This is a genomic window from Acutalibacter muris, assembly GCF_002201475.1.
In the GTDB taxonomy this organism is placed as follows: domain Bacteria; phylum Bacillota; class Clostridia; order Oscillospirales; family Acutalibacteraceae; genus Acutalibacter; species Acutalibacter muris.
The window spans coordinates 169175-224406 of the sequence record NZ_CP021422.1 but is presented as its reverse complement, the minus strand read 5'-3'; the positions used below and the strand labels follow the sequence as shown (position 1 = coordinate 224406).

The following is a 55232-nucleotide window of genomic DNA, read 5'->3' as shown; positions in this document are numbered from 1 at the left end:
GTGCTCCACCCCATGTGTACACAGGTCTGATCCGGGCAGTTGGCAGAAACCATGCGGAGGCGTCCCGCCTCCACACGAAGGGTGTTGTTTTTATCTCCGCTTTTTATTGGCAGATCATACGGTTCCGTCACCTGGGACAAATCCACCGAGTGAAGGCAGGAGCCGTCCTGATACACTTTCGCCATCGTTCCCTGAGGCCTTGGAGCCAGCAGCCCTCCGATAGACAGCACCAGTGCCGTTCCCAAAGCTGCGACCCATGTTTTAGTCTTTATCACGATACTGCACCTCCACCTTCATATCCGCATACTTTCCCAGTGGCTCAAAGGAATCCGCTAGGCCGTCAGTAATAACAACCTTGTCCTCCATGATGAAAATCGCCTCGAAGTCCCCCTGCGTTTCCCAAAACGTCAAGGCACGTTCCGGGCCCATGACAAACAGCGCTGTGGACAGTCCGTCGCAGGCTATACCGCTGTCGCCGATCACTGTTACTGAGAGCAGCCCGTTTGAGGCTGGCCAGCCTGTTTTTGGGTCAATAATGTGGTGGTATCGGTTGCCGTTTTCTTCAAAGAAACGCTGATATCCTCCGGAGGTGATAACGGCTTTATCGGATATCTCCACTGCCCCGGCATAGCCATCTCCGGAGGGGCTGCGAACTCCCACCCGCCAGGAGGAACCATCTGGCTTGGAGCCCAAAGCCTGCACGTTGCCGCCCAGATTTAACAAGGCACTTTCTACTCCCCTTTGCCGGAACATCTCCATAACTTTGTCCCCAGCCCATCCCTTTGCCACGCTGCCCAGGTCGATTTGCATTCCGGGTGACAGTGACGCTGTTCCACTGTCCAGCTTGACCTTGTGGTAATCGACCAACGCAAGCGCATCTATCAAATCAATTTCCTCTGGTACCTTATACTCTCCTGTAGTAAAGCCCCAGGCCCGCACTACCGGATAAACGGTAATATCCAATGCGCCATCTGTCCTTTCGCACAGAGCAAGCGCCTTCTCAAGCAGCGATTCTGTTTCTGAGGTAACGGCAGCTTTACCATTGCGGTTTAGTTCGGCAATCTCACTGCTGCTGTCGGTTACTGATAAGCGCTGCTCTATGTCCAGTATCAGTTCTTCTCCCTCGGCCAGCAGACTTTCGCTACCGTATACTGCCAGCTCCATCACCGTATCCATTGCAAAGAAAGTGGCGGAATGCGGCTCCGTCTGCTGTCCGCAACCAGACAATAGAGCCGTCAAAACACACGAAAGTAACCTCCGTTTCACTTCATTCACCTGCACTTTCCAGCGCAGCCTCCACCGCGTCGATAATGCCGCCGGAGGAGTAAGTCGCCCCGGTTACGGTATCCACCTGGGTATGGTTCGCTGCCAGGATATCGTCTATCACATACAGGGCGTCGCTGAAATATGGCTCGTCATCCCGGCTGGAAATAATAGAAATATCTGTGATATGTCCTCCCTCCACGGTCACACTCACCTCGATCGGGGCGTTCATTCCCATGGCGCTGCCGGTATATGTGCCCTCCCGATAGCCGCTGTGGCTTTCCGTGACAGATTCAACTGGCGGGGCAGATTCTACAGAATTCGAGTTGCTCCTCCCCAGAAAAAGCACCACGCTCGCACTCAGAGCCGTACAGCATATTACCGCCACTGCCTGACGCCTCGCCAGAAGACAAGAGGTGTTTTTCCTTTTCGCCAACGCTTTGCTTATCCGGCAGGACAGATAACTTAAAAACACGGTGACGTAGACGAAGACAGTCAGCTGGTACGTGCTCTCTCCATGTACCGCTTCAGGTACTGTCAACAGCAGGATATGACAGCAGAGCAGCCCGTAAAAGCCATAGGCCAAGCGCTGGAGGGCCTTCCATCTTTTGGGCTGCATTTTCCGGCGCACCGCCATAAACGATGTGATAAACAGCGGCAGCATGATAAGCATCATCAGCACAGAGCAGATTGCCGCCAGCAGCTGGCCAGTGGGCAGGCTGGCCGGGTCGGTGAACAGCCGGACAAAATACACCCGGCCATATGCGGCGTTATGCCCAAGGGTCAGTATGGAGGCCAGGATAGACAGCTGCCCCCGGAGGGGCATAAGCTTTTTGATGGGTGCGGAGCCATTGGGAAACGCCCCGGTGAACATGACAATAACAAACAACGCTCCCGCTAATCCGCCCCGGGCAAACATAGGCCAAATATATGCCTTAAACCCGGAAGGCAACGCCACGCCATACCATGTTACTGTGACCACCGCCAACGCAATAGCTGCCGCCCCCACATAAAATGGTATTGGGTATGCCCGAAGAACTTTGCTCAACAAGATTACAAATAATATAGAAATCCCCAACGAAAGTAAAAATACCATTGTGTTCTCCTAAAACAACTGCCGCAAAACCGCAAGGGCGGCTCGGCGGCAGAGAATGATGGAAAGTTATACTTAATGTCCGCCTCTTTCGCCGCGGCCTGCTTCATTGCTGGTAAGCTGGGTGAGTTCGCTAATCAGCGAACCCGCCTCGTCGGAGGCAGCAGAAGTGTTTGCCAGCAGTTCCTCGGCTTCCCGGAGATGCTCCTGGAGCGTGGCGTTATCCGGTTCAACAGCCAGCTTTTCCTTGGCTGAGGCAATCAATGTTTCCAGGGCTGCCTCCTGCCCGGAAGATATGGGAAGCGCGACCGTGATATCCGCATAGGTGTCGGAGGAAATTACCGCGCCATATGTGCCGCCCGCCTCCAGTCCGTCAATAGCGGAGACCTCCAAAACATAATCAGCCGTGCCGTCGGCCAGCTCGGTTTCCAGCAGCGTTGTGACCTCCCGGCTGCGCCCGCTGCCCAGGGTGTAGGTAACAGTCAGCTTGCCCTTTTCAAATGCGGAGAAATCACTGGTAGAGAGGGTTACGCTATCATAGGAATCTGAAACGGTAGCGGTTATTGTCCCTTCATAGAGTGGCTTGATATATATTCCGTCAAATTCATAAACATAAGCGCTGTCCGGCATAATATAGGTGATCTTTGTGACCGTTTCACCCACCAGCTTGGAAAGCTCCGGAAGATTGTCAAAGCCGCTGATATGTGTGTTATGGGTGTTGTCGGCAAGCACGTTGAAGGATACCTCATAGGGCTGCACCCAAATACTTTGCAGGTGTTCCATTCCCACCTTCAGGCCGCTGTCGGTTTCCAGGATAATGCCCTGGATCTCACTGCCAATATCGAACCCCTCATCCTCCCGGGTGTTGCGAAGATGGACGGCGGTCCCGTCGGTCACATTGATTTGATAGTCGCCCCAGTTGGTACCTGTTTGCAGTTCGGCGGTGGCATCGGTAACGGTGTCGGCAATATTGAACTGGGTAGCCGAGTAGACCGCCTTGTTACCTTCCATTTTGACAGTTTTGTACTGGGTTGGAGCTTCACCCTCAATGGGTGCGAAACTGTCGTTAACAGCCTGATAGGCCTCCAGCTCACTTGCCGGAACAGCGACATTCACGTTTTTAACGCCGGTAATATGGTAACCCTCCGCGTTGGCAGTTTCATCAACAAAATCTGTGGACATATTTGCCATGATTTCATACTTGGAGGTGGTGGCAGAGGTGACTGCATCGAAGTTATCAGTGCTGGACACATCGCCCGAGTAAAATTCGGCATAGGTCAGGGTGGCTGTTCCAAAGACCATTGCGTCGCCTGCCAATTCCTGGCCCGCCGTTTCCTGTTCAGAGGGGAGAGCACTGCTGGATTCCGCCGTACTGGAAACTGCATCGGAGTTGGGTTCTGAGCTGTTTTGGCTGGGTGAGCCGCAGGCGGCAAGGGACAGCGCCAAAATAAACGCGGCAGCGGATGTGGATAGCTTTCTCAAACTCATATTTGTACCTCTTTCATAGATTTTTGGTGCGGAGCTGCCAGGGATTACCGCGGATGCCCGGAGCTCATATGCTGTTAGCCATAACTAACGCATTTGGAAAGTAAAAGGTTAGTTATCACTAACCTTTGTCAGTATACATCATCCAAAACAAAAAGTCAAGCACTTTTTCCAGATTTTCCCCTTGTAAAAAAGACAGAGAAATAAAGTCCCCGGAACTCCGATGAATCCCGGGGACTTTAGCTAATGTCGGTATTTTAACTGCTCATGGGCACATTATTAAACGTTTTAGTACGCTCTAAGGAACTGCCCCACCATCTCCATAACCTCTTTCGTCCAGCAGCCGGTGCCGTGGCCCGCGCCGCAAACTTTCACAAACTCGGCCCGGCCACCATGCTCCCGCACTTTCTCACAGAAGCGCAGTCCCTGCCGCATAGGGAGGATAGGGTCCTCCTCACCCTGAAGGAACAGAAACGCCGGCAGTTTTTCTGCCCTCTCGATATAGTTGATGGGGCTGGCGTCGGACAGCATCCCTTCGGGATTCTGTCGAAAATCCTCCTTGAAAATCTCCCTGGCCTCAAAGGGGAACTCGCCCTCGCCGGGCCGGAGCTTCTTGTGTTCTGCCAGACGGTCAGGCACAAGGTTCAGCAAATCGTTTGGCCCGTAGAAAATGACGCAGGACTCCACCTCGGTGCTTTGATCCAAATGTTCGCCTATGTTAAAGCGTTCCTCGTTCCCGGTAAGAGCAGCCATAGCCACCGTGTGGCCGCCAGAGGAATCGCCCAGCAGCATTACGTGAGCGGGGTCTACATGATACGTTTCCGCATTGGCCCTCAGGAAGCGGATGGCCTCTTTGGTGTCCTGCACGGCAGCGGGAAAACGCACATCCTCCTTGTAAGTCCCCCGATACTCAAGGCTGGCCACTACAAAGCCCAATTTGGCAAGTTCTACCATTTTCGGCACATGGGCATACCCTTGTGCGCCGCTCCAGCCGGAACCGGGTACGTCCACCAGCACCGCGCCGGACTGCGCGTCGTAAAAGCGGGGGATCAGGTTTGCCAGGCTGGTCTTGCCGCAACCGGTAGCGCCCATAATGGCGACGGTTTCACCCGGGGCTATTTTCAAATTGATATTTTTCAGGACCAAACGCCCACTGCCGGGGTAGCAAAAGCTTACGTCGCGAAACTCCACAGCCCCCCGCAGCTCTACACTACCGGCAAAACTGCCGTTTTCCAGTTCGGGCCGGGAATCCAGAAGCTCTTTGACCCGTTTCCAGGAGGCCAGTCCTTTTGAGATACTCTGAAACAGCATGACCAGCATAAGGAGGCCGTGAAGCAGCTGGGTGGTGTAAGTGATGGCCGCCATAATGACCCCAGAGGTCGCGCCGCCGCTGCTTACCTGCCGGAAGCCGGAAAGGCAGATGGCGGCTACCGTCAGGTACATCAAGGCGTTTATAGCCGGGTTCATAAAGGTGAAAACCACCAGTACCCCCAGCTGTATCTTGATCAGTTCATCGTTGGCCTTGCCGAAGCGGGCCTTTTCATATAATTCCCGCACGCAGGCCTTGATGATGCGGAGGCCGGAAACGTCCTCCTGCATAATGGAGTTGAGCCTATCAAGCTGGGCCTGGAGGCGTAGGAAAAGCGGGTTCGCTTTCCATAGGCAGAATGCTAAAACGCCCACAATAAATGGGAACGCGCACAGCATAATAAAACCAAACGCGCGGTTGAGCAGGAACATAAACGTGATGCTGCCCAGTGTCAAAAACACACAGCGGACCATGCCCCGGACAAATGGACAAACACATTGTTCATGGAGCCGCATAGGCCGCCGAACAATACCAGCCCAATCATTTGCAAGCCCAAGGTCCAAACCAAGGATAAATCCCCTAGGCCATCTCCGTTCATCCCCAGCACGCCATCGTCCACGATACGGCTCATAATGCCGGGCTGCACCAGATCCATCAGTACTTCTCCCATCATGAAGAGTCCGGCAAGGACCGCCAGCGGCAGGTATCTTTTGACATATTTCCACATGGAGCCTACCTGCCGCTTTCCCGAAGGGCCCTGCCTTTCCCGCAGGGGTTTGGGCAGTTTAGGCAGTCGTGGTTGCAGTGGGGCCGGTCCTCCGCGCTGCCCTCGTGGCGGAGCTCATGGCCCTCCTGTTCACTGTGGGGGCCGTGTTTCCCATGGCGGCCCTGGTGATGGCACTGCCGTTGCGCGTAGCGGGACTCCCAATCCCTGTTGACCTTTTCCAAAAGCCCCAACAGCTGGGATTTCTCCTCCTCGGACAAGGCCGCGAACATCTCCCTGTGCCGTCCCTCCCGCTGACTTTTTGCCTCTTTCGCCTGTCTCTCACCCTCCCCGGTCATGGTAACGTCCACCGTGCGGCGGTCGCTTTCGCTCTCCGTGCGGGTAAGCAGTCCTGCGTTTTCCAGCTTGGCGACCACCTCGCTGGCGGACCCGGGCTGGATGCCCAGCCGCTCTGTCAGCTCTCGCTGGGTAATGGGGCCAGTTTCTAAAAGCAAAATCAAAACGCGTTTCTGGCTGCCCCGCCCCTCGGACAAATCCCGCATGGTGTGGCTGATGTCCCGCAGGTTGATGACCAGCCTGCCGTTTGTGTCCTCACTCTCATAGTGTGCCCGGCGCTGGGCCACATGCTTTTCGTAGTTTTCCTTGTGTCTCATACAGAGAGCTCCTTTCAAATTTGCATTAGGTACCTTGATATTATAACTCTACGACTGTTGGTTGTCAAGGTACCTTTTGATTTTTTACCCGCAGCCCGAAGCAGGAAAACCTTTGTGCAAAATGCCTATTTGACTTCCCAAGCACAAATCTGCTACAATTTAAAGGCAAACAAAATACAGCCCTTCAACGACACACGCAGCGCGGCTCCCGCGCGTAAGCCTGATTACGGTACGGAAAAGCGGCGTGTGTCTGTTCTTTTGGGGAGGCCAAGGGCGGCACACATCCGGCGTGTGCTGCCCTTGGCATTTTCAGGAGGTTTTTTATGCAAGACAGCGTCTATCTTGGCACGGAAAAGGTTGGCAGGCTGCTGGGGAAATTTGCCCTCCCATGTATCTTTTCACTGATTATTTCCTGCCTATACAACATTGTGGACCAGATTTTTGTAGGCAACGGCGTGGGCTATCTGGGCAACGCCATTCTTGGCTCTTTTCTTGGCGGGGTGGTAATTATTGCCATAGGCTATACCTGGGGCGACGGCCTGCTCCAGCTGATTGGGGCCACCGGGCAAAACCTTTCCCTGGCCCATGACTGCGGCTTTATCATCTACGCCATGATGCCCCTGGCCCTGGTGCAAAACACCCTGGCCTCTATTATCCGCGCGGAGGGCAGCCCCCAGTACGCTATGGGAGCCATGCTGGTGGGCGCGGTGCTGAATATTATTGGAGACCCGGTGGCGATTTTTGTACTGGATATGGGGATAAAGGGAGCGGCCTGGGCCACGATTTTAGGGCAGTTTGTCAGCTTCTTAATCTGCGCGGCCTATCTTGCCAGGAGTAAGACCTTCCGCATATGCGGCGGCAGCTTCAAGCCGAGGGGTAAGCTTCTCCGGCAGGTGATGGCTCTGGGCGCGTCCAGCTTCCTGACGCAGCTATCCATTGTGGTGATTACAGTCATTAATCTCTGGGCAGGACTGGGGCGACCCTCACCATTATGAGTTGAGCATAGACAGTTCGATAGGGGCAGAGAGGGCTGCGGTGGTTATTTGTAAATATCTTGGGTAAGTGCACTTTCGTGCATTCGGGCGAAGGGGAGGGGACGCGTTTATCGCGCCTCCTCCTTGCGTTTGCTCAAAAAATTTGGTTGACAAAAAGCGTGCGGGATAGTAAACTGGATACAGTTAGCGTAAACTAATTAAAGCGCTATTATATCCCCGCGCAGTTAGCGTGAATTAGCTAAGAGGTGAATCTGATTTATGATGATCAACAAGCGCCTAATCGGTACGGTCCCCGAGAGCCGGAAATATGTGGCCGGGAACATAGCCCTGCAATGGCTTTCCCTGTTGGCAAACATAGCCCTGATGACTGCTATAACAGCCCTTTTGGCCGCACTGGCCCTTGGTGAGACTGGTCAAATCGGCCTGACGGCAGCGGTAGCGGCAGGAGCCGTCGTCGTTCGGTTCTCCTGCACAGTGGGGGCCAGCCGCATGGGCTATCTCTCGTCCAAGGCCGTCAAGCGCACCTTGCGGGAGCTTATCTACCGCAAGCTCCTCCGGCTGGGGGCTGGCTATCGCCAGAGCGCCAGCACCGCCGAGGTGGTTCAGGTGGCGGTGGAGGGAGTAGACCAGCTGGAGACCTACTTCGGGGCGTACCTGCCCCAGTTCTTCTACGCCCTGCTGGCCCCGCTGACCCTATTCGCCTACCTGTGCACAGTAAACGTACCCTCGGCGGTGGTGCTGCTGGTGTGCGTGCCGCTGATTCCCATAGCCATCGCCGCCGTGCAGACCTGGGCCAAGAAGCTGCTCGCCAAATACTGGGGGCAATATACCGCTTTGGGCGACACCTTTCTGGAAAACCTGCAAGGCTTAACAACCTTAAAAATCTACCAGTCCGATGGTTTCAAGCAGGAGGAGATGAACCGGGAGGCCGAGAGCTTCCGGCGAATCACCATGAAGGTGTTGACCATGCAGCTGAACTCCATCACCATCATGGACCTGATCGCCTACGGCGGCGCGGCCCTGGGGGTGGTGCTGTCCGTGACCCAGTACCGGGCCGGGCGGGCGGACTTGGCCGGATGCCTGCTCATTATCCTGTTGTCCGCGGACTTTTTCATTCCCATGCGGCAGCTGGGCAGCTTTTTCCACATCGCCATGAACGGCATGGCTGCCAGCGAGAAGATTTTCCGTCTGCTGGATCTGCCCGAGCCGGAGCAGGGCGCGGCTCCTTTTCCAGAGGACTGCTCCATTACCTGCACTGGCCTAGGCTTTGCTTACGAGCCTGACCGGCCCCTTCTTCATGACATCGAGTTAGCTGTGCCTAAAGGCGGCTTTACCGCTGTCGTAGGAGAATCCGGCTGCGGCAAGAGCACCGTCGCCGGGCTTCTCATGGGACGGAACCGGGGATATACCGGCTCCCTCCAGATTGGCGGCGCGGAGCTGACGGACATTGCCGAAGCAAGTCTGATGAAAAACATCACATATATCAGCCACCAGAGCTATCTGTTCAAGGGAACGGTGCGGGAGAACCTGCAGATGGGCAGGCCCGATGCCACGGACGATGAACTCTGGGCGGCGCTGGAAAAGGTGAAGCTGGACGGTTTCCTCCGGCAGGAGAAGGGCCTTGACACCCCCCTCACCGAGCAGGGTGCAAACCTCTCCGGGGGCCAGCGGCAGCGGCTGGCCCTGGCCCGGGCGCTGCTCCACGACAGTCCAGTGTACGTCTTCGACGAGGCCACCTCCAACATCGACGTGGAGAGCGAGAACGACATTATGGCAGAGATTCACCAACTGGCCAGGGAAAAGACGGTCATTCTCATCTCCCACCGGCTGGCCAATGTGATCGGCGCGGACAACATTTATGTGGTGGAAAAGGGCCGCGTTGTGGAGCGCGGTACACACTATGAGCTGCTGGATAAGCGGGGCGCTTACGCCGCCCTCTGGAACGCCCAGCAGTCTTTGGAGAACTACGGAAGGGAGGCCATCTGAATGAAAAGGAGCGGATTCAAGGTAATGCTGCGGCTGATAGGGCTGGTACAGCCTTTAGCCGGGTTCATGGCGCTGGCGATTGGGATGGGCCTTGCCGGTCACCTGTGCGCGGCGTTCATCACCATCTTCGGCGGGTATGCGGTGCTGGATTTATTGCAGTTTGACACGCCCTTCAGCCTGACTGCCATTTTCATTTCCGTGGGCGTGTTCGCCTTGTTGCGGGGCCTTTTGCGCTATGCCGAGCAGGCCAGCAACCACTTTATCGCCTTCAAGCTGCTGGCGCTCATAAGGGACCGGGTGTTCCGCGCCCTGCGGCGTCTGTGCCCCGCCAAGCTGGAGGGTCGCGACCGGGGTGACCTTATCTCGGTCATCACGTCAGATATTGAACTGCTGGAGGTGTTCTACGCCCACACCATCTCCCCGGCGGCCATTGCCGGGCTGTTTACGGTGGTGATGTGCCTGTTCATCGGCAGCTGCCACTGGGCGCTGGGGCTGCTGGCTCTGTTCGCTTATGCCGTTGTGGGGCTGGCCGTGCCACTTCTGACCTCCCGGTTCAGCGGGGAGGAGGGCATGGTATTCCGGCAGGAGTCCGGGGAGCTGAGCGCCTTTGTGCTGGACAGCCTGCGGGGGCTGGACGAGACCCTCCAGTACGGCCAGGGGGAGGCCCGCCTTGCCCAAATGAATGCCCGCACCGATGCTCTCTCAGAGAGCGAGTCCAGAAGGAAGCGCAAGGCGGGACGGAGCATGGCGGCCACAAACACGGTGATCCTTCTGCTGGATTTAGCAATGCTTTTCGCCTCGGCGGCACTGTACAGCCAGGGGCAGGTGGGATTTGCCGGAGTGCTTATCCCCACGGTGGCCCTGATGAGCAGCTTTGGCCCCTGCGTGGCCCTGGCGAACCTGGGCAGCACCTTGCAGAGTACCTTTGCTGCTGGCAACCGGGTCTTGGACCTTCTGGACGAAGCGCCTTTGGTGGAGGAGGTCAGCGGTCAGACCCAGGTGGAGTTCACCGGCGCGGCGGCGGAAAATCTCAGCTTTTCCTATGGCGGCGAAGAGGTACTCAGCGGGCTGAGCCTGGACATTCCCAAGGGGCAGGTTGTCGGTATAGTGGGCAGAAGCGGCAGTGGCAAGTCTACCTTCTTAAAGCTGCTCATGCGCTTCTGGCGGGCAAGGCCGGGTCAGGTGCAGGTCTCGGGCCGGGAGGTGGGGCAAATCAACACTCGAAACCTCCGGGACATGGAGAGCTTTGTCACCCAGGAGACCCATCTGTTTCACGACAGCCTTCGCAATAACCTGCGCATTGCAAAGCTGGACGCTACAGACGAGGAGATCATTGCCGCCTGCAAAAAGGCCGCTGTCCATAACTTCATCATGACCCTGCCCAAGGGCTATGACACTCCCGTGGGCGAGCTGGGCGGTACCCTCTCCGGCGGGGAGCGCCAGCGACTGGGACTGGCGAGAGCTTTTCTCCATAACGCGCCGCTGATGCTCCTGGACGAACCCACCAGTAACCTGGACAGCCTGAACGAGGCGGTGATTTTGAAGTCCCTGGGCCAGGAGCGGGATGGTAAGACCGTGGTGCTGGTGTCCCACCGGCAGAGCACCATGCGCATAGCAGACCAGGTGTACTCGGTGGAAAACGGGAGGCTGAGCTAATGGACACAAACACAAAGCGGGAGCGGGAGAAGATACGGGCGGTGATGTGCTTTTCAGGACCCAGGAGGCTCTTTGTCTGCCCAGTGCAGGCGGTGCGGCACGTGATAGAAACCAGAAACGAAAGACGCAGATTGGAGGAACAGATATGAGAATCAGGAAAATCGGGTACATAGTTTTAGGAGGTGTTGGCGTTGGGCTGGGTGCGGTGGGGGCGGTTCTGCCCTTAATGCCCGCGTTTCCGTTTTTACTGCTGGCGGCGTTCTGCTTTGCCCGCAGTTCAGAGCGCTTGGACAGATGGTTCAAGGGGACGAAGCTCTATAAGGAGAACCTGGAGAGCTTTGTCCAGGGCAAGGGTATGACGAAAAAGACAAAGGTGCGCATTATGGTGACGGTGACTTTGCTCATGTCCATCGGCTTTGTGATGATGCACGCCGTGCCGGTGGGCCGCATCGTGCTGGGGTGCGTGTGGGTGTTCCATATCCTGTATTTTTGCTTTGGGGTCAGGACGATTCCGGCAGACGGCTGACGGGAGTATTTCAAGCTGACAACGGCGCATAATGTACACAGCACCCAAACGTAACGCAGGAGGCGAACGCTGAAAATGGTACGAAACGTTCTGGCAGAATTACTGCTCCCCTTTCTGGGCACTTCCCTGGGGGCAGGCTGTGTGTTCTTCATAAAAAGCGGGCTGAACCGGGCTGTCCAACGCTCCCTAACCGGCTTTGCCGCCGGGGTCATGGTGGCGGCTTCCGTGTGGAGCCTGTTGGTGCCCGCCATGGAGCAGTCGGCGGATATGGGCAGGCTGGCGTTCCTTCCGGCGGTGACAGGGTTCTGGCTGGGCATACTGTTCCTGCTGGTGCTGGACAGGGCGATACCCCATCTGCACCAGGGCACAAACCAGCCGGAGGGCCCTCATGCCCGGCTGAAACGGACGACCATGCTGGTGCTGGCGGTCACCCTGCACAATATCCCGGAGGGAATGGCGGTGGGCGTGGTGCTGGCGGGGTGGATTTCCGGGAACAGCGGCATTACCGCCGCCGGTACGCTGGCCCTGTCCCTGGGCATCGCCCTGCAGAACTTCCCGGAGGGAGCCATCATCTCCATGCCGCTCCGAGCGGAGGGAACGGGCAAAGGGCGTGCTTTTCTGTACGGCGTTCTCTCCGGGGTGGTGGAGCCTCTGGCGGCTATGCTGACTATTTTGGCGGCTGGGTTCATTCTGCCCGCGCTGCCATATCTGCTCAGTTTCGCGGCGGGAGCTATGATTTATGTTGTCGTGGAGGAGCTCATTCCCGAGGCGTCTGTTGGGGAGCATTCCAACCTGGGGACGCTGTTCTTTGCGGCTGGGTTTGCCGTTATGCTGGCACTGGAGGTGGCGCTGGGGTAGGCGGGGAGAGCATGACGGCTATACTATAAAATTTTTATGTGGCTTCCCCGCGGAACCTTGTCAGGACGGTCGGAGTGACTACCGGGGCTTTCTATGGTTACTACTCCAGCAAGGAGGCCCTGTCCGCCGTCAGCGCGGTGCTGGCTCCAGCCCGCGGTGAAATTCCCCCTTTCATTTCCACATACTCCTCCAGGCAAAGCCCCTGCTCATACATCTCCGTGGCGGCCTCCACCCCTACATAGCGGTAGTGCCAGACCTCCTCCACCGTGCCGGTAGTATCTGTCTTTTCCCCCGGATAGCGGAAGATAAATCCATACTTATAGCTGTTCTCCTGGAGCCAGATGAATACATCATAGGTTGCCCCCTCCACGTCCACCGCCAAGCCAAGCTGATGCTCGCTGGTACCCGGGACAGCCACCCACTTGCCCGCTTCAGCTTTAGCCTCCTCCTCTGAATAGCCCCGGGATTTGTACTTGTTTACCTCGGCGTCATACAGCTCCTGCTGCACCTCCTGGGTACGGTAGCCGGAGATCACCCGGGGCAGCTCGTCCCAGTTGCCCTCCCTGGCGGCTTCAAGCATCTCCGTCAGCGGCCCATAAATGCGCTCGTCTACCTTCTCCCCGCCGGGGAGCTCCTTGAGGCTCACGTTGTACCCCTCCGGGAGGGGGTTCCAGCGGTTCACAAGGCGGAGGTTCCAGTCCGTGCCGTCCTCGTAAACTGTTGATGGCTCCTGGGGCTGGCTGTCTTGAATTGTCAGGTCTGGCGTGTCCTGCTTGGTCTCGCTCAGCGCCAGTCCGGGGAAGGTGGAGCTTTCCGGGGGTGGCAGCTTATTCACATAGTCCCTGCACCCCATTGCCGCCAGGAACACCAGCATAGCCGCGCAGGCCGCGCTCGCCACCCATGTGGCGAGGGTGTTCCTTCTGTGTCGCTGCCGATATCTGCGCCTGCGTGCCATTGCTTTCTCTGTCATATGTCATGCCTCCTAGAAAAATAATAAGCGTTCTCATCTGGCATAGTAGTAAACGCAGACGGCTTTGCCGCCGCGTTAACTACATCATACCAGATGGGAACGCTCTGTTCTTTAATATGAGATTGTATCTTTCCTAAGAAAATCCTAAGATTGCGCGGGCAGGGTGACGGTAAATGTGACGGTTTCATCTATGCTCTCCGCTGTTATCCTGCCCCCATGCAGGGTGACGATCTCCTTGGCGATAGCCAGCCCCAGCCCGGCCCCGCCGGTGCCCGAGGTGCGGGCTTCGTCCAGACGGTAGAATTTTTCAAAGAGGGAATTAAGCTTTTCCTGTGGGATAGTCCTGCCCCGGTTGCTAAAGCGGAGGGTGACGGCCCCCTCCTTTTCTTCCGCAGTGATGACAATTTCCGTGTCAGGGTAGCTGTAGGCAGCGGCGTTTTTCAGCACATTTCCAAACACCCGAGCCAGCTTGTCCGGGTCGCCAGGGACGGTGAGGGCTTCATCGGCCTGCAATCTGACCGTATTACCGTTCTTCTCCAGCACCGGCAGCAGCTCGTCTGTGAGCTGCACCAGCAGGTAGTAGAGGTCCACCGGCTCCTTCTGGAGGGCTATCTCCTGCAAATTGTACCGGGTGATGTCGAAGAATTCGTTTATCATCTTTTCAAGCCTATAGGCTTTGTCCAGGGTGATGCGGGTGTACTTGGCCCGTTGCTCTACCGGCATATCCGGGGCCTCGTTCAAAAGGCTCAGGTAGCCGATAACAGAGGTCAGGGGGGTTTTCAGGTCGTGGGCCAGGTAGGCGATGAGGTCGTTTTTGCGGGTGGTCTCCTCCTTTAAACGGCGCTCATTTTCCAGCAAGGCTGACTTGATGTCTGAAAGCTGCGCGGATATCTCGGCCTGCTCCTTGGGGAACACCGTTACGGCGTCGGCGCTGCCTTTCATGTAAGCCCGCAGGCGCTGGCTGATGTCGGTGATGGTGCGCTTTTCCTGGCGTTTGGCGGCGGCCTGGGCGGCCACAAAAGCCGCCGTCAGCCACAAGAGCGTGCCGCCGATGAACACCGCCAGCACAAAGGGCTTCAGCCGCCCCCAGTTGATGGTGTGCCAGATCTCCCCTGTGCCCTCTACGGGGTTGAAGTGGCCCTCGGTCTGGGTGAAAAAGCCCTCGAACCAATCGATAAAAAAGCCATCGAACACGTTGTCCACCAGAAAATACAGCGCCGAGCAGGCTGCAAACCCGGCGGTCAGCAGCATGAGAAGCTGTAATATCTTGGTAATTTTATTTTTCAATTTTATACCCCACTCCCCAGATGGTCTTGATGTACCCGGCGCTCTCCCCGAGCTTTTCCCGCAGGTGCCGGATGTGTACCGTGATGGTGTTGTTGGACTTGGTATAATACTCGTCCTGCCAAATCTGGTGGAACATCTCCTCCGCGCTGACCACTTGGCCCTTGTTTTCCAACAAAATGCGCAGGAGGGAGAACTCGGTGGGGGTCAAGGTAAGGGGTTTTTCATTCAGAAGGCACTCGTGAGTCTTGATGTTCATGGTAAGCCCCGCGTGTTCAAGCACGCTCTGCTGCACGTCAGGCTCGACCGCCATGCCGGGGTTATAGCGCTTGTACCGGCGCAGCTGGGCCTTCACCCGGGCCACCAGCTCCAGGGGGCGGAAGGGCTTGGTGATGTAGTCGTCCGCGCCCAGGGTCAGGCCGGTGATCTTGTCGGTTTCTTCTATTTTTGCCGTCAGCATGATGACAGGGTAGTTATGCTTTTCCCGTATTTTCTGGCAGATGGCAAAGCCGCTGGTGCCGGGGAGCATGATGTCCAATATCGCAAGGTCCAGCTCTGTGGAGGCGATGCAGGCCAGGGCCTCCTGGGCTGTGTAGAACTTGCAGACCTCATAGTTTTCATTTTTGAGGTAGAGTTCTACTAGGTCGGCTATTTCCTTTTCATCATCCACTACAAGGATTTTTTCTGGCATAAGCAACCTCCTTCCCTGTTTATAAAATTGTAGCAAAATATGCGGCACAGTTTCTTGAGCCTTATATGAGAAAACATTAAGATTTTCTTAAGCAGGTACATTTCCTTCACGTGATTTCCTGCCGGCTTATCCTTCTGCAAGCATTATACCGGGATACTCTTGAAATATCAAGGCAAATGACGTTAAAATTCCGATATCAAATATTCGGGTTATCTTTTCTCTGAAGTAGTTTCTTTTTATATGGTTAGTTCTCTGCACCCGCCACTATGACAGGAGGCGCCTGCCGCCGAGAGAGCGCAAGGGTCCCTGGCAATGGCAGGTCAGCACTCGCCCACCCGATTTGCCCGGTCTGCCAGATAGATATACACAGCCACGGCCCTGTGGTGCAAATCCATCTTCGGGAGGGGTATTACCCCCGAACAAAAATACCGGAAATCTGATCATGCAGAAAGAAAGCGGAGACCTTATCGGGAGAAGGTTGTAGGGCTCGCATGAAGGAGGCGGTTTTATGGCGGATATCACGTTTGGTCTGAGGTAAGCCGCCAGAAGGAACAGCTCAATTTTTTTCCGATGCCTGTCCAGTCGGGCTGCGGCCTTTTTCCCATGGTGCCCCTTTAAGTTGTCCAAAATCAGAAAAACCTTTCGGAGGGAGGTCCGAACCAGCCGGTCCATAAATTGGGTCAGGCTCTGCTGATTTATGGAAGCCTCACACAGCATAAAGCGAAGGTCTCCCTGTCTGCGAACCCCCGCTCCAGACGGGCGGAGGAGGTGCAGTTCCTCCAACGGTGGGAGCTGGAGGTGGAGAGGATGCATGGTAAGGCCATGCTTATTGTGTACGAGCCGTTTACATTCAGGTAACGCTCGCCGTTTATGTTCAGTTCACGTGTGACTGTACCTGTGTTCACATCTACGTAAGCCGTTTTGAACCATACTTGTCTTGGCATATTACACATCTCCTTTTTCATATGCAGTCGGCCGTATCCGTTACGGCGGTGTTGGCATTTTGTATTGAACATAGAACATTAAGTGAAGATTGAAAACAAAAGCCCTCGGAGCATACGCTCCAAGGGCTTTTGTTTTTGTGCTTGGTCTATTTTGTTTGGAGACCATTATAGCACCAAATATGGCAATCGTCTGCGCCATAGTATGCTACAGCTCCGTAATGTGCGTTTGAGTCTAAACAGTTGGTAATTGTGTCCTGGACTATTGATCCAACTTTTCGTTACATCTTTGCCGTTGTCCAGGTTGACGTCCCAATTACTGATACAAGGTCCGCTACTACTAAAATGTAGCGCTTCATTTAACCAACCTGCGTATGGCTTTTGGAGTATGCCAATCATTGACCATTCGTGTACCATTGCGACCACTTCGTTTGCGCCTGATCCGTCAGGTCGTACATGGTCGAATTGGTTAAAGTTTTCGCAACGATATCTTGTTTCGATGGCGCGTGTTTCAGCGAACACCTGGGCGCCTTGGTCCCATATGAAGGGTTCAACGCCGTTGTTGATTCTGTGCTGGTTGATAACTATGATGGCTTTCTTTTCTTCATCAGTAGGCAAGCCATCTACATCGTCGATGCATACGCCGTATTTGTTGTAACGATCAGGCTGTGAACGGGCATGAGCGACCTTGATGTTAATACAGAATGGGGAGCGATTATGAACAGAAAGAAACGAAAGACGCTTGTAGTGTGTGGAGACTGCTACGACAGAATCCATAAATAATTGTAGAGGATGTATAGTGGGGAGCCGTATACATCGAGAGGTGTACGTGCGGTTCCGGGGCGAGGGTTCGGAAACCTGCTGTCGTGAGGCAGTAAGGTGCCGGATTCTTAGCCTACACCAATGCCTATATCCACGATTTCGATAGCATCATTGCCACTGTGCGTTCGCGGGGCATTGCCATAAGCATCACATTACAGAGCTTGACACAGCTGGAGGCTCTGTATGGCCCCGCGCGGGCTGAGAGCATCGTAAACAACTGCGACACCTGTATCTATCTCGGCGGACAGGACATACATACGGCGGACTTTATCTCCGCCAAGGCCGACATCCCTCGGAGCGCTATCCTGCAGATGCCTGTGGAGCGGGGTTACCTCTTTGTCAAGGGGCAGGCGCCAACGCCGATACGCAAATATGACCTGGCGGACCATCCGCTTTATAAACAACTGGCTGAGAGCAAACAGCCGGGAAGTTTTGAGTACACGAAGGGGTGACGGTTAGATGAAGATGACAATGTAGATCACTATCACGAAGCGGGATGGTCGGCTTGTAAAAGCTGGTTATCCCGCTTTTTTGTTTTCAGCAATCAAGTAATTGGCTTGAGTGCAGGCAAAAGGGACACGGAGTTACCCGTGTCCCTTTTGTTTTGCAGACTATACCTTGTTTTGCCCTGCGCTTGGCAGTAAACATATCAAGACCAGATTTTCCCAATGTTGTTTAGTAGTAAATGTGTAGTAAATTGCGCTTGCCTATGGGCGAATTTCTCGGTGTTATCGGGGGTTTAGAGGGATTACATAACTTTTTGTTTAACAGATGCCACTTTGATGAAAGGGTTTCGCAAGATGATGACCTACTCATCCTCCGCGATTTTTTTGATTTCATCCAAGTCCAGACCGCAGATGTCAGTAATGTCCTCCAAAGACCCCTGTTGTTTTAACAGCCGCTTGACCACGCCAACCATTGCACTATGCTCGCCTTCGGCTAGACCTTCTTCCAAAGCCTCCTTGCGCGCATAAAACCGCACATCCTCAATCTTCGTCGCCAACGTTATAAGCCTTTCCACCTTTCCCTTGTAGGACTTGATGTCCTCCACCGCCTGGTCTATCCTTGTCAGATACTCAGAATCTGAAATATCAATGTCCAGCTTGCGGCACCTCGCATTGATATACTGCAAGAACTCCAGCGCCGGTTCGCTTAGATTCTTGACGGTAAACGCCGCGTTCAAAATGTAGGCGTGTGAACCGTCTTTGTACATTAAATCTTCAGCACCCTCGATAACACTCTTGCGCTTATAAAGCGCCAAGCCTCGGCCATAGTAGTCTTCTGTGCAGACGAAAATCACGTAGCTCTCTCTGAGCTGACGGCAGCTCTCCGCGGGCTCAAGAGTCTTACGGTCGATACTGCTCTGGTAAAAGCGGATGCGTTTCTCCAAGTCATATGCCTTGCCTGTCTGCATCTCGATGTCGTACTATGTCCCGGCATCGTCAGCAAGAGCAACGTCCAGCCGATGCCGTGCAGGTGTATCCCATCCTTGATGTCCTGCTGTTTTTCGATGTAGGTGATGTTCGCGATTTTCTTTTCCAGGACTGCTTCGAGAAACGGCGTGACATTTTCGGGCTGGCGCATGACCTCCCCGAAGACGAGGTCGTTGGACAAATTGATGTCTTCTATACTTATGCTCATGGGAACCACCTTCTCTCTGCTAATATTATACCCGAATCCGTCGCAAAAAGCAACTCTTTTGTTCTACCCATTGTTGCCCTCCACTGTAGAAGGATCTTCCTTTTCCAGCGCCGACTCCATCAGCCGGGTCAGGAAATCCATCTGTTTGACCCGATGGAGTTTGAGATATTCTTTCATGCGCTGATAGGTTTCTTCGGGCATCTGAACTGTCATCGTTGCCCATGTTGATTTGCACCACATCCCTGGCCTGATCCGGCAGTATGGGCCTGCCGCAGTAATAGCAGCGTCCCTGTTGCCGTTTCCATATCTCTTGGTAGCGCCCGGTTGCTCCGGCAATGGACTTTCGCTCCTGCCTGTGCTGGAAATATTCTCTGTCAATATAAGGATTTTTGTTCAGCAGGACCTTCTCATAGCTTTCAACGAGCAGGGTATCAGAAATCTTCTGCACACATACACTCCTGTTGTCTGGAGGGCAGTATATACTCCGGCCGCGTTGATCCTTGTACCAATACTTGGCCCTGATCCTGGGCGGGTTCTTCTATGGATGCCGGGCCAGCGCCGCCACCCATAGGCAGTTATCTACTAATCCGTCGATCTCCTTAAAGGCTGTCTTTGCATCGGAATAGCGGTGGTAGGAGGCCCATCCGGACAATTGTCGGTTGATGGAATCGATCAGGTTTTTCTGTGAGCGATTGTGGGTGAGGATCAGCTCTTTAAGACCTGCCCTTATTCTGTTAACCGCCGCAGTAGAAGGTGTAACGTGTATGGCTCCGTTCTCTTTTACATAATGGCGGGAAATGAAGTCGAAGCCTTCATATACAGATACAACCTTTGTCTTTTCCTCTGAAATCGTCAATCCCCGCTCTGCCAGAAAGTGTTTGGTATATTCTATGATTTGTTCCGCGTCATCTCGAGTCCGGGCAGTAAAGAAGATGTCATCGGCAAAACGCACCAGGTTGCCGTTGGCATAGTCAATGTCCTGTGTTCCAGGGTATATCATCTGGAATATGTACGCCCGCAAGCCATCCAACACATGGTTTGCCATCATTGGGTAGAGGTTGGCTCCCATGGATATCCCGACTTCCTCGCTGGGAAACAGTTCCCCCGCAAAGACATGTCCCGCTTTCAAAAACTGAGCCAGCACCTTCTTATCCATAGGGATATGCCGCATGAGCCAGTTTCCCTGGATATTAGCATAGCATGACATTACATCCTCGATGCCCACGAATTCTGGTGCATTTGACCCTTGTAGAGCCTCCAAGATGTATGCGTTGTCGTCCAGGCAGAGCGGCCCTCCCGAAAGGCAAAGGACTTCTTTTCTCCCAATGCCTCCAGTACAGGCGCTAGAGAAAAGCCATACACACCTGCATGACCCGGTCAAAGTAGGTGGGGAGACCATAGGTGCGCTCTCTGCCGGTAGATTTCGATTTGACAATGATATCCCGCATGGGTTTAGCTTGAACCCCCTTGGAGGTCAGCATGAGCGCCGCCCGTATTTTCTCCCCTGATTCTTTCCACTTGACGCCGTCAACCCCAAGCCCGGAATTACTGCCGCATATCTTTTGAACCGCCAGCTGTTTGATCTCCATCCGCCGTACAAGCTGTTTTTGCAGAGCGGTTATCGCCTCATCGTCATGTCTGTATGCGGCGAGGGCAATCTGTTTCTGTATATCCGCAAGGATCTCCTTTGCGGCCTGCCAGTCGGTTTCATCCCAGAGTTTCCCAAGGAAATCATCGGGAAAATCTATTGTCCCCTTCCCATCTTGAAAGACAGAAAAGGAATCTGTATAATGGAAAGAAAAGGAGAAAAATAAGATGGGAAACAAAGAAGGCATAGCCCCACGGAGATACGATGAAAAATTCAAAGAAGGGGCCCTCCGGTTGGTAACTGAGCAAGGGCGGCCCAGCAAGGAGGTGGTAGCAGAACTTGGGATCTGCATCGACACACTGCGCAACTGGCTGAAGGCAGCAGGAGAGCCTCCCCCCCGGCCAAGCGGACCGGTAGAACCGGGAGGCAAAACGTGCCCTGGGGCTGGACGGACTCAACCATATGATAAAGCCGACGATTCCCTGCTCCCGGTGGCGTGTCCACCAGTTGATGAAACGGCTGAATCATTCCGTGCGGAAGAAAGCCTGAAAGAGCACCATAAACTCCAAACATAGCTATCTGATTGCTCCCAATTTGCTTGAGCGTCTGCACGAGGAAAATCGTTGGATATGCATTCTCCGACCGCATCGACACACAACTCACCCTAGACGCCCTGGACACCGCAATTCGCCGGGAACAGCCGCGACCGGGATTGATTTTCCACAGCGACGGGGGCGTGCAATATGCCTCGCATGACTATAGAAACCGCCTGGAAGCTCTTGGAATCCGGCAGAGTATGTCAAATAAAGGAGACCCGTATGATAACGCTGTTGCGGAGAATTTCTTTAGTTGCTTAAAAGCCGAGCTCCTTCACCTTCGGCGTTTTGCTTCCCGGGTTCAGACTCAGGACGACATTTTTGAGTACATTGAGGCTTTTTATAATCATTTGCGTCCCCACTCTGCTTTGGGGTGGCTGGTTCCCGAGCGTTTTGCTTGCCGCTTTGAGCCGGCTGGTTGAGCACTTTTGGTTCATTCGGTTTTCTTGACCTCTTTTGTGTCTGTTTTTTCGGGAAGGGCACATGCGGATTCTCATTCTTGTCACACCTCAGCAGATGTCCATCCTGTAATAGATATGCAACATCGATGATGTCAGTAAATGCAGATTGGTGATCGATCAATATGGTGATCCTATCACTTTTTTCACGTTGCAGAAGCCCTTTTAACTGCTTGCAGCTTTGCACATCTAATGCAGAAGCTGGTTCATCCAAAATCAATAATTGCGGACGCTTTAATAGGGCTCTCAAAATAGCTATTTTCTGTTTTTCCCCTCCCGATATATTATGGACCACACTAGTTGACTTATGATTTGATAAAAATTCAGAAGAACCCAAGAATTCGGACATTCCCATACTGTCTATTTCATGCATGAGGTAATCACTTCCAAATTTTTCGGCTGAAATGTTTTGCAGTAATTCTCGGAAAACCAAGGGAGGCTCCTGCTCAACCGTAGAAATAAGATTTTTCCGAATATATGGCATATCAAGATTTTCCGTGGACATTTTGTTATAGTAAATCTTACCAGAAGCTGGATGTAGCCCTAGCATAATATCTATGAGTGTTGTCTTGCCTGATCCATTGCACCCTATAATTTGATAAATTTCCCCTTTCTTAAATTTAACCGAAACTTGATTAATAAGATTCTCACCTTGTTCGCTATGGGAAAATGAAACTTTTTCAAATGAAACCTCATGTATGGCATCCATTTTTAAACTGCCGATTCTCTCTTCAGCAGTGGATTCCAATCCAACTATCCTAGAGAATGCAGCCAATGCAACTGCATAATCTTTTCCACATCCCATTATATCAGTAAAGGACGACAGGAGGATGGATAACAATGAATTCACGGCAATAAAATTGCCAAGGCTCATCACATCCTTCTGAACGGAAAAACCGCACACCAAAAAGATAATTACGTTAAAGGCGATTTGAATAAGTTGTGTTAATGATGAATACCGCGAGCCTATTTTTGTATTCTTGATTATCGATTTATAGAAAATTTCAAATTCACCTTTTAACAAAGAAAAAAGGATGGTGTACCAGACATTTGCTTTTATGGTGTGAATATTCCTCAATTGATGATTCATTTCGCCAAAAAATTTATCTCGCTGTTCTATTACTTTTTTACTGCTGCTTTCAATTCTTTGACTAAAATTTTTATATATCAAAAAGTATATAGGTAATGTTATCATTACGAGCCAAAAGATGGGTCTGCTGGAATTAAAAAGGAATATCAAGACAGTGATACACAAAAGCGCCTGGACAATCATTCCGATGAATCCATCCAAAAAGAAAGAGGTGATTGTATTAGAATCGTTTTGAATTCTACTGGTTAAATAAACAGGGTTGTGTTCAATTAGCTTTGAATAGGGCAAATGTTCAGTATGATTAAGAAGATGTAAACTAATTGAGTAGGTCAATCGAGTTTTTAAATGCGTAGAATTAACCGATGTCACATAAGTAAGCACCACGCCTATAAGCCAGGAAATAGTCAATATTATTACGCAAGTTACTATATTGGCCGAATCCGTCTTTTTTGTGAGCGCTTCGATATAATTTCCCATAAGTATTGGAGAAATAATTGATAAAAGAGCTGTTGCGAGCAGCAAAAATACTGAGAATAAAAATCTAATGCGGCAGCATTCCGTTTTTTCCATACATAATATATTATCTCCAGCATAGATAAGGTCGATCCTTTCCATTGTGTCTTAAGTCCCCGAGTAAAATATACTAATGTCATTTGCACATAAAAGCTACATTTATAAACGATTTCCTCATTTAAAATGACTACACAAGAGTATAGCCTGTGTAGTCATTTGGACTTTAAAAAGTAACAAGCGACACAAATATTATACCTTGTTATGCGCTTCTCTTTCTTTTATTTGATGCATATAATTTAGTTTTAAACTATCGATATATGTAAATGCCGAATGGAAGCAGACCGGAACTCCGGAATTATTCATTCGCTGATCAGGGCATCCACCTTGACAAATTGGCAGATACACGCATTTTTTGCATTTATTGGATATGTGTACATTCATCCAATGAAGATATCTACCGGATAGAGTGATTTTTTCAGGTTCAAATATGCTGCCAATACTTTTGCTCTTATCACCAACGTGATTCCAGCAAGTATATATGAGTCCATGAGCATCTACTACATAATAATTTTTACAGATTGCTCCGCATCCTACTGCCTGAAAGCGGGGATATTCATTATTTAGGACACAAGTTATTCCATTGGTTAACATCTTCTCTGTAACGCGCTGGTGCAATAATGAAAAATCATCAATCTTCAGACATTCATCTAAATCGACTTTGCAAGCGATTGTGTTTTTTTCAACGCGAGCTATATAGAAGTGTACATCTTTTCCCCACTTTTGTTCATAAATAAAGAAATCAGTCAACTTATCAATTTCATTCAAATTGTTTCTGTCAACATTTATTCGGATATTGATATGTATAAGATCTTTAACATTTTGGATGTTGTTCACAATAGTCCAGAAACTGTCTTGCCCACTTTTAAGTTTGCGTCGAGCATTGTGAGTCTTCTCCAATCCGTCAATTGTGACCTGTGCGTCTGCAACTCTATACTTTCTTAGTAGTTGCGCATTCTCTCTTGTTAATAAGTATCCATTTGTTGTTATCTCGGCATTATACATCACTTCTCTCTTATCACAAAAAGGAATCAAAGCATTTGATATTTGCGAGATTCTTTCCATTTCGAGCAGAGGTTCACCGCCGTACCATGATATTCTGACTGATACAATATTTTCAGCAATTATTGATCTTGTATAAACTTAATCAGCTTATCAGCGGTTTCGGAAGTCATTGAACCATTTTGCTCGGATTCAAAACAGTAAGGGCAGCGCATATTACAGCTCAGCGTAGGACCGATAGTAACATAAAGCGATTTGTTATTAAAACGAGTAAGATTGCGCCTAAGTTCTATAAGTTCCAGCTCATCAATGTCATCATCTATAAGAAAGCCAAGAGAATGAAGTTGCTCTACAATTTTTCGGCTTTCTTCCTGATTAGGTTCAGCATCGCAATCATGTTCTTTGATCAATGCTTTAACGGTTTCATTAACCACACAAAATGCCCCGGTCAGCGTGTTAAACATCAACTCCCGTCCATCTGCAAGTGTATCTACAACTACGTTGTACGATGAAGGCTTTAAATTTTTCATAATAAGTTTACCCTTTCTCTTATATTATTTAGTGCTCCAAAACCCACTCTAAAATGCTGTCTCTGCCCTGTCGGAAATCCTTGGCGTCCAGTGAGACATACACATCCGGCAAAACTGTATTTTGCCATTCGTAGGGGATCGAGTTTTCGTTTCTCGTGTATTGCTCCGGGTGCAGTCCCGGCCACCACATATCTGCTATAAAGACAGAGATCTGGGAATTGGGCAAATATATGACCTGCCGCGGGTCTTTGGAATTGCCGAATGTGCCGAAGAACTGGCCGGTGGGCTCACCCACCGCTATCCCGTCCAGTCCCTCCTTAAAAACCGTACGCAGGTCTATCGCCGCTGACATCATGAAACCACCTGTTAATATGTAGGTCTTCTCAATGGGGAGTTCCCTCCACTCCAAGGCTTTCTGATGCGCAAAAGATTGGACGTTTGAATGACCTCCTGAGTTTTTGCGCAGATCGATAACCAGCTTGCAGCCGGGGTGTTCTTTAAGCAATTCAGTGGCGGTGCTGAAAAAATCTTCATATGCTTTCATGTCGCCTGTTTCCATATATGAAAACAGTATGTAAACGTAACCGCCACGCTCATCCTCAATGTATTCCGCACGGTTAGCGTCCGGATTTAGGAAAGAATTTGGCAATACGAAATCTTTTGGATAGCAGTCATAAGTTATGCCGTCCACCGGCACGGCTGGGAGCTCTACCAACTCCACCTGATCATCTTCATTCAGAATATGGAAAGTATATCCCTCCTGGTGGTCACAGCCTACCCAATCCATAAAGGCCGGCAGATAGAAGCTATAGGACAATACTTCTTTGTTAAACCAGAAATTTGTAGGGTAATACAGTTCGGAAGCTTTCTGCCGGATGTAACCTATATCCACGCCGTTGACAGCTACTATCTCACGCAGGAAATAGGGCTCCAGGAGTTCACTGTAATCTTTGTCGTATAGATACAGATACACTTTCTCACCCAAGACGATCACATCAAATGGGAAAACTCGCTCATAGACAGAAGCCGGCCCATTTGCAACAGTATGTGTATCGCAAAAACCCGCGATGATCTTTTTGATCTCAAAAGACATATCATTATCGCTGAGCTTTGAAATTTTCTTTTTAAGCTGCTCAAGCTGAAAGTCAAATTCTTCCTCTGATACATAACGGAAGGGCACCGGGTGCAGGGCCTCGTACTGCTCGCGCAGGTACTCCAGGTCCTCTACCCACTTTTCCTCGCGCTTGCTTAATTTATTTGCAGACGGCACAGCAGAAGGAGTGGAGTCAGCCGGTGCTAATTCAGGCGTTGAGGTTGGTTCAGCAAAAGGACCTGATGATGGGCCTTGACTGCTGATAGGTTGGCTTTGTGCGCCGGATATAGAAGAACAACCGCAGAGCAATAAGAAGAACACCGAAAGAAAGACTGAAGATACTCTTTTTGTCATGGATTTTTCTCCCTATTTGCATTTCTATTTTCTAGAGCATTTCAGCCAAAGAAACCGTAGCGACATGGTATACCCTGTTTCTTTGGCTGAAATTGTCTGACCTGATTTAGATTCAGTTATGACATTATGATTTGATAAAGCTTTCTATGGCCATAAGCTTTTCAAAACAACGGTATTACCCATTAATAAAGCATTGCCCGTAGGGCTTATATAACGACCCATTGAAAGCCGTGCAGGACCCTCCTCCGCCACTACCCCCTCCTTCTTCAGGGCAAACAACAACATGTTGATTCGGCGATACCGTACCGGGCAGACCATTCCCTGGGTTAATAATTTCCAAGGGGTTAATCGGCTGCTTTGATTCCATAATCGTATAGAACCTCCTTTCAAAAGTTTTGATTTCTATTATAGCATCGCGTTGGCCAACGCTGGCTGAACGGGCGCTACGGTTCGCCCCAATTCAACTGATTTTAGTTTAGCTTAACTTATGCTTTTTGTCAAGGCTCGAAGCACGAACGGTTAAAAAACGGCACTTTTTGGTATATAAATATTTGGATATCAAATTCGCTTGTCTGAGTGGAAAGATTAAAACTCCTAGAAAGCACTGGGTTTTTCGCATAAAAGGAACCCTCGGTTCTGCCTGCTGCCAAAACCGAGGGTTTTACTTCAAAATGAACTTTAGTAGACCCGTATGATAACGCTGTTGCGGAAAATTTCTTCAGTTACTTGAAAGCCGAGTTCATTCACCTTCGGCGTTTTGCTTCCCGAGCTCAGGCTCAGGAGGGAATTTTTGAGTGCATTGAGGCTTTTTTATAACCATTTGCGTCCCCTCTCTGCTTTGAGGTGGCTGGCTCCCGAGCGTTTTGCTTGCCGCTTTGAGCTGGCTGGTTGAGCACTTTGGTTCATTCGGTTTTCTTAGACTCTTTTGTGTCTGTTTTTTCGGGAAGGGCACAAACACGGTGCGCAAGTATATTGCAGATAATGAACTAGGTATCAAACTGAGCCGGGGGAACCGGGTGGATCGCGCCCGGTGGAATGAGTTTCTCGGCATCCAGGTAGCTGTGAAAGAGCCGACAGCAGTGCCTGAACCCCAGCCGGTTTCCTCCGGGAGGCAGGTATGCTCCGCCAGTATGCACTTTTGCGGAATGATTGATGTTGATTTGACCACCGCCGGCCTTAAGCGTGTATTTGACGGAAACACGCAGGGCGAAATTGAGATCACTTTTACGTTGAAAGGCGAGTAAGCGGTTTATTCTTCCTCAAAATATTCCAGCATTCTCCAGCGCAGTTTCTCCACCCGCTCCGGCAGATATTCATCTGCACAGCGGGTGTCCTGCTGTGCGCCGTTACTGTAGCTGACCTGCACCCACCAAACGATTTCAGCTGGGGCAATTCCAGACTGTTCCTCCTGGACATAAGAAGTTTCAATTGTCAGGCTTCGGTCATGCAGAAAAAGAAAAAGGCCGCGCCGGGAAGTTTCATCACTTATCCAACAATGTTGAAATACTTACCTATTACCTATCCCGGCTCTCTCTTTTTTCTTTCTGTCTCATAGTAACCTGGGGGGTTAACATTCCCTGTCACCATGAGACCCTCCCGGTGTCATCGAAGACCGAGACTGCCCCCTTGTGAGTGAGTCCGGCTTTTTGATACTTACCATCCCGGCTCGGCGTTTGTCAGTGCAGCTGACTCAATTTTCGGCAGCGTCCCGAACTCGTCGCAGTAGAAGATCGCGCGATTCTTCAGCTTACCGCCGTTCTCGTCTACCACGGCGAGGATCTCCCGGTATAGCTGCTGGATCACCAGCGATACCATGAAGAATTTGTTGGGGTCTTCCTCTGGCATTACCAGGAAAAGCGCGGACCTTTGGTTGCAGAAGGTTTCTGCATCTACTGCCGTGCCGAAACACAGCACCTGTTCAAGTTCAGAATCAAGAAAACTGTTGAGCCGCGCCAGCGCTGTGGACATAACCGAGGCCATGGCCTGCTCACTGGAGGACAACTCTGCTCCCGCAAACCATCGGGCGTGCCTTTTTTTCCGCCCTTGCACCCTACGACAATGCCCTGCTCCTCTGGCAGATTCTTCCCTTCACGCCATAGCTTTGGCGTGAAGTTGACGTGAGTATAAGTTCGTGCAATTTCCCGACTGGTGGCCCACCGGGCAGTACCGTGCTGACCGTGGCCCACCGTCCGGGCCTTGATATTCAACGAGTGATAATTTGACAGGGCCGCGATCCCGGCAAGGACCGCGAACATGAGTCCTGCCGCCAGGATCAACGTGCCTGTACTTTTGGTAATTCCTACCACAACCTTTCACTGCGTATTGATTTTTGCTTGAAAAACCCTTATACTGGTTTCCTGGAAATCCAATATAAGGGACTGTTTTTAGTGAAACTTGAATCGAAAAAAGACTATCTCGTCTGCGAACAGAAAAGCATCTACGCCCTGCTCATGGCCAGCGCCGGGATGATGGGCGTGTACACCTATGTTCTGCGGGGCGGGGTGTTCTGCAACGCGCAGACCGCCAATGTGGTGGTTATGGCCATCAACTTCGGCAAAGGCGATTGGCTGGGCGGGCTGTACTTTCTAATACCCATCTCAGCGTACCTGCTGGGCGCGTTCGTGTCGGAGATTCTGCCCTCGCCGGTGAAACGGCTGGGGTTCCTGCGCTGGGATACCTATCTAATCATTTTTGAAACGGCAGTGCTGTTGCTTCTGGGATTCATTCCGCTGTCCGTGCCCCACCAGGTAGTGCAGGTGATTGTCAACTTTATCGCGTCCATGCAGTACAACACCTTCCGGCAGGCCGAGGGCATACCCATGGCCACCACCTTCTGCACCAATCACATCCGGCAGATTGGGGTGGGTCTGGCGAAAGCTGTGCGCAAATGGGATAGCCTGGCCCTGCGCCGGGGGCTGATCCATGCCGGGATGGTCTTCGCGTTCTTCGCCGGTGCGGCGCTGCTCACCTTTCTCTGCCCGATTTTGGCGGAAAAGACTGTTTGGGTTACCCTTGTACCCATGGGCATTGTGCTGGTGAAGCTCATCAGCGCCGACATTGGTGTGGAACATGATATGCTGGACCGCAAGCCTTCTGGGCATTAGGGAATTACATGGCCATCACCGGCTCCAGGTTTTCCTCCGGGAAAGGGCGCAGAAGTTCCTCGTTCCAGTCCTTCTGCTGAGGGAAATGCGCCGATACTTCCACTTCCCACTCAGCCAGTAATTCCCTTGCGATATGCATGGCGGCGTTATGTCCATCCTCATCATTGTCCAGGCAGAGTACAATTTCTTCTAACTGAGGCACTTCTTCCAGGAACCGCTGGATGGGCGCACTGCCCACACCGCATAGAGCAATGTAGGAATTCTCCTGCCAACCGTCCGGGTGCAAGCTGATATATGACAGCATATCAATGGGCGCCTCGAACACATATAGCCGGTGAGCGTCCCCCGCATATGGATGTGCTTGACTCGGCCATGTTCGTCCTTACCAACGAACACAGCGTTGTGCTTGCCGGCGCTCTCATAGAGCAGGTGGGCATGGGCGAAGGCTGACACCACCTCCGGGTCGATGCCCCTGGTCTGGCAGAGGTAAGCGAACACCCGCCGCATATTTCCATTAGCGGCGGGTGGGGTCAGGTCGATTTTCCTTTCCTCCTGCTTGGGTGGAGCCATCTTTCTAGTGGGCCGTATGCGCTCCGGCATATCGTCCAGCTCCGTGACGGTACATCCTAAATGCTCAGCCACAGCGCTTTCCTCGGACATCCCATAGAAATATTGCAGGAACTTCACGGCGTCGCCGCCCTCCTGAGGTAGACGTCCAGGTCAACTCCCTCGCTCTCGCCATAGTCAACAGTGCAGAAAATATCCGCATCCTTGGGTATCTCCCGGCCATTCTCTCATTCACTGTCCATGACGAAATATTCATCGGGGAGATAGCCCATGCTCTCAAGACGGTATTTCAGCTCCTCGAATACTTCCTGGGCGGTGGGTTGACCGGCATATTTCACTCTGCCGGGGTTCTCAGGTTCAGGGACCCCATGTTCAAGTTCGATAATGTCCATACACATTCCTCCATTGAAATGATATAGTGAAAGGCCGCCCCCTTCGGCGCGGCCCCTCCTGGCCTAATTCCTCTTCCTGTGGGGCGGCGGTTTGCCTCTATCACAGAGCGTTTCCAGCATGAGGCGCGCCCCGAAGCGGACACCCTCGGCGTAGGTGAGCCGCAGATGGAGCCGGTGGACATCCTCGAAAGCGCCGTCGTACTCATCCAGCAGTTCTAACGATGGAGATTTTAGAGAAAATTAGTGAGAATTCAAGGAACCACCCAGAGGAAATCTTCACAAGGCTCTACCGTTATTTACTGCGTCCAGACTCATACTATACTGCATATAAGAATTTATACGCAAACAAAGGCGCAGGCACAAAAGGCGTGGATAATAATGATACCGCCGACAGGTTCAGCCAGAAGAAAATAGACATGATTGTTCAATACACCTCTTGCGAAATTAGGCAAAGCGGTCAAAATTGCAGATACCAGCAATCAAAGAAAAGCGAAGCGCGAAACGATGCCTGCGGTTGCGATAGCGTTCAGAGAGAATACGAAACCTTTTGACAAAGCAGATAGCGTGTTCAATAAAGATACGTTTCTTAGAAATCTTGCGATTATCTTTGCGTTCTTGTTTGGACAACGGAGGGTTCTTGGAACGCTTTTTTGGCAGAAGAGAATTGGCACACTTGCTTCCTCGGTAGATATTGCTTTCCGCTATTCCATAGCTGGCTGTTATATGGGCATAGGTATAGGTACGGTGCTCCCTCAGATATTCCAGGGTGGCCAACAGCAGATCCTCTATGCTCAGCTTTGGCGTTCTCCCACGACGCCGGGGCTTTTCCGCATATCCTTTTCGCAGAATTTCTACCAGCTTGTCAAATGTTGCACGCTTTACCCCGGTAATTCTCCGAAATCTTGTGTTTGAATATTCCGCTAGCTTTTCGTATTTCATGTTTCTATTTTATCGCACTTCTTTTATTTTCGCAAGAGGTCTAATGTCATTATTACCCCCGAACAAGAATATAGGAAATCTGATTATGTTGAAAGAAAGCGGAGACCTTATCAGGAGAATGTTGTAATGTTCGCATGAAGGAAGTAGTTTTATGGCGGATATCGTATATGGTCCGAGGTAAGTCGCCAGAATGGACCGAAAGTTTCAGCGCGTGATTGAGATATTCGTCCGGATTGCTCTCGGGAGCATAGGGCGGCAGAAAGAACAGCTCGATTTTATCCCGATGCTTGTCCAGCCAGGCTGCGGCTTTCTTCCCGTGGTGCACCTTTAAGTTGTCCAAAATCAGGAAAACCTTTTGGTTGGAGGTCCGAATCAACCGGTCCATAAATTGGATCAGGCGCTGCTGGTTCATGGAATCCTCGTACATCATAAAGCGAACGTCCCCCTGCCTGCTCAGGGCGGAAAGCATATTCAGCCTCTCTCTTTTCGTTTCCACCGACAGAACAGGAGGCTGTCCTTTGGGTGCAAACCCGCGCTCACAGTTCGAGCAGTTGTCGATTCCAGTCTCGTCTCCCCAGTAAATCACGGCATTTTCTGCCTTGGCCCGCTGGTCGATGGCCGGATATTCTTCCTCCCGCCACCTTTAGATACGGGAAGGATTCTGTTTCCGGGCACGCTTGACCGGACGCTGGCACGTCAAGCCCCAGCGCCGCATATAATCCGACACACTGCCGTCCGAGATCTTTTTCCGATACCTTTTCCAGACGTATGCACACACTTTCTTCAGCGTCCACAGACTCCCAGGAATGCCGAATTCCTCTGGGCGGCGGGTAACAATCGTTTCCCGTATTTCCGCCTGCTCCTCCGGTGTCAGAAGCAGATGCGTCCCCTTCTGGAATCCGTGTTTCTTCGGTTCCAGCGCTTTGTCTCCCTCTCGCTTATATGCCGTCCATATTTCGCTGGCGCGACTCTGCCGTACTCCGGTTAATTCCTCTATTTCTTTCCCGGTTTTCCCCATCTTTTTGAGGCGTACGACCTGCCGGCGTATCTGCTTGAGTTCTCCACTTTTCAGTTTTCGTAAATCTATGTATTCCATACTCTCTATTTTACCACTTTCTACTGCTTTTTTCTAGGTCGTTTTTCAGGAATAATAACTTAAGAAAAAGACAACACCGGATAGCTTCACACCCATCGATATGCCGACTGTTCCTGGCACACGGTCAATCTGTTCTTCCGCAAGCCGCATTTCATCAAACTTGCATTTACGGCAGTCACTCTCCAGGATCCTCCTGTTCATGACGTCATACAGACCTCCAAGCCCTATGGAGGCCTGGGGCTTTGTCCCTTTCCTGCTGGATGTCCCGAATTCTTCCAGGGTTTCCTTTGTAGTAGGGATATTGATCCCTGAGCCGTCCGCAGCAAGGACTAAATATCCGCGGAAGGTAGAAAATCCGGGTTCCGCTTAAAAGCTCCTGCTATGATGACGGTAGATCTCATTAAAAGCCCGCGGGTTCAGCTTCATGCGCTGCTTCAGATAACCGGGTTTTGATATTTTCCTCCCCGGATGTACGGCTTTCATATAATTTCGTAATTCCAAGCTCAAAGTAATCCTCCTCCGATTGATCATGGTGAACAGAAGATCCTTTAGCGGCATTTTTCTGTTCCTTATAAAAGAGGACGGGTTCCCGTTCCTGCAGAAATCATGAAATTCATCCTGATGGATTAAACTGATATCACAACAGGTACGGTACTGTCAAGGTGCTGAAGAACTTAAAAATCTAACCCTCTTGAATAGATACGCAAAAACAACAATACCATCAACGCTGTTAACGGGATTATATATAATAATGTGGTATTCCGATATACGATTAAATAGCGAGGTAAAAACCTCGCCATTTTCACTTGAGAATTAGATTTTGGGAATCATACTTGCGGAATCGGGAGAGTTGGTTTGCATATTCCAAATAGCAACTTTCATTTTCTTAATACGTTTGCCCTCTCCAAAATCAAGTAGATCGTCTCTCTTATAAACCTTCAAGAGTTTATTTAACGCTCCTAAATCCGCAGAAGTCATTAAAAACGCTTCCTCCGGATCAATCAGTTTGCAATACGCCCACAATTGACCTAAATCCCGGAGCGTTAAGCTCGTCTTTTTTGCCTCAATAAAAAACAGTTTGACTTTGCCTGCCTTCTTTACAATTCCAAGCACATCAATTTGAATGTCAACGCCAATGGCTTCCTCTTGTATGATATTGTATTTTCTCAAAACTCTGTCTAACCGTTCGCTATGTGCATCAACTACAATTATCTCGTCTGAGGATTTGTACTTATCCCTCAAGTATAATTCAAGCCACTCTTGCATTGGCGGATATAAGTCAAATTCCCTCATATTATTACTCCTTGTAGCCTAAATCTTTAGCTATTTGTTTCCAAGAATCATAGTGCTTTCCTCTAATTTCCGAAGGAATAAAAGTATCGTTTTCGGCGGGATGCTGTGGTTTGACTTTGCCTTTTCCATTACCCTCCCAATAAAACTTATGGGTTACTTCTTTAGGATTTTTCCCCTCCGCTTCAAGCCCGTCGGCTAATTCAGCTGCAAACTGAGTGAGAGCCTCTCTTTTATGCAGAACAGCAAAGCCTATGGGCAAAAACTCGTTTGCCCATATTTTGATTTGATGTTCCTTTTTCCAAAAATCGGGTTTTCCCTCCTCATATTTAACAAGATTGCCGTCACGCATATTAGGATGAGCCCAATCTATTGTTTGTACGGGAATATTAACATCTTTAAGTAAACAGCAAATATCACTAACCAAATACCAATTATGGGGCACTTCTAAGTAAACGCGATGCATATATGGCTTAAAGAAGTAATTGCTTCTCCGAATATACCCGGTTACATCAGCAAAGCCTTGAAGAAAAGAGATTTTCTCATCATGAGTAAAAGAGAAAACTTCTTCGTCAATTCTAATATTCTCGTGAGATACTGCATTACCGATATATCGTAGGATTTCTCGCATTATATATTCATCGTTTCTCTTAGTGAAAGAGATAATAGAATAATTATCCTGCTGAGTAAAGTTTAATCCTGTGCCAACCAGAGGTTCTAATACAGTGCGAATATCGGTTATACTTGCACGTACATATATTCTTACATCACAGTTTTTTTCTGTTGTCAGCTTTTTGTGCGGAATTTCAATAGAGATAGTGGTTTCTGACGCACCACGTCGCACTTCACCATTGCCGCAAATCATACCTAAAAGGTAAGACATCTCTCGATTCACAAAACCACAATCCTTTTTAATTTAATCCTATTTTACAATTATTGTTGAATAATTCCCGGATAATACTATTGTCATTAAGGCGATATGAATATTCGGTTTTATAAATTCTATTCCCTCCAAACAAGTGTGCTATATCGGCAGGCGGAGCAATAGGGACGTAAAGCCTTAGTTCAAGAGCCCATTTGTTGGCGTCGTCTTTCAAAACAATTATGCCCTCGCTATTTATTGTGATAGCTGGAGTGTGTTTTCTGTTATACTCGTCAATAAATTTGTTCATTGCTCCCGGCTTTCCCTCTGCTTCTATAAAAAAGCGGCCACCCTTGTGTTTAATATCATTTAAAAAATCTAAAATACGTTCTATCTTAATACCCTCCATCAGATTCTCCTTACATAACCGGCATTTACCTCACCTAAAAAAGGGAGAAGAACAGCAGCCTCTGTGTCAAGAGCCCTTGGTCCTAATAATGCCATAAAATCTACTCCTTAATAAATATTAAAAGGTATTCGTGAACCTTATTGATGCGAAATTTATATGGATACCCAAGAGGACGCATATTATTGTAATCCGACTGTCTATCCCAAATAATCAAATCATCATAAATAAATCCAACTTTTTGTAATGCTATGGCTAAATCACTATGTAAAGGATAGAAGCTGCTTTTTTTACGAATATCCATTACATTTACAATGCAATAGCCGCCCTTTTTCAGGACTCTATTAACTAAAGAAAATAGGTTTGACAAGGTTTCAATAAACTCGTCATAGTTCGCAATGTTTCCAATGTCATCGGTTTTATCTGAATAATTTACTGAATCCCTCTGATCCGCGCTGCGCTTCATATTGAGAATATCCCAATATGGCGGGGAGGTAATACAAAGATCGAAATGATCTGCGGGGAGTGTTTCCAACACTTTAAAGCTGTCTCCGTTAATTATCTGAATTTTATTATCTTCACCAACTCGTTGTTTTGCTATATTACAAAAATCTTCAGATAAATCAATTCCCACGGCGCTGCCTCCAAGCTCCTGAGCGGCAACAGTTGTAGAACCAATACCGTTGAAGGGATCCAACACGTACGAATTTGCTTTTGAAAAAGTACGGATTAATTTTTTGCATAAAGATACAGGGTAGGAGGCAGGGTGCTTAAAGTCTTTTTCTTCTTTTGTTTTAGATAAATCTCGCCAAATGCTAAAAGAATTTTGAAGCCATTCTTTGCCGGAGAGATCATTACATTTCTTAGAGTTGTCCATCTGAAATCCACCTTTTAGACTGAATTCTTTTTACTTCGCAATCAATATAATCTGACTCTTTTTCGTTAATGCCATATGCCTTGTATACAATTTGATTTAATTCCTCCAAACAACCAAACCATTCTGGGCTCATATAACCATTACTTTCCAATCGGCCAACCAAACTAAGTATTGAATCAAAATATTCGTTCTGCTGATTGGTCGATGGTAGAGGTATCTTCTTTAAATACTTTGAATCCGTATGCATTGTAAGCTTTGAATAGTTATAACAGTATTTATACAAGAAAAGATTACACAATCGGGAATGAAGTATGCCTAATATGTAACGGCACATTTTTTCGTCGCTGTCTGTAAAAACAGTAACTGTCTGTGCTGCCTCCATATCGCCGCCAAATGCAGCTATTATACCTGCTTCTGCGCTATAGATATTTTGAATAAAGACTTTATTGCCTGTTGTGGGAACGGTATGGTTTTTATACCCAAACTTCCGTATCTCTTTTCCTACAATAGCATTTTCAGAGATTGACTTTCCTCTGCCAACATAACCCTTGCATAATTCGGATAATGTTTGATATGAAGAGGTTAATTTCTTATAGATCAAATAATCTTCTGTGCAGTTAAAAATTAAGATTTCCTCCTTATAAAATGCTTGAGGAATGTTTGACATAGTCACAAAACGATTACTCGATAGTTTCTTTAATTTAATTTTATGCTTTTTATCCGCAACACAGTTTTTAACAGTAAGAATAATCTGTTCACCACGAACCTTTTTAAAATAGGTACCGATATCAATAATAGAAAGGATAGTTTTTTCTTCAAGCAGTGTTTTCCTAAGCAAACTATATCCAGCTACGTGCAAGAAATTCTTTGGGATTATATATGATACAATTCCGTTTGCTTTAACTATTTCAAATGCTCGCATTAAAGCCGCTATGAACAAGTTGTTGCCAGCATTAGAAACTCTGCGTCTGAATAATTCATCACAGTTTAATTCGACTTCTCCTGCCAAAGGCACATAAGGAGGATTACCTATAATAACATCAGGTTGATCAGTTAATCCAAAAACCTCCAATAAAGCAGACGCAGATGGACCGATAGAGTCACAGCAAGCAAAAGAAACGTTATTAATATTATTCTGGCAAAAATTGACAGCATTTTCATCTTGATCTGCACCGAAAAGATTGATAAATCCGCGTTTCTTCGCAGCATAAAGAAATACGCCTGTGCCGCAGCACGGATCCATTATTATGGTATCTTTAGGCAATTTTAACTCTATCAACATTTTTTCGGCAAGTGATAAGTCTGTATAATAAACTCCCTTATCTTTTTTATAGTTGTTTTCAAGAGAGCTTTCGTATACGTTGGAAGCATCTATGTAAGCATTTTGAGCAAGACTCATAATAAGCTCTCCTTTCTAATTTTTTCAATAACATCCCCCAAGACGCCTCAAAGTTTCATCATAACTTCCATTGATACGGGTTGATTTTTACTAAGCTTTGATAAAGTCGTCGAGCCAAGGCCTGCACCCCTTTTTAACTGCATCTTTTTCATATTCTTATCAATAAGAAGTTTTCAAAGTTTATTATACGAAACAGCCATGATGAATACCTCGCTTTTGCCTATAGCGATTATATTATAGCACCGCACTCGATAGTTTGCAACAATTATACAATATACAAGAAAAAGATCTCGCCTATCGGCTGTTTCGAGTTGAAAAACGTGCGCATATATGATAATATTTTAACTTGGGGTGTATTGTATGCTGAATATTATGAACTTCAAACTAAATAAAGCTGTATTTGTATCAGAAGGAAAAAGTAGATTTATTTGCAATATTTTATACGAGGAAGAAATTTTTGAATGTTATGTGCCTATTACCTGCAAACTCAGCAGTTTATTATCTCTTGAGGGCAAAGAGATTTTAATAAGAGAGACGACTAAAGCTGCTAAACGTACGAAGTTCACCCTTTTTGCAGTACAAAACAAAAATGATTATTTGATTGTTGATACCGGATTTGCAAATCGCATTGTTAACGCAATCTTAGCCAAAACTAAAAACAACAATTTATTCTATCCTGAACAAATTGTTGAAAATTATAAATGCGATTTTTACTCGGCCACATCTAAAACATTGGTTGAGGTAAAAAGTGTAATTACAACAGAGCAAGAGGTATTGCTGCCTAATATGAAAACTCAAAGGGCAATCATACAATTACATAATATTTGCTCATTATTATCCAAAGGATATCGCGCTGAATATTTCATAGTTGCCTTTGCACCACAACTTGAGAAAGTAAAAGTAGCTTCAAAAGAAAAGATGGGCTTTCTATTGAAGGAGTTTCTAAATTTAGGCGGGAAAATAAGCTGTATAAGGATTACGCTTGATGAATCATATAATATTAATTGCGACAAACTTGATTATATATTTGTATAAGCTTTCGCGCTGAGAGGCGGATTTCCCTGATATACTGTAGCCGGCGGTCAGAACATATAAGTTCATGTTGAGTTTGCGGTGTTTCCTGGTGAACCCCCCCCATAAACACTCTTTGCGGCCAGTATACATCAACCGTCCGAAAATGACAATAGCCCTTTTCAATCCGGGCGCTTTGTGGTATAATTGCAAAAAAAGGAAAGGAAAACCCCATGAAAATCCTCCTCGCTCCCGCCAAGAAAATGAACATGGACACGGACACCCTCCCGCCAGAAGGCCTACCCCAATTCCTGCCCCAAACTGAGCGGCTGTTGACAGCGCTCCAATCCATGTCCGAGAAGGAATTGCAGACCCTCTGGAAGTGCAGCGGCAAAATAGCCCAACTGAATATCGAGCGCCTGAAAACCATGGACTTGCGCCAAAGCCTGACCCCTGCGCTCCTGTCTTACGAGGGCATACAGTACCGCTATATGGCCCCGGGTGTGATGGAGGGTTGCCAGCTGGAATACCTGCGGAAGCATTTGCGTATCTTGTCCGGGTTTTACGGACTGCTCCGTCCTTTTGACGGAGTAACGCCCTACCGCTTAGAAATGCAGGCAAAGCTGGCGGTGGCCGGCGCAAAAGACCTCTATGCCTTTTGGGGCGACAGTTTGGCAAAGCAGCTGGAAGGTGACTGGGTGTTGAACCTAGCGTCCAAGGAGTACAGTAAAGCGGTCACGCCCTACCTCTCGGAGAACTCCATGCTGACCTGCGTATTCGGCGAGTGGCTCAACGGAAAGGTCGTCGAAAAAGGAACCATGTGCAAAATGGCCCGGGGCCAGATGGTGCGCTGGCTTGCCGAAAACAATATAGAAACGCCGGAGGAAATCTGCGAATTTGCGGATTTGGAATATGGTTTTGACACAGAATTATCTACAGAAAACACATATGTATTCATCAAAGGAGGACGTTAAAATGTTAGAAATCGGAACAAAGGCCCCCAAGTTCACCCTACCGGACAAGGACGGAAACCTGGTATCGCTGGCTGATTTTGCGGGCAAAAAGGTAGTGCTCTACTTCTACCCACGGGACAACACCCCCGGCTGCACCCGGCAGGCCTGCGCATTTGCGGGAGCGTATGAGGAGTTTAAAAGTATCAACGCGGTGGTAATCGGCATAAGTAAGGATTCGGTGGCGTCCCACCAAAAATTTGCCGAAAAGCATGGTCTGCCGTTTATTCTTCTCTCCGACCCGGAGCGTTCTGCTATTGAGGCCTACGGCGTGTGGCAGGAGAAGAAAAACTACGGCAAGGTGAGTATGGGCGTGGTGCGCTCCACGTTTGTCATTGACGAGAACGGCGTGATTGAAAAGGTCATGCCGAAGGTGAAACCAGATACCAACGCAGAAGAAATTTTGACGTATTTGCGCGGGGCGGAGTGACCCATATCAAAAATACCGGCATAGCCCAAAAATGCGGGCCATACCGGCTTATGAGAACTTTTATAAGTAAAATATAAGTTCACCAATAAAATTATATAAAATCATGTCCATATTACTTTCTGACCGGCACCCAAAGCTCGCAGAACACCCCCGGCTCACCGCGCTCATAGTAGAGTTCGAAGTCGGGCGCGTCCGTCTGGGCATACCCTGTCTGAGGGCAGAACTCCTTAAAGAATCTGTCCCAGGCCGCGTCTATGCACTCGCCGTCCGGGCCCTTGCACTTGAACACCGCATAGTCCGCCGGCTCTGTCTCCCAGAGGTCATATTCCCCCTCTGCAAGCTCACCTACGCGCCCGTTGTCCCTTATGCCGATACCGTAGTAAAACTCCGTCTCGCTCTTTCGCACCGGCCCGCAGAGACCGTATAGGTCCCGCTCGCCCTCTGGGCAGAGCTTCTGCATTGGCTCTATAAGCCCCTTCTCCCCGCACTCTGTCCAAAAGCCCGGGATACTCCGTCCCTCTCTGTCCAGCAGGGTCTCGTTGTCAAAAGCGCGCTTCACCACAATAAACCTCATGCGCTCCCTGTGCTCCAGCCTGTACTCCAGCATACCGCCGCCTCCTATGGTAATTTTTATCATAAGAGGGTCGAAAAGCCGCAGAGGTTCTCCACCGGCCTTTACCTGTCTGGGCGTGGAGCCGTGGAATTTCGCAAAGGCCTTTGTGAAGCTCTCCGGGGACTCATAGCCGTACTTTAAGGCCGCGTCCAGCACTGAGATGTTCCCGGCCCTCAGCTCCTGCCCCGCAAGGCTCAGCCTTCTCTGACGTATATACTCGTTGGCGGTCATGCCCACGGTGAAGCTGAAGACCCGGTGGAAACTGTAGCCGGACATATGCACGGACTTTGCCGCTTCCACATAGCCGATATCCTCCAGGAGGTGCTCCTCCATGAAGTTGATGGCCCGCTGCAATAGCTCTATACCCAATGCGCCGCCCCCCTTATGTGAGCATATCATACCATAGCCTCGGGGGAAAATCCTGGCGCGGCTTGCACAGGTTTATTCCGAAGCCAGAGTGAAGTGCTCCACCAGCTGCTTAAGGCTGTTGGCCTCCGCCGAGAGCTCCTGGCTGGCGGCGGCGCTCTCCTCGGCCGTGGCGGAGTTGGTCTGCACCACCGAGGAGATCTGCTCCACGCCCTCGGTCACCTGAGTGATGGAGTCGGTCTGCTTCTCCACAGCCTCCACCACCACGTCCATCTGCTCGGTCACGTGCCCGGCATAGACGCTGGTCTGCTCCAGAGAGCCCGTGACCTTGCCCACGGCCTGGCTGCCCTCCTCTACGGCGGCTATAGACGTCTCGATAAGGCTCTTTGTTGCCTTGGCCGCCTGGTCGGACTTGTTGGCAAGGTTCCGCACCTCGTCGGCCACCACGGCAAAGCCCTTGCCTGCGGTGCCGGCCCTGGCGGCCTCCACGGCGGCGTTCAGCGCCAGGATATTGGTCTGGAAGGCTATATTCTCAATAGTCTCGATTATCTTGCTTATCTCCTGGGAGGAGTCGGAGATCTTGCCCATGGCGGTGTTAAGCTCCTCAACATAGCTCACGCTCACGCCCAGCTGGGCCCCCGCCTGGTTCACAAACTCCCCGGCCTCCTCTGCGGCGGCGGAGGTGCGCTTGGCGCTCTCGGATATCTCCGTGATGGTGGCCGCCAGTTCTTGTACGGAGCTGGCCTGCTCCATTGTTCCTTGGCTAAGGGCCTGGGCCCCGTTGGACACCTGACCGCTGGCGCTGGACACCTGTCCCGCAGAGGCGTCTATCTGCCTGATGGTGCTGCTCAGTTCCAGCTTCAGGTTGCGCATGGAGCTTAAAATACTCTGGAAGTCCCCCACATACGCCTCCCTGTGGGAGGAGACTATATCAAAGTTCTGGTTGGCCATCTGGTTTAAGAGGTAGTCAATGTCATGTATAATAATATTCAGCCCCTGTACCATCTCCCCTGTAGAGCGGGTCAACTCGGCGGTCTCGTCCCTGCCCGCCGCCTCCGGGGCGGGGGACTCCAGGTCGCCCTCTACCAGAAGCTTCATGCGCCTGGCGCAGGCCCGCATGGGCTTGCTTATATTGCTGGAGAGCTTTAGGGCCACCACGATGGAGGCCAGTATGGATATCACTATCACCAGCACATTTATAAGCATACCGAAATATGTATCGCTCAGATAGTTGCTCTCCGGCGAGGCCACCGCCACGCTCCAGCCGTCTGTGCCGCCCACCGGGGCATAGGCCAAAAACCTTGGCCCGTCAGCGGCCTCTATGCGTCCAAAGCCGTTCTCACCCCGGCGCATGGCCTCGTGCAGGGCCGCCCGGGATTTCAGGCTGGGGTCGCTTGCGGCCTCCCTCTCCACGTTCTGTTTGGTGATGGTGTCAAGAGTGATATCGGCGATGGTGTCGCCATTTTTATTTATCATATAGGCCCGGCAGTTCTGCCCCACCTGTATGGAGGAAACAATATCGTTCAGGAAGGTCTCCGGCGGCACGAAGTACACAACGCCCGCTATCTCCCCGCTGTCGGAGTACAGGGGCGCCGCCACCATTATGGACAGCTCGCCGGTTACCTTGCTTATAAGGGGCTCCGACACATAGGCGGTCCCCTCCATGGCCTTATGCACATACTCCCGGTCCGAGTAGTCCTTGCCGTCAAAAATGCTGATTCCGTCTGCGCCTATAACATTGCCCCGCTGGAAGCCGTGCAGACTGACGCGCTCGTCAATGATGGCCTTTTTCTCCTCAACGGGCACCTCCGGGTCCGACAGCTGGGTCACCCGGCCGGTATCCATGGCCACGTTCCTATAGGCCAAAAGCTCCTGTTCAACGCGCTCTCCTGCAAGGTTCGCGGTCTGTGTCATAAGCTGCTCCACTGTCATAAGGGTGCTGCTGTAATTCAGCGTTATGCTGGTGGTTCCCACCGCCACAAGGGCCACAAGGACTGTGGCCATCAAGCAGACCGTTATCTTCTTTCGGATGGTTTTCATCATTCTTCACCTCATCTCGGGCCGCCGTAACAACGCCCGGAATTTACCTCTTTATTATAAATATAAAGTTATGGTATTGTCAATAGAAAACGCACAAAAATCCTTGACGCGCCCCCGCTCCCGGCTTATAATATTATCATAAATTCTAAATACCCTCAGCGAAAGGCGGCAATATATATGCAGTACCGCAAGGACAGAAAGGGTAATGATATCTCCCTGCTTGGCTACGGTTGTATGCGGTTCACAAAAAAGGGCGGCGGCGTTGACCTGGACAAGGCCGAAAGGGAGCTTGGCGCGGCCATAGACGGCGGGGTAAACTACCTTGACACCGCCTATATTTATCCGGGCAACGAGGCGGCCCTTGGCCAGCTCTTAAAAAGGCTAAACTGCCGGGACAGGGTCTATATTGCCACTAAACTGCCCCACTATATGATAAAGTCCGTGCAGGGGGCGGAAAAGCTCTTTCAGGAGGAGCTCCGCCGCCTTCAGACGGACCATATCGACTACTACCTTATGCATATGCTGACGGATACCGCCACCTGGGAAAAGCTCCTCAATATGGGCATGGAGGGCTGGATAAAGGAAAAGCTGCAAAGGGGGCAGATACGCAATATCGGCTTTTCCTACCACGGCGGCTCCGATATGTTCTGCAAGCTCATAGAGGCCTACGACTGGGACTTCTGCCAGATACAGTATAACTACATGGACGAGCGCTCCCAGGCCGGGGTGAAGGGCCTGCGCTTCGCCCACGAAAGAGGACTGCCGGTGATCATCATGGAGCCCCTGAGGGGCGGGCGGCTTGTGGACCTGCTGCCCCGCTCCGCAAAGGACGTTTTCGCCGCCGACCCGGAGAAACGCACCCCCGCCGGGCTTGCCTTCAAGTGGCTTTACGACCAGCCGGAGGTGACCTGTGTGCTGTCGGGTATGAACTCCATAGAGATGGTGCGGGAGAACCTGCGGCTGGCGGAGCTCTGCGCCCCCGGCTGCATGACCCCCTCCGACCGGGAACTTTTAGAGCGGGTAAAAAAAGCGATACAACAGTCGGTAAGGGTTGGCTGCACCGGCTGCGGCTACTGCACTCCCTGCCCCAAGGGGGTGGACATTCCCGGGACCTTCCGCTGCTATAACGCCATGTACTCCGAGGGGAGGTCCTCGGGCCGCCGGGACTACCTCCAGTGCACCGTCATGCGCAAGGACCCTGCCAGCGCCTCACAGTGCGTCTCCTGCGGCAAATGCGCCGCTCACTGTCCCCAGCATATCGATATCCCCAAAGAGCTGAGGGCCGCCTCCCGCGAGCTTGAAACCCTGTACTATAAGGCCGCGAAGCTGGCGGTGGGAGTGTTTAAGCTGTGGTGAAGCTTTGCCCTGCCCCCTCGAATAACCAGTCCACCTCCAGGCTCCATGCCGCCAGCGGGTGGTCCGGCTTATTTCTCTCTCCATGAAAATCGCTGCCGCCTGTCACCTGCAGATCATACTTTTCAGCCAGCGCTAGATACTCCGCCTGCTGCTGTGGCGTATGCTTGGGGTAATAGCACTCAAGGGCGTCCAGACCGTAGCCTGTCAACCGCCGAAGAAGCGGCTCCAGCTGCCGCTCGTCCTGGCGCACAAACTCGATCTGGTAAGGGTGGGCCAGCGAGACCCTTCCCCCGGAGGCCTTTATTGTCTTTATACACTCTTCAGCGCTGGGCTTGCGGTTGTCAAGGCTGTGGAACTCCGGCGTGTCAAGATAGAGGTCAAAGGCTTCCTTCCTCTGGGACACGTATCCGTGGGCCAGCATCACATGGGCAAAATGCGGCCGGCCGACCACCCCGCCCTTTGCCAGCTCCTCCACCTCCCGAAGGGGGACGTCTATCCCCTTGCCGCGCAGATATTCATGGATCCTGTGCTTTCGACTGCTGCGCCCGGCTTTCAGCCGCGCTATCATCCCCGAAAGGGGCTCCGCGTCCGCCGGAAAGCCATAGCCCAGAATATGCAGGTTCAGGTGGTCCGCCGCGCTTATCTCCACACCCCGTATCACGCGGAGGCCAAGCTCCCTGCCTGCCCTCATGGCCTCCTCTACGCCGTCAATATTGTCGTGGTCGGTGAGGGCCAGGACCTCTATGCCCCGCTCCTTGGCAAGGGCCACAAGCTCAGAGGGTGCATACTGCCCGTCGGAGGCCGTGCTGTGGGTATGCAGGTCAACAATGCTCATATCTTTACGGCTCCTTTGGTGTAAATTTCTTTATAGACCCCTCTGCTGTCTAATCAGTGATATAAGGGCTGCTCCAAAAGCGCCGGGTCAAGCTCCAGCTTTGGCATGAACTTTAGGGGCCTGCCCTGCTCGTTTACGAATTTCAGGCCCTTCAATAATATCCTGGCAAGCCTTTCGCGCCTGTCCTTCACTATCTGCATAAACTCCGCAAGGCTTTCCTCCGCCTCCTCCTCCACGGTGGCGGTATATTCGACCGCCTCTCCGGCCTCTGCCTTTTCCTTGCGCAGCTTTTTCACGGCGTCTATATGATAGGCCCGGTTGCTCTCCAGGAGGTAGTAGTCGATCTTGTCAAAATGCTCCAGCCACCCCAGCACCCGCTCCTCGTCCACCGGCCCGCCGTCGTAATACTGGAAGTCATAGCCGTAATACTCATAGGCGTCCCGCAGGAAATACTCGAGCCAGCACCTCTCCGCATCGCAGCAGAACTCGTCATAAGTTTTATATACCGCCGCCGTGTCGAAGCCGTATACCTCCTGGTCGAGCATAGCATTAGTGGTGACCCCCATCAGGGTACACTTGGTCATGCTTTCGGCATATGGCACATCCAAAAACTCTGCCAGGGCGTGGAAGGTGGCGGCCGGGTTCAGCTTTGCGTCCTCGAACCGCACTATTACGCCGTCGCGCAGGGCACGCTGCTCCTCGTCCACAAGATAGCCCCGAAGCAGCAGCCGGTCCACAATCTCGTCGGCCACCGGGAAGATATCGTCTTCTTCCAGCGAAGCCTGGTGCGAACCCCACATAAAGCGGATGCTCGCGCCATAGCTTGTGGTAATGCGCCGCATGGGGGTGAAGGATTTGATATATTTGAACTTTCGGAAAACAGCGGATTTGCGGACCGTTTCATACTGTTCGGAGGACATGACGGCCCGGCCCATATCGTCCCCGCGCAGCAGCACATGGTTATAGCCGAAGTGTGGCTGGAAGAAAATGGCCGGCACAATTCGGGCGGCGGGGTCAAGGGTATTCAGATACATCTTGCTTCTAAAGCATATTGCCACCATTATATCCTTGTCCGTGCGGTCGCGCATCAGGTAAAGCTCCCGGATCATGTCCAGGTTGTCCCACTCGCCGTTATTAAAGACCTCCATAATCTCCTGCACGCTCCTAGCGTCGTCCAGGGTCGCGCGCAAGTCCTCCATGGTCTTTTCCATATCCTCGTTCATCACGGGCATATATGAGAGAATGTTGGGGTGCCCGTCAAAGACCTCGTTAAAAAAGTCGCCGCCGTTATGATAGGAAAGCTGGGTGTGCCAGATGAGCCGGTTCATCTCCCTAATGCCAAGGGGCTTTATTGGGAAGGTGCTGTAATCAATGCCATACTGAGCTTCAAAATCAATGGGATAGCGGCTTATCTCATCTTCTATCAGGAACACCAGCTTCTTGTCAATAAGTAGCTTCCTGAAATTCAGGACCTGCAAATAGGAGCAAAATTCCCCCCAGCTTTTATAGTGGAGGTAAATATGGTTCTCGCGGCCCACATACTCGCTGTGCCGCACGTTGTCGTTCAGGTATTCCAGCTCGTACTGGGAATAAACCTCCTCAGCCAGGAGGGGATTTTCCAAATTTTTAAAGAAATTTCTGTGGATCACCTGCTCGCCAGGGTCCATCATATCCTCGAACCGCTCCGCGCCCGCGTCATAGGGCACATAGGAGCTGTCGTCAAAGGGGTAAAACTTTATGGGCAATTCCTCAAACTCGGGGAAATCGTTTCTAAATAAATATGGGTATTTTCTGAGCTGCTTCACGTTGTTCTCATAGCGGGAGCGCAACAGCTTTTCATTTGGCAGATAGAACGCTTCGGTCATTATGTTCCAGGCGTCCTCTTTATAATGGCCGTCCCGGTACAGCTCTAAAAACGCGGTATAGGCCGCGCGGTACTCCCCCTCGAACTGTAGTATATACATGGCGGCTTCCATCTTCTCGTCCGGGTCCGGCCCCGGAATCGCGGCCAAAGCCAGTACATACGCCCGACAGGCCTCCTCTGTCTTTCCAAACCCGGCCAGCTTTCTTGCAACTTCAATCGGTGACATTGGCAGTCCTTTCCACAAAACATAAGAATTGGGGCGGGCATATCGCCCGCCCCAACACTTAGTTGCTTACTGAATTCAGTTTTAAAACGATATAGATTGGAATTACTACAATTACTGGAGCAACTGAGCAGATTGCTCTTACTGGAGCAACTGCAGCACGCCCTGGGGAACAGCATTGGACTGGGCCAGCATCGCCTGAGCGGACTGGATCAGGATGTTGTTCTTGGTGTAGCTCATCATCTCTTCCGCTACGTCGGTGTCGCGCACGGTGGCCTCGGCGTCCTGGATGTTCTCCTTCATGACGGACAGGTTGTTCAGGGTGTGGTCCAGACGGTTCTGGGTGGCACCCAGCTTGCCGCGCAGATCGGAAATCGCATTGATCGCGGAGGTGGCCACGTTGGACTTCAGAATGCCGATAGCTGCGGAAGCGCCGGCGACAGTGCTGATGTTGATAGCCAGTGCATCTTTCAGAAGGGTCCTCAAGTCCGCGCCCTTAGTCAGGATGGTCGCCATGGACAGCTTGTCGTAGGTGTTGGCGGTGTCGCCAATCTGGAAGATAAAGGAGCCGCTGGCCATGTTAGCAGTGGAGCTAAACAGCTTCTTGCCGTTAAAGTTGGCGCTGTCGGCAATACGCTCGATTTCGGTCTGCAGAGCATCGACCTCGCTCTGAAGGGCGTGACGGTCAACATCGTTATCGTACACACCGTTAGCGGACTCCTCGGCCAGGTAGACCATGCGGTTCAGCATGTCCTGAACCTCCTGCAGAGCGCCCTCGGCGGTCTTGATAAGGCTGGTGGCGTCCTTGGTGTTCTTATAGGCAGCGTCCAGACCGGTGATCTGCGCGCGCATCTTCTCGGACAGGGCCAGACCTGCGGCGTCGTCGCCGGCGCGGTTGATCTTGTAACCGGAGCTGAGCTTCTCAAGGTTCTTAGACAGAGCGGAGGTGTTGTTGTTGTAATTCCTGTAGCTGTTCATAGCCATAATGTTGTGCTGGATACGCATAATTTTCTCTCCTTAAAATTATTTTTTGCGTTTATTGCCCCCGGCGTTCCTCGCCGGGTTCGTGCCTTCTCTGACCACTGGCCTAGTGGTCAGATCTTGACACTTGTATTTCCTCCGGCCGCGGACCGGCTGAAATCGAAGCCGAAAACCGAACTCAGGCTGAAAATTGCTCATTTTTCAATCTGTGTTTCGTTTTACATCTATTATATCGGCACTTTCCAGGAAAAGTTTAGGGGGTAAATCAAAAAATTTTCAGAGGGCCGGCTTTTTTATTCCGGCCGCCCCAAACCGCCCGGCGGTCCCGCCCCCGCATATCCCCGCCCCAGAGCGCATAGATATATAGCACCGAAAGAAGGTGCCCTATATGTCAAACAATGTTATCGACGACCGCGCCACCAAGCTCGGGGAGTACATCGTGGAAAACAAGGCCACCGTCCGCTGTGCCGCAAAGCAGTTTGGGGTCAGCAAGAGTACGGTACATATGGAGGAAACAAAACAGAACGGTTGCTATGGCTAGTGAAATAGTGGAAGGGTCAGTGTACACAGATGCAAGAGTGTACACTGGCTTTTTTCTATTCAGGGATTTTACTTTTCTGATTTCTTGACTGGTTTGCCGCAAAACCAAATAGCAGCAAAAAAGCAGCCCCAAAAGCCCAAACGTTACAAACTGTCGCACAGATGCTACCCACTGTAACAGGTTTACTGGTATAATTCTTTATAATCAGCAAGGTGGTGTAGGCAATGATCTTTGATTTTCCAGAACGATTCAGATACCTGTGGCAGTCCAAAAATTTAGCCCAAAACCAGCTGGCTAGCCTAATCGGTGTAGACAGGAGTACCATCTCGTCCTACGAAAGTAACATCCGGCAGCCCTCGTTGGACACGCTTTCGCGGATTGCAGATGTGTTTGGCGTAAGCACAGACTATCTTTTGGGACGTACGGATTCCCTCGGGTTTGATTTCCTTGCGTTGAACGGAGAGGAAAAAGCCCTGGTCTATAAGCTCGCTTTCGCACTGTCGGAAAAGAACCTACAGCTTCGACAGCTACAGGAGGGGATACCCGATGCCTGAACCCATCTGTTCCCCGGAGCACGATACCTGGGAGAAACGCTTTATTCCCGCCAAGCCCAAAGCCACTCTCAGGAACCGGCTTTTCCGTGTATGCGCGTATTGCCGCGTTTCTACCGACAACGACGCGCAGATGTCTTCCTTTGAGCTTCAGCAGGCCCACTACCGCCAGATGGCAGACCAGCGGCCCAACTGGAGTTTGCGGCATATTTACGCCGATGAGGGGATCTCCGGGGTCTCGCTGAAAAACCGCACGGCGTTTAACGACATGATCGCCGCCTGTGAAAGGGGAGAATATGACCTGATCGTAACAAAAAGCGTCTCCCGCTTTGCCAGGAACCTGGTGGACTGTATCTCTCTGGTCCGCAGGCTCAAGAACCTTGACCCACCGGTGGGGGTATTTTTTGAAACGGATAATCTGAATACCATCGAAGAAAGTTCCGAATTTATGCTCACCTTTCTTGCCTCCTTCGCCCAGGAGGAATCCGTCAAAAAGCGGGAAGCCATGATTTGGTCCCTGTCCCAACGGTTCAAGGACCGCCAGCTGCTGACGCCCCCTTTGCTTGGGTATGACAGACAGCGGGACGCTGCCGGCCACTACATCAAATATGCCCCGCTGGCCGTTAACGAGGCCGAGGCAAATGTGGTCCGCTTTATTTTCGACGCTTACCTGTACGGCTGGTCCCAGGCGGACATCGCCGCTTTTCTCACGGATATTGGATGCAGGACAAAAACCGGAAGCACTGGATGGAACAGCGGCTCGATAAGCTATATTCTTTCCAACGAACGCTACTGCGGCGATATCCTGACCTGGAAGACCTTTACCTCCGACCTGTTTAACCACAAGCGCAAAAAGAACCGCCAGGACATGGATCAGTATCACTACAGGGGCCAACACGAATCGATCATTCCAAGGGAAAAATTTGAGATGGCGCAGGCCCTCCTTGAAAACAGGAAGCACAGTATGCGCGGCGGGCTACCTTCCCTCCATGTGATAGACGACGGCATCTTTCGCGGTTTCGTTCCAATTAACCACCATTGGATCAATGACGACCCCGGGTTGTATTACGACTTGTCAAACAGCGTAAGCACGCCGCGCAGGGAGATACGCCTGCTAAAAAGCGCCTTTTCCATGTTCGACCTCAAAGGCTATCAGGTGGTCAGGAGCCAGTTTACACAGGCGCGGTATGAGGGGCCGGCGGTCACGCTCGGGATAGACCGGATCACATTCAACCTGTTCTGTGTGAGGATGTTTGCCGATGTGGGCCATATCCAGCTGCTCCTGCATCCTTCCCAGCGGAAGATCGCCATCCGGCCCTGTGACGAGGGGGCCGTGCACTGCATCAAATGGCGTCCTGATGGAGATATGTCCCTATACGCAAAAGTTCTGCGCTGCCGGCACTTTGGCACGGCCCTCTTCCGCATAATGGAGTGGGATCCGAATTACTTATATAAGGTCCGGGGGACATGGGTGCAGCGGGAGCGAAGGCAAATCATTGTTTTTAATTTAGAGAACGCGGTGTCCGCCGTGCCGTTGCCGCAGGCGGGAGGCACCCGCCTGCGGCGCGCCGAGCTATACGCGGAAGCCTGGGAATACAGCTTTGGTGATGAGTTCTATGACCACATCCGCGAGAACAACATATTTTATATGGGTCAAAGCGCGGCGTGGCAGGTGGACAGGCCCAGTGTGCCAGCTCCGGGGATCGAGCAATATAAAACGCCGACCGACTGCGAGCTTCAGGCGCTGGCGGACAAACTCAAAAAGGGGGATGGTGTTGGAAATGCCGGCACAGGATAAGCTGGACCAGATATTCTGCCAAACAATGCCTGACGAGGAAGAAAAAGAGATCGTGCCGAATCTTGAGGGGTTCCAGGTCACGAAAGCGGAACTGTTCTCCCATACACGAGAACCGGCGCTCACCATCTGGCCGGCCCGCATCCGCTTCAATATGTCCTGTCTCCGGCGCTTTCCGGGGGTAACGCACATACAGCTGCTGATACACCCGGAGCAAAAGCGGTTGATCATCCGGCCCTGCCCGCCGGATACGCCGGACGCCCTGCGTTGGGCGAAAGGTGGCGGGGATAAGGAGCTTATGAACCGGGATATGCTTTGCAGGATATTCGCCGCAAAAATATTCGACCTGATGGGCTGGGACAGAGAGTACAGGTATAAGATTATGGGGAATCCTGCCGCCTATCAAAAGGAGATGCTGTTTTTATTCAAGCTCAGCGACTTTGAGCTGTTTGTGGGAGGGAAAAAGGGAAAGTCCTACCTCCCCGGAGAATGGCGGGAGTATTTCGGAATTCCGGCAGAACGGCATGAAGACAGCTATAAAATCGACCTTGCAGATGGATACATTACCACCGACCGCGTTTAGGAGGAAAATATGAATCAATTCAAGACTGAAGTAGAGCCGATTTCAATTGAGGGGTTTCAAGTAGTCAGCGGCGAACTTTTTTCCCATGTCAGCAGCTACGCTTTACCGTCCTGCACTATCTGGGGTTCGGGGATAACCTTTAACCGGATATCGCTGACCGCGCTGAACTGTTGTGAGCGCATCCGTCTGGAGGTGCATCCACAGAAAAAGAGCCTTTTGGCTGTTCCTGTAACCATTAAAGATAAGGACAGCATCATATGGCGCAAAAATAAAAAGGAGTACGCCCCGAGACGCATGGAATCCGTTCGGTTCTCCTCACAAATTTACACGATATGGGGCTGGGATACCGGCTGTGTCTACAAAGCTGTGGGGCACGTTGTGACGGTAGAGGATAAGGTCATGCTCCTCTTTGATTTCAGCGCCCCTGAGCAGTGGAAAGCGAAAGAAAAAAAGACCGCAAAATGAATGGCGTGTACATCTCTTTTTATTTGAAAGCGAACCGGATCCATATTTTTGTGGAAACGCTCCGCTCTATGGACAGTCCTAGACGGATCCGCTTTCTCATTTCCGAGGATGGGCAGGTCCTGCTGATCCATCCGTACGACAAAAGAGGGTTCACCTCGCACAGGATCCCACAGGAAGTATATGATGGCAAACGGTCGCTGGAAATATCCAGCTATAAACTGTGCACGATCCTGGCGGAGCTTCACGGTTGGGACCTGAGATGCTCCTACCGTGTGCCTGGACGGATCGCGGCGGACGCCCGTTCTGTATCCTTCTTTTTGGATAAAGCCGAGGCCATCTGACAGCAAAGCGGCCAATGGCTTGTAAATACAGTGCCTCCAACGATTCCGGCAGGTGTAAATCAGAAATGAACTGGCATATTGATAATGCCGGTTCATTTTATTTTTGCATACCTCTCAAAAGCACTTTGAATTTATCAAATCCAGTCACATTATTTTCTGTTGACCAGCTGCGGCCTTTGCGTTCAGCGCAAAGGTATAGCCGCCCTTCGGCTTCTCCTGTGCGTAGGCCATGAGAGCGCTGGCAGACAACTATAGATTTTATACCTGACCTGCGGCATACCGTTTACCCCCCTGCCAAAATTATACCAGAATCCTTTCCGGTCTGCAACATGAATACTGCTCCCACTTTTTCAAGCTGGGAGCGTTTCTATTTTACCGAAAGGACTGATGTGTATGCCAAAACCCATCGAGGAGCTGGCCGTCGTCGACGGCGCACCCAAGAACGGAAAATCCTGGATGGTGCTGGACTGGTGCGTGCGCGTTGCCAAGGGCGAACCGGTGTGGAACCTGCCCGTCAAGCAAGGTTCAACCCTCTACCTCTGCCTGGAAGACCCGCTCCGCCGGGTGCAAGACCGACTGCTCCAGCTTACAGATGAGGTTCCCCCAAACGTATTTTTTGCTACGGTCGCTGAGAAGTTAGGCCAAGGCCTATGCGAACAGATTCAAGAGTTCGTCCGGGAGCACGACGACACCGTGCTGGTAGCCATTGATACTTTCCAAATCGTGCGCTCAGGCGGGCAAGACATCTCCTACGCCTCCGACTATGAAGAAGTACGTGAACTGAAAAAGCTGGCGGACGAATTGCAGCTCTCCATTCTGCTCATTCACCATTTGCGTAAGCAAGGCGCCAGCGACTCGCCCAATAGTGACGGAAGTGACGCAAGGGACGCAACTTCAAGCGGTGCCGGATTTGTCGTCCCTTGCGTCCCTGGCACTGCCGAAACCCCTGTATTCTCTAGGGAAAACGCCCGTCCGGCGTGAGCCGCTGCTTTCGCCCCTTGCGCCCCTGTGAGGTCACAGCAGGCCCGTGTCGGCGTTTTACGGCGGCAGTCGGGTAAGTCACCACCAGGCCCTGAGAAGGCCGTTTTGGGGCAATTCTGGCCCAGTTTTGCGGCAAGGTTCAAAGGACCGGATTTCCCGGCGGGGAGGGTCGTAAGGGCCTCCCGCTGGGGCAAGCAGAGCGCGTGGCTGCGCACAAAAGAATCGGGCAGAAGCCCGTACCCACTTTTACAGAGGAAACAAGTATGCTGAAATAACAGAAAACAAACAGGTGCAGTTTTCAATTTGCTCAAACAGATAATCAAGTGGTTCGGTGCTATCACTGGGCCGCTTTTCATATATATTTACATCGAAAGCCGATACTCGAAGGAGGCTGAGTAGATATTTGAGTAAGAAAAAGCTAAGCTACCGTTTCCATAATCCTAATCCAGACAATCAGATGGCCAACTACATACTCAGAGTTTTCATGGAGGTTAACCGCCAAAAGGTCGAACAAGCGGTTCAACAGGCTGCTCAGGAGGTTCAGATTGAGGAAGAAACTGAGGACGAAATCATCACCATGGCGATGTGATTTCCCCTTGCTATTTTCCCGTTAATGCGGTACAATACTCTTGAAAGGGGGCGTCCTTATGCAAAAGGTATATTCCATCCACGAAATCGAAAATATCCTCCACCCGGTATTCGCAGGCTTCGGTGTTCGGCGGGCCGTCCTGTTTGGTTCCTACGCTAAGGGACAAGCCACCCCCCGAAGCGACGTAGACATCTTAGTGGACAGCGGTCTGCGCGGGTTGGCTTTCTTTGGTTTGTTGGAAGGCATCTCGTCCACACTGAGTGTACCGGTTGACCTTATCGATGTGTCGCAGGTCGAAAGAGGCTCCCCCATTGAAATGGAAATACAACAGACGGGGGTGCCGATTTATGAGCGATAAGGATGGTATTGTACTGAAGAAAATCCTTCAGCACATCGAAAGTATTATGCGATACTGTGCCAGCTGCCACACGTTGGAAGAGTTCTCCGCCGATACCATGCGCCTAGAGGCTACGGTTTTCAACCTGATGCAGATAGGTGAGCTTGCAAAGGAATCCCTGAGCGACGAGACAAAAGCGCAGATTAAGACCATCCCCTGGCAGCAGATCTACGGTATGCGCAACCGAATCGTGCACGGCTATTCCGGGGTCAATATGCAAATCGTGTGGGATACTGTGTCAGTTGATATCCCCATGCTCCACAAAGAATTGAAATCCATTATCGAAACAAATACCTAAATATGGTGGGGCCAAATGAACCTGGCTCCGCCAATTTTTTTGTTGTCTTTTTGAATGGAACGTGATATAATCCGTAGTAACAAAATGATTTCTTTTCATTAGTGAGGTGCCCCATGAACATCGCCGCCTACTGCCGCGTCTCCACCGACAAGGAGGACCAGCTCAACAGCCTGGAAGCCCAGAAGGAGTTTTTCTCCGAATACACCAAGCGCACCGGCGACATGCTTGTGCGCCTGTACGCCGACGAGGGCATCTCCGGCACAAAAATCAAGAACCGCAAGGAGTTTCTTCGCATGATGGCAGACGCTGACCACCACCTGTTCGACATGGTGGTGGTCAAGGATATCTCCCGGTTCGCCAGGAACACGGTCGACCTACTGCAAAGCATCCGCAAGCTGAAAGCATTGGGCATTGAAACCCAGTTCCTCACCGCCAACATGACCAGCATGGGCAACAGCGAGTTTGTGCTGACCATCTTCGGGGCTCTGGCCCAGGAGGAAAGTGCCAATACCTCCAAGCGGGTGAAGTTCGGAAAGAAGATAAACGCTGAAAAGGGCCGGGTCCCCAACATCGTCTATGGCTACGATAAGACCATCGGCGACTACTTCAACCTGGCCATCAACCGGTCGGAAGCGGAAATCGTCCGGCAAATCTTCCATATGTACACCGAGGAGGGCGCGGGCGCGGCCAAAATCGCCAACACTCTCAACGAGCGCGGCCTGCGCACCAAGCGCAACTGCTCCTGGAGCCAGAACGCCATCTGCCGCATCATCACCAACGAGCTGTACACCGGCAAGATAATCAACGGCAAGCAAGAGGTCAGCGACTTCCTCACCGGCCAGCGGGCGGACA

At 51.0% G+C, this 55232-nt stretch carries 62 protein-coding genes and 7 pseudogenes (2 of these 69 running past the window's edge); 29 read left to right on the top strand and 40 right to left on the bottom strand.

All coding sequences use genetic code 11. From position 1 onward, the window contains the following. From ADH66_RS01160 to ADH66_RS01135, 7 genes are all read right to left on the bottom strand, one after another. On the bottom strand, positions 1-275 hold the 5' portion of the coding sequence (locus tag ADH66_RS01160) for a NusG domain II-containing protein (RefSeq protein ID WP_157130615.1). The gene continues 79 nt to the left of window position 1, outside the view; 275 of the gene's 354 nt are visible here — the first part of the coding sequence; it begins with the start codon at positions 273-275; its stop codon lies beyond the left edge, outside the window. Then, on the bottom strand, positions 262-1176 hold the full coding sequence (locus ADH66_RS01155) for an FAD:protein FMN transferase (protein ID WP_084384601.1): 915 nt from the start codon (positions 1174-1176) through the stop codon (positions 262-264). Before ADH66_RS01155 ends, ADH66_RS01160 begins: the two co-directional genes overlap by 14 nt. Positions 1177-1267: 91 nt before the next feature. Beyond that, on the bottom strand, positions 1268-2311 hold the full coding sequence (locus tag ADH66_RS01150) for an FMN-binding protein (protein ID WP_207653020.1): 1044 nt from the start codon (positions 2309-2311) through the stop codon (positions 1268-1270). Between the two features lie 120 nt (positions 2312-2431). Further along, the gene (locus ADH66_RS01145; protein ID WP_066536750.1) at positions 2432-3844 is read right to left on the bottom strand and encodes a hypothetical protein; all 1413 of its coding nucleotides are present in this window, start codon (positions 3842-3844) and stop codon (positions 2432-2434) included. 285 nt (positions 3845-4129) lie between these two features. Beyond that, positions 4130-5623 carry an ABC transporter transmembrane domain-containing protein gene (locus tag ADH66_RS01140; protein WP_207653019.1) on the bottom strand — a complete coding sequence of 498 codons (1494 nt, stop codon included), beginning with the start codon at positions 5621-5623 and terminating at the stop codon, positions 4130-4132. Next, positions 5602-5877, bottom strand: a complete 276-nt coding sequence (locus ADH66_RS19770; protein WP_066536755.1) for a 6TM ABC transporter family protein — start codon at positions 5875-5877, stop codon at positions 5602-5604. Before ADH66_RS19770 ends, ADH66_RS01140 begins: the two co-directional genes overlap by 22 nt. Before the next feature lie 5 nt (positions 5878-5882). Continuing rightward, entirely contained in the window at positions 5883-6527 is a 645-nt protein-coding gene (locus ADH66_RS01135; RefSeq protein ID WP_066536758.1) for a MarR family winged helix-turn-helix transcriptional regulator, read from the bottom strand. A 323-nt stretch (positions 6528-6850) separates the two neighbouring features. Here ADH66_RS01135 and ADH66_RS01130 point away from each other — a divergent pair, with 323 nt between their 5' ends. From ADH66_RS01130 to ADH66_RS19615, 7 genes and pseudogenes are all read left to right on the top strand, one after another. Next, positions 6851-7522, top strand: a complete 672-nt coding sequence (locus tag ADH66_RS01130) for an MATE family efflux transporter (RefSeq protein ID WP_236757156.1) — start codon at positions 6851-6853, stop codon at positions 7520-7522. Between the two features lie 261 nt (positions 7523-7783). Beyond that, on the top strand, positions 7784-9508 hold the full coding sequence (locus ADH66_RS01125; RefSeq protein ID WP_084384602.1) for an ABC transporter ATP-binding protein/permease: 1725 nt from the start codon (positions 7784-7786) through the stop codon (positions 9506-9508). After that, positions 9509-11164: a thiol reductant ABC exporter subunit CydC gene (gene cydC / locus ADH66_RS01120; protein ID WP_236757155.1), complete on the top strand. Its 1656-nt coding sequence runs from the start codon at positions 9509-9511 to the stop codon at positions 11162-11164. Next, entirely contained in the window at positions 11164-11313 is a 150-nt protein-coding gene (locus ADH66_RS19765; protein WP_157130617.1) for a nitrous oxide-stimulated promoter family protein, read from the top strand. Before cydC ends, ADH66_RS19765 begins: the two co-directional genes overlap by 1 nt. Then, positions 11310-11690 carry a YbaN family protein gene (locus ADH66_RS01115; protein ID WP_066536761.1) on the top strand — a complete coding sequence of 127 codons (381 nt, stop codon included), beginning with the start codon at positions 11310-11312 and terminating at the stop codon, positions 11688-11690. Before ADH66_RS19765 ends, ADH66_RS01115 begins: the two co-directional genes overlap by 4 nt. Positions 11691-11765: 75 nt before the next feature. Then, complete coding sequence (locus tag ADH66_RS01110) at positions 11766-12548, top strand: ZIP family metal transporter (RefSeq protein ID WP_066536763.1); 783 nt, start codon at positions 11766-11768, stop codon at positions 12546-12548. Between the two features lie 41 nt (positions 12549-12589). Continuing rightward, positions 12590-12670, top strand: a pseudogene (locus tag ADH66_RS19615) (TetR family transcriptional regulator); the annotation flags it as partial. Here ADH66_RS19615 and ADH66_RS01105 read toward each other — a convergent pair. The 5 genes from ADH66_RS01105 to ADH66_RS19760 form a co-directional block, all read right to left on the bottom strand. Continuing rightward, positions 12649-13518, bottom strand: a complete 870-nt coding sequence (locus tag ADH66_RS01105) for a M15 family metallopeptidase (protein WP_066536765.1) — start codon at positions 13516-13518, stop codon at positions 12649-12651. The pseudogene ADH66_RS19615 and the gene ADH66_RS01105 sit on opposite strands and share 22 nt — an antisense overlap. Before the next feature lie 144 nt (positions 13519-13662). Then, the gene (locus ADH66_RS01100) at positions 13663-14805 is read right to left on the bottom strand and encodes a sensor histidine kinase (RefSeq protein WP_066536771.1); all 1143 of its coding nucleotides are present in this window, start codon (positions 14803-14805) and stop codon (positions 13663-13665) included. Then, entirely contained in the window at positions 14795-15493 is a 699-nt protein-coding gene (gene vanR, locus ADH66_RS01095) for a VanR-ABDEGLN family response regulator transcription factor (RefSeq protein ID WP_066536772.1), read from the bottom strand. Before vanR ends, ADH66_RS01100 begins: the two co-directional genes overlap by 11 nt. A gap of 264 nt (positions 15494-15757) precedes the next feature. Then, positions 15758-16210, bottom strand: coding sequence for a transposase (locus ADH66_RS21565; protein WP_162288740.1), 453 nt, complete (start codon positions 16208-16210; stop codon positions 15758-15760). Continuing rightward, the gene (locus tag ADH66_RS19760; protein WP_157767180.1) at positions 16189-16437 is read right to left on the bottom strand and encodes a DUF2800 domain-containing protein; all 249 of its coding nucleotides are present in this window, start codon (positions 16435-16437) and stop codon (positions 16189-16191) included. Before ADH66_RS19760 ends, ADH66_RS21565 begins: the two co-directional genes overlap by 22 nt. 675 nt (positions 16438-17112) lie before the next feature. Here ADH66_RS19760 and ADH66_RS21430 point away from each other — a divergent pair. After that, positions 17113-17217, top strand: coding sequence for an HNH endonuclease (locus ADH66_RS21430; protein ID WP_330397654.1), 105 nt, complete (start codon positions 17113-17115; stop codon positions 17215-17217). 128 nt (positions 17218-17345) lie between these two features. Beyond that, the gene (locus ADH66_RS01080; RefSeq protein WP_084384311.1) at positions 17346-17708 is read left to right on the top strand and encodes a TraM recognition domain-containing protein; all 363 of its coding nucleotides are present in this window, start codon (positions 17346-17348) and stop codon (positions 17706-17708) included. Between the two features lie 356 nt (positions 17709-18064). On the opposite strand, the gene ADH66_RS01075 is transcribed toward ADH66_RS01080, so the two are convergent. The 5 genes from ADH66_RS01075 to ADH66_RS01060 form a co-directional block, all read right to left on the bottom strand. Beyond that, positions 18065-18646, bottom strand: a complete 582-nt coding sequence (locus ADH66_RS01075; protein WP_157767178.1) for an RpnC/YadD family protein — start codon at positions 18644-18646, stop codon at positions 18065-18067. After that, positions 18553-18897: a hypothetical protein gene (locus tag ADH66_RS19755; RefSeq protein ID WP_066536782.1), complete on the bottom strand. Its 345-nt coding sequence runs from the start codon at positions 18895-18897 to the stop codon at positions 18553-18555. The genes ADH66_RS01075 and ADH66_RS19755 overlap by 94 nt, the downstream gene beginning before the upstream one ends. Before the next feature lie 63 nt (positions 18898-18960). Further along, a complete protein-coding gene (locus tag ADH66_RS19750; protein WP_066536790.1) occupies positions 18961-19233 on the bottom strand; it encodes a hypothetical protein in 273 nt (90 codons plus the stop codon). Positions 19234-19435: 202 nt separating this feature from the next. Further along, positions 19436-20104: a group II intron maturase-specific domain-containing protein gene (locus ADH66_RS01065; protein WP_162288739.1), complete on the bottom strand. Its 669-nt coding sequence runs from the start codon at positions 20102-20104 to the stop codon at positions 19436-19438. 136 nt (positions 20105-20240) lie between these two features. Next, a complete protein-coding gene (locus tag ADH66_RS01060) occupies positions 20241-20723 on the bottom strand; it encodes a reverse transcriptase N-terminal domain-containing protein (RefSeq protein ID WP_157767177.1) in 483 nt (160 codons plus the stop codon). Here ADH66_RS01060 and ADH66_RS21560 point away from each other — a divergent pair. After that, positions 20713-21060 carry a transposase gene (locus ADH66_RS21560; RefSeq protein ID WP_089413691.1) on the top strand — a complete coding sequence of 116 codons (348 nt, stop codon included), beginning with the start codon at positions 20713-20715 and terminating at the stop codon, positions 21058-21060. The two genes, ADH66_RS01060 and ADH66_RS21560, sit on opposite strands and share 11 nt — an antisense overlap. Positions 21061-21068: 8 nt before the next feature. Further along, positions 21069-21416 (top strand): annotated as a pseudogene (locus ADH66_RS21555) (transposase); the annotation flags it as partial. Here the strand turns inward: ADH66_RS21555 and ADH66_RS01050 are convergent. From ADH66_RS01050 to ADH66_RS01035, 4 genes are all read right to left on the bottom strand, one after another. Further along, entirely contained in the window at positions 21331-23199 is a 1869-nt protein-coding gene (locus tag ADH66_RS01050; RefSeq protein WP_407922941.1) for an ATP-binding cassette domain-containing protein, read from the bottom strand. The pseudogene ADH66_RS21555 and the gene ADH66_RS01050 overlap by 86 nt on opposite strands. A 192-nt stretch (positions 23200-23391) precedes the next feature. Beyond that, a complete protein-coding gene (locus ADH66_RS01045) occupies positions 23392-24297 on the bottom strand; it encodes a radical SAM protein (protein ID WP_330397744.1) in 906 nt (301 codons plus the stop codon). Positions 24298-24323: 26 nt separating this feature from the next. Further along, the gene (locus ADH66_RS01040) at positions 24324-24731 is read right to left on the bottom strand and encodes a hypothetical protein (RefSeq protein ID WP_088364351.1); all 408 of its coding nucleotides are present in this window, start codon (positions 24729-24731) and stop codon (positions 24324-24326) included. Positions 24732-24759: 28 nt separating this feature from the next. Continuing rightward, the gene (locus ADH66_RS01035; RefSeq protein ID WP_157130619.1) at positions 24760-26178 is read right to left on the bottom strand and encodes a S41 family peptidase; all 1419 of its coding nucleotides are present in this window, start codon (positions 26176-26178) and stop codon (positions 24760-24762) included. A 720-nt stretch (positions 26179-26898) separates the two neighbouring features. Between ADH66_RS01035 and ADH66_RS21550 the strand changes: the two are divergent. Together ADH66_RS21550 and ADH66_RS01025 are read left to right on the top strand one after the other, a co-directional pair. Continuing rightward, positions 26899-26994, top strand: a pseudogene (locus ADH66_RS21550) (hypothetical protein); the annotation flags it as partial. A 143-nt stretch (positions 26995-27137) separates the two neighbouring features. Beyond that, positions 27138-27422: a hypothetical protein gene (locus ADH66_RS01025; RefSeq protein WP_088364350.1), complete on the top strand. Its 285-nt coding sequence runs from the start codon at positions 27138-27140 to the stop codon at positions 27420-27422. Positions 27423-27855: 433 nt separating this feature from the next. Here the strand turns inward: ADH66_RS01025 and ADH66_RS21925 are convergent. Then, positions 27856-28203: pseudogene (locus ADH66_RS21925) on the bottom strand (type IV secretory system conjugative DNA transfer family protein); the annotation flags it as partial. 362 nt (positions 28204-28565) lie between these two features. Between ADH66_RS21925 and ADH66_RS01015 the strand changes: the two are divergent. Continuing rightward, the gene (locus tag ADH66_RS01015; RefSeq protein WP_236757153.1) at positions 28566-29282 is read left to right on the top strand and encodes a YoaK family protein; all 717 of its coding nucleotides are present in this window, start codon (positions 28566-28568) and stop codon (positions 29280-29282) included. 4 nt (positions 29283-29286) lie between these two features. Here the strand turns inward: ADH66_RS01015 and ADH66_RS01010 are convergent, their stop codons facing one another. The 13 genes and pseudogenes from ADH66_RS01010 to ADH66_RS20750 form a co-directional block, all read right to left on the bottom strand. Then, the gene (locus tag ADH66_RS01010) at positions 29287-29586 is read right to left on the bottom strand and encodes a toprim domain-containing protein (RefSeq protein WP_066536808.1); all 300 of its coding nucleotides are present in this window, start codon (positions 29584-29586) and stop codon (positions 29287-29289) included. Further along, a complete protein-coding gene (locus ADH66_RS01005) occupies positions 29472-29969 on the bottom strand; it encodes a DUF3991 domain-containing protein (protein ID WP_084384321.1) in 498 nt (165 codons plus the stop codon). Before ADH66_RS01005 ends, ADH66_RS01010 begins: the two co-directional genes overlap by 115 nt. 14 nt (positions 29970-29983) lie before the next feature. Next, positions 29984-30241, bottom strand: a pseudogene (locus ADH66_RS01000) (ankyrin repeat domain-containing protein); the annotation flags it as partial. Between the two features lie 444 nt (positions 30242-30685). Beyond that, the gene (locus tag ADH66_RS00990; protein WP_084384322.1) at positions 30686-31180 is read right to left on the bottom strand and encodes a transposase family protein; all 495 of its coding nucleotides are present in this window, start codon (positions 31178-31180) and stop codon (positions 30686-30688) included. Between the two features lie 52 nt (positions 31181-31232). Further along, positions 31233-31802 (bottom strand): annotated as a pseudogene (locus ADH66_RS00985) (IS630 family transposase); the annotation flags it as partial. A 21-nt stretch (positions 31803-31823) separates the two neighbouring features. Further along, positions 31824-32276: a winged helix-turn-helix domain-containing protein gene (locus ADH66_RS00980; RefSeq protein WP_084384191.1), complete on the bottom strand. Its 453-nt coding sequence runs from the start codon at positions 32274-32276 to the stop codon at positions 31824-31826. A 45-nt stretch (positions 32277-32321) separates the two neighbouring features. Continuing rightward, positions 32322-32477, bottom strand: coding sequence for a hypothetical protein (locus tag ADH66_RS19745; RefSeq protein WP_157130620.1), 156 nt, complete (start codon positions 32475-32477; stop codon positions 32322-32324). A 612-nt stretch (positions 32478-33089) separates the two neighbouring features. Then, positions 33090-33569 (bottom strand): hypothetical protein, encoded by a 480-nt coding sequence (locus ADH66_RS00970; protein ID WP_066536821.1) that lies wholly within the window; start codon positions 33567-33569, stop codon positions 33090-33092. 4 nt (positions 33570-33573) lie between these two features. Beyond that, on the bottom strand, positions 33574-34461 hold the full coding sequence (locus ADH66_RS00965; RefSeq protein WP_066536823.1) for a hypothetical protein: 888 nt from the start codon (positions 34459-34461) through the stop codon (positions 33574-33576). 16 nt (positions 34462-34477) lie between these two features. Next, positions 34478-34837, bottom strand: coding sequence for a hypothetical protein (locus ADH66_RS00960; protein WP_066536831.1), 360 nt, complete (start codon positions 34835-34837; stop codon positions 34478-34480). Between the two features lie 100 nt (positions 34838-34937). Next, entirely contained in the window at positions 34938-35711 is a 774-nt protein-coding gene (locus ADH66_RS00955; RefSeq protein WP_066536832.1) for a site-specific DNA-methyltransferase, read from the bottom strand. Further along, the gene (locus ADH66_RS00950) at positions 35698-37110 is read right to left on the bottom strand and encodes an HsdM family class I SAM-dependent methyltransferase (RefSeq protein WP_066536834.1); all 1413 of its coding nucleotides are present in this window, start codon (positions 37108-37110) and stop codon (positions 35698-35700) included. The genes ADH66_RS00955 and ADH66_RS00950 overlap by 14 nt, the downstream gene beginning before the upstream one ends. A gap of 47 nt (positions 37111-37157) precedes the next feature. After that, the gene (locus ADH66_RS20750) at positions 37158-37274 is read right to left on the bottom strand and encodes a helix-turn-helix domain-containing protein (RefSeq protein ID WP_255202627.1); all 117 of its coding nucleotides are present in this window, start codon (positions 37272-37274) and stop codon (positions 37158-37160) included. 196 nt (positions 37275-37470) lie between these two features. Here ADH66_RS20750 and ADH66_RS00940 point away from each other — a divergent pair, with 196 nt between their 5' ends. From ADH66_RS00940 to bcp, 3 genes are all read left to right on the top strand, one after another. Further along, positions 37471-38145 (top strand): DNA/RNA nuclease SfsA, encoded by a 675-nt coding sequence (locus ADH66_RS00940; protein WP_066536836.1) that lies wholly within the window; start codon positions 37471-37473, stop codon positions 38143-38145. Between the two features lie 209 nt (positions 38146-38354). Next, a complete protein-coding gene (yaaA, locus tag ADH66_RS00935; protein WP_066536838.1) occupies positions 38355-39095 on the top strand; it encodes a peroxide stress protein YaaA in 741 nt (246 codons plus the stop codon). A 1-nt stretch (position 39096) separates the two neighbouring features. Next, positions 39097-39561, top strand: coding sequence for a thioredoxin-dependent thiol peroxidase (bcp, locus tag ADH66_RS00930; RefSeq protein ID WP_066536840.1), 465 nt, complete (start codon positions 39097-39099; stop codon positions 39559-39561). Between the two features lie 112 nt (positions 39562-39673). On the opposite strand, the gene ADH66_RS00925 is transcribed toward bcp, so the two are convergent. Next, positions 39674-40543, bottom strand: a complete 870-nt coding sequence (locus tag ADH66_RS00925; RefSeq protein ID WP_084384323.1) for an AraC family transcriptional regulator — start codon at positions 40541-40543, stop codon at positions 39674-39676. A 72-nt stretch (positions 40544-40615) separates the two neighbouring features. Next, complete coding sequence (locus ADH66_RS00920) at positions 40616-42583, bottom strand: methyl-accepting chemotaxis protein (protein ID WP_330397653.1); 1968 nt, start codon at positions 42581-42583, stop codon at positions 40616-40618. A gap of 174 nt (positions 42584-42757) precedes the next feature. On the opposite strand from ADH66_RS00920, the gene ADH66_RS00915 reads away from it, so the two are divergent. After that, positions 42758-43936, top strand: coding sequence for an aldo/keto reductase (locus ADH66_RS00915; protein WP_066536845.1), 1179 nt, complete (start codon positions 42758-42760; stop codon positions 43934-43936). On the opposite strand, the gene ADH66_RS00910 is transcribed toward ADH66_RS00915, so the two are convergent. The 3 genes from ADH66_RS00910 to ADH66_RS00900 all read right to left on the bottom strand — a co-directional run bounded on the left by ADH66_RS00910 (position 43923) and on the right by ADH66_RS00900 (position 47863). Then, positions 43923-44771, bottom strand: a complete 849-nt coding sequence (locus ADH66_RS00910; protein ID WP_066536846.1) for a PHP domain-containing protein — start codon at positions 44769-44771, stop codon at positions 43923-43925. The genes ADH66_RS00915 and ADH66_RS00910 overlap by 14 nt on opposite strands. Positions 44772-44824: 53 nt before the next feature. Then, positions 44825-46861 (bottom strand): hypothetical protein, encoded by a 2037-nt coding sequence (locus ADH66_RS00905; protein WP_066536849.1) that lies wholly within the window; start codon positions 46859-46861, stop codon positions 44825-44827. Positions 46862-46999: 138 nt separating this feature from the next. Next, entirely contained in the window at positions 47000-47863 is an 864-nt protein-coding gene (locus ADH66_RS00900) for a flagellin N-terminal helical domain-containing protein (RefSeq protein ID WP_066536851.1), read from the bottom strand. Between the two features lie 364 nt (positions 47864-48227). Between ADH66_RS00900 and ADH66_RS00895 the strand changes: the two are divergent. The 11 genes and pseudogenes from ADH66_RS00895 to ADH66_RS00845 form a co-directional block, all read left to right on the top strand. Then, positions 48228-48356 (top strand): annotated as a pseudogene (locus tag ADH66_RS00895) (sporulation transcriptional regulator SpoIIID); the annotation flags it as partial. A 248-nt stretch (positions 48357-48604) separates the two neighbouring features. After that, on the top strand, positions 48605-48934 hold the full coding sequence (locus tag ADH66_RS00890; protein WP_066536853.1) for a helix-turn-helix domain-containing protein: 330 nt from the start codon (positions 48605-48607) through the stop codon (positions 48932-48934). After that, positions 48927-50729 carry a recombinase family protein gene (locus ADH66_RS00885; RefSeq protein ID WP_066536855.1) on the top strand — a complete coding sequence of 601 codons (1803 nt, stop codon included), beginning with the start codon at positions 48927-48929 and terminating at the stop codon, positions 50727-50729. Before ADH66_RS00890 ends, ADH66_RS00885 begins: the two co-directional genes overlap by 8 nt. Continuing rightward, complete coding sequence (locus tag ADH66_RS00880; RefSeq protein WP_066536856.1) at positions 50713-51309, top strand: hypothetical protein; 597 nt, start codon at positions 50713-50715, stop codon at positions 51307-51309. Before ADH66_RS00885 ends, ADH66_RS00880 begins: the two co-directional genes overlap by 17 nt. 9 nt (positions 51310-51318) lie before the next feature. Next, positions 51319-51774 (top strand): hypothetical protein, encoded by a 456-nt coding sequence (locus tag ADH66_RS00875; protein ID WP_066536857.1) that lies wholly within the window; start codon positions 51319-51321, stop codon positions 51772-51774. A 68-nt stretch (positions 51775-51842) separates the two neighbouring features. Further along, positions 51843-52115 carry a hypothetical protein gene (locus ADH66_RS00870; protein ID WP_201448060.1) on the top strand — a complete coding sequence of 91 codons (273 nt, stop codon included), beginning with the start codon at positions 51843-51845 and terminating at the stop codon, positions 52113-52115. A gap of 393 nt (positions 52116-52508) precedes the next feature. After that, complete coding sequence (locus ADH66_RS00865; RefSeq protein ID WP_066536861.1) at positions 52509-53096, top strand: AAA family ATPase; 588 nt, start codon at positions 52509-52511, stop codon at positions 53094-53096. A 403-nt stretch (positions 53097-53499) separates the two neighbouring features. After that, positions 53500-53685 carry a hypothetical protein gene (locus ADH66_RS00860; RefSeq protein WP_066536863.1) on the top strand — a complete coding sequence of 62 codons (186 nt, stop codon included), beginning with the start codon at positions 53500-53502 and terminating at the stop codon, positions 53683-53685. 58 nt (positions 53686-53743) lie between these two features. Then, positions 53744-54043 (top strand): nucleotidyltransferase family protein, encoded by a 300-nt coding sequence (locus tag ADH66_RS00855; protein ID WP_066536865.1) that lies wholly within the window; start codon positions 53744-53746, stop codon positions 54041-54043. Further along, positions 54033-54380 carry a HepT-like ribonuclease domain-containing protein gene (locus tag ADH66_RS00850; protein WP_066536869.1) on the top strand — a complete coding sequence of 116 codons (348 nt, stop codon included), beginning with the start codon at positions 54033-54035 and terminating at the stop codon, positions 54378-54380. Before ADH66_RS00855 ends, ADH66_RS00850 begins: the two co-directional genes overlap by 11 nt. A 113-nt stretch (positions 54381-54493) precedes the next feature. Then, a protein-coding gene (locus ADH66_RS00845; RefSeq protein WP_066536876.1) for a recombinase family protein crosses the window boundary here: on the top strand, positions 54494-55232 show its 5' portion. 797 nt of this gene lie beyond the right edge of the window; the window shows 739 of its 1536 coding nt (coding positions 1-739); the start codon lies at positions 54494-54496; its stop codon lies off the right edge, out of view.

What these genes read in the sequence shown, in the direction of transcription:
- ADH66_RS01065 (WP_162288739.1), bottom strand. Translation starts at nt 20,104, where the DNA reads ATGTCATGCTATGCTAATATCCAGGGAAACTGGCTCATGCGGCATATC.
- cydC (WP_236757155.1), top strand. Translation starts at nt 9,509, where the DNA reads ATGAAAAGGAGCGGATTCAAGGTAATGCTGCGGCTGATAGGGCTGGTA.
- ADH66_RS01140 (WP_207653019.1), bottom strand. Translation starts at nt 5,623, where the DNA reads ATGGTCCGCTGTGTGTTTTTGACACTGGGCAGCATCACGTTTATGTTC.
- ADH66_RS01155 (WP_084384601.1), bottom strand. Translation starts at nt 1,176, where the DNA reads ATGGATACGGTGATGGAGCTGGCAGTATACGGTAGCGAAAGTCTGCTG.
- ADH66_RS21565 (WP_162288740.1), bottom strand. Translation starts at nt 16,210, where the DNA reads ATGCTGTGTGAGGCTTCCATAAATCAGCAGAGCCTGACCCAATTTATG.
- ADH66_RS00970 (WP_066536821.1), bottom strand. Translation starts at nt 33,569, where the DNA reads ATGAGGGAATTTGACTTATATCCGCCAATGCAAGAGTGGCTTGAATTA.
- ADH66_RS01105 (WP_066536765.1), bottom strand. Translation starts at nt 13,518, where the DNA reads ATGACAGAGAAAGCAATGGCACGCAGGCGCAGATATCGGCAGCGACAC.
- ADH66_RS00885 (WP_066536855.1), top strand. Translation starts at nt 48,927, where the DNA reads ATGCCTGAACCCATCTGTTCCCCGGAGCACGATACCTGGGAGAAACGC.
- ADH66_RS01010 (WP_066536808.1), bottom strand. Translation starts at nt 29,586, where the DNA reads ATGCTGTCATATATCAGCTTGCACCCGGACGGTTGGCAGGAGAATTCC.
- ADH66_RS00955 (WP_066536832.1), bottom strand. Translation starts at nt 35,711, where the DNA reads ATGGACAACTCTAAGAAATGTAATGATCTCTCCGGCAAAGAATGGCTT.
- ADH66_RS19765 (WP_157130617.1), top strand. Translation starts at nt 11,164, where the DNA reads ATGGACACAAACACAAAGCGGGAGCGGGAGAAGATACGGGCGGTGATG.
- yaaA (WP_066536838.1), top strand. Translation starts at nt 38,355, where the DNA reads ATGAAAATCCTCCTCGCTCCCGCCAAGAAAATGAACATGGACACGGAC.
- ADH66_RS00900 (WP_066536851.1), bottom strand. Translation starts at nt 47,863, where the DNA reads ATGCGTATCCAGCACAACATTATGGCTATGAACAGCTACAGGAATTAC.
- vanR (WP_066536772.1), bottom strand. Translation starts at nt 15,493, where the DNA reads ATGCCAGAAAAAATCCTTGTAGTGGATGATGAAAAGGAAATAGCCGAC.
- ADH66_RS00875 (WP_066536857.1), top strand. Translation starts at nt 51,319, where the DNA reads ATGAATCAATTCAAGACTGAAGTAGAGCCGATTTCAATTGAGGGGTTT.
- ADH66_RS00960 (WP_066536831.1), bottom strand. Translation starts at nt 34,837, where the DNA reads ATGGAGGGTATTAAGATAGAACGTATTTTAGATTTTTTAAATGATATT.
- ADH66_RS00865 (WP_066536861.1), top strand. Translation starts at nt 52,509, where the DNA reads ATGCCAAAACCCATCGAGGAGCTGGCCGTCGTCGACGGCGCACCCAAG.
- ADH66_RS19755 (WP_066536782.1), bottom strand. Translation starts at nt 18,897, where the DNA reads ATGAGCATAAGTATAGAAGACATCAATTTGTCCAACGACCTCGTCTTC.
- ADH66_RS01035 (WP_157130619.1), bottom strand. Translation starts at nt 26,178, where the DNA reads ATGACAAAAAGAGTATCTTCAGTCTTTCTTTCGGTGTTCTTCTTATTG.
- ADH66_RS19770 (WP_066536755.1), bottom strand. Translation starts at nt 5,877, where the DNA reads ATGTGGAAATATGTCAAAAGATACCTGCCGCTGGCGGTCCTTGCCGGA.
- ADH66_RS00855 (WP_066536865.1), top strand. Translation starts at nt 53,744, where the DNA reads ATGCAAAAGGTATATTCCATCCACGAAATCGAAAATATCCTCCACCCG.
- ADH66_RS21560 (WP_089413691.1), top strand. Translation starts at nt 20,713, where the DNA reads ATGGGAAACAAAGAAGGCATAGCCCCACGGAGATACGATGAAAAATTC.
- ADH66_RS00905 (WP_066536849.1), bottom strand. Translation starts at nt 46,861, where the DNA reads ATGTCACCGATTGAAGTTGCAAGAAAGCTGGCCGGGTTTGGAAAGACA.
- ADH66_RS00880 (WP_066536856.1), top strand. Translation starts at nt 50,713, where the DNA reads ATGCCGGCACAGGATAAGCTGGACCAGATATTCTGCCAAACAATGCCT.
- ADH66_RS01125 (WP_084384602.1), top strand. Translation starts at nt 7,784, where the DNA reads ATGATCAACAAGCGCCTAATCGGTACGGTCCCCGAGAGCCGGAAATAT.
- bcp (WP_066536840.1), top strand. Translation starts at nt 39,097, where the DNA reads ATGTTAGAAATCGGAACAAAGGCCCCCAAGTTCACCCTACCGGACAAG.
- ADH66_RS01145 (WP_066536750.1), bottom strand. Translation starts at nt 3,844, where the DNA reads ATGAGTTTGAGAAAGCTATCCACATCCGCTGCCGCGTTTATTTTGGCG.
- ADH66_RS00890 (WP_066536853.1), top strand. Translation starts at nt 48,605, where the DNA reads ATGATCTTTGATTTTCCAGAACGATTCAGATACCTGTGGCAGTCCAAA.
- ADH66_RS01115 (WP_066536761.1), top strand. Translation starts at nt 11,310, where the DNA reads ATGAGAATCAGGAAAATCGGGTACATAGTTTTAGGAGGTGTTGGCGTT.
- ADH66_RS00950 (WP_066536834.1), bottom strand. Translation starts at nt 37,110, where the DNA reads ATGAGTCTTGCTCAAAATGCTTACATAGATGCTTCCAACGTATACGAA.
- ADH66_RS00990 (WP_084384322.1), bottom strand. Translation starts at nt 31,180, where the DNA reads ATGAAATACGAAAAGCTAGCGGAATATTCAAACACAAGATTTCGGAGA.
- ADH66_RS01050 (WP_407922941.1), bottom strand. Translation starts at nt 23,199, where the DNA reads ATGGAAAAAACGGAATGCTGCCGCATTAGATTTTTATTCTCAGTATTT.
- ADH66_RS00870 (WP_201448060.1), top strand. Translation starts at nt 51,843, where the DNA reads ATGGACAGTCCTAGACGGATCCGCTTTCTCATTTCCGAGGATGGGCAG.
- ADH66_RS19760 (WP_157767180.1), bottom strand. Translation starts at nt 16,437, where the DNA reads ATGCCAAGACAAGTATGGTTCAAAACGGCTTACGTAGATGTGAACACA.
- ADH66_RS00920 (WP_330397653.1), bottom strand. Translation starts at nt 42,583, where the DNA reads ATGATGAAAACCATCCGAAAGAAGATAACGGTCTGCTTGATGGCCACA.
- ADH66_RS00850 (WP_066536869.1), top strand. Translation starts at nt 54,033, where the DNA reads ATGAGCGATAAGGATGGTATTGTACTGAAGAAAATCCTTCAGCACATC.
- ADH66_RS00940 (WP_066536836.1), top strand. Translation starts at nt 37,471, where the DNA reads ATGCTGAATATTATGAACTTCAAACTAAATAAAGCTGTATTTGTATCA.
- ADH66_RS01040 (WP_088364351.1), bottom strand. Translation starts at nt 24,731, where the DNA reads ATGAAAAATTTAAAGCCTTCATCGTACAACGTAGTTGTAGATACACTT.
- ADH66_RS21430 (WP_330397654.1), top strand. Translation starts at nt 17,113, where the DNA reads ATGAGCGACCTTGATGTTAATACAGAATGGGGAGCGATTATGAACAGA.
- ADH66_RS00915 (WP_066536845.1), top strand. Translation starts at nt 42,758, where the DNA reads ATGCAGTACCGCAAGGACAGAAAGGGTAATGATATCTCCCTGCTTGGC.
- ADH66_RS01110 (WP_066536763.1), top strand. Translation starts at nt 11,766, where the DNA reads ATGGTACGAAACGTTCTGGCAGAATTACTGCTCCCCTTTCTGGGCACT.
- ADH66_RS01135 (WP_066536758.1), bottom strand. Translation starts at nt 6,527, where the DNA reads ATGAGACACAAGGAAAACTACGAAAAGCATGTGGCCCAGCGCCGGGCA.
- ADH66_RS01130 (WP_236757156.1), top strand. Translation starts at nt 6,851, where the DNA reads ATGCAAGACAGCGTCTATCTTGGCACGGAAAAGGTTGGCAGGCTGCTG.
- ADH66_RS00910 (WP_066536846.1), bottom strand. Translation starts at nt 44,771, where the DNA reads ATGAGCATTGTTGACCTGCATACCCACAGCACGGCCTCCGACGGGCAG.
- ADH66_RS00980 (WP_084384191.1), bottom strand. Translation starts at nt 32,276, where the DNA reads ATGGAATACATAGATTTACGAAAACTGAAAAGTGGAGAACTCAAGCAG.
- ADH66_RS19745 (WP_157130620.1), bottom strand. Translation starts at nt 32,477, where the DNA reads ATGAACAGGAGGATCCTGGAGAGTGACTGCCGTAAATGCAAGTTTGAT.